We start from the raw sequence: 57,671 nt of genomic DNA, 5'->3' as shown, positions 1-57,671 counted from the left end.
CGGCGCATTGCCGTGCACCGACACGCCGTTGTCGTTGCTGTTGCCAGCCACACCGGCAAAGGCTGTGACGAGGCGCGCCGGGTCGCTGTATCCTCCTGCATATCGGCTTGCCTCTTCCATGCTGAGCATCCTCGCCCCGACAAGAGCCATCTTGTTCACAGCGCTTTCTTTGCTGATGCGAGGCTTCACCACTACTTCTCCCAGCTCGTTCAAGCTCTCGCTTATGGGGACGTTGATGACCACCTCCTTGCCCTCCGTAACGAGAATCTCGGGGATGACGGCTGGCTGGTAACCTATGTACGAAGCTTCAATGGTGTAACGGCCTGTTGTGAGACCTGTTATCGAATATTTGCCGTTCATATCTGTCACGACTGCTTTCGATGTCTCCTTCACCTTGATCGTTGCGCCGATGATGGGCTCCCCGTTGTCAGCGTCTGTCACAACGCCTTTGATGGTTTGTGCGTTCGCAGTTGCGACGAAGAGTGCAACAAAGGCCGCAAGCATTGATTTTTTAAGGTGGGTTATATTGATTACCACCTTAATTCGTTGTGTCTGTGAATTTCTCATAACGTTTATTTCTTTTGTATGTGAAATTATAAAATATTGTATTTACTTATTGTTTTTATCTAAAAACGATGTTTTTGTACAAAGTAACATAAATATATGAAGATGGAATGAAACAATAGTCCATTTCTGCTGTACGATATTGTTATTTTTATAGTACTCCCTAATATTCGACAAGTGGTTGAACATTGGTTGCTGCGCCATCCAGAGCATGCGGACAATCCCGAGCGTTCTCTTGTCTTGGCGTCACAAAGTTAATACTATTAGTTGAATTGTGCAAGAGTTTATCCTACTTTCTTCTCTTTGTTGCCGTAAAATGATGCTGGTGTGAAGTTGTCCAGACTCTGATGAGGACGCTCATAGTAATAAAACTTCACGTAATCAGCAATTCCAGAACGGAGTTCACTAACGTTTTCCGCAGGGTTGAAATATATGTACTCCTGCTTGATGCTGCGCCAGAAGCGTTCTATCCATATATTGTCTTTACAACGACCTCTACCATCCATGCTTACTTGTATGCCATAGCTGGTCAGCAGATCCTGCCAGTCCTTGGTCGTATACAGGCTTCCCTGGTCAGAATTCACTATTAGGCCATAAATTTGTTGCGAATCATTTTTTCTCTATATTTGCAACCATATTTATTACTACAATAAAACAACTTTATTGCACATATCAGGGTATGGATGCCATGGCACGTGCCCTCTTGAATGCTGCTGACATTTTTATTCCCGAAATGCTCCACACGTGTTATGCAAGTTTCGACAGTGGTGCGGGTAAGGAGTTTGAAGAAGGCAAACTCTATCTTGAGCGTCCACGACCGTCCTTTCCCTTATTCCTGTCATCCTCCTCCTTCTTGCTGTCCTCCATGGCAAGATTGATGCGGATGCTTTCCTTGAGGATAAGCTCCACGCCCTCCTCTCCGATACGGTGACGGAAATGTACAAGCTCGGATGAGGCGCAAGGTGCGGATATGCTGAAAGCCTCAAGACCGCAAAAGTACTGATAGTAGGCAGACAGGTAATAATCCCTCTAAACCAATCGGCTTTGCATTGGTTACCTGAGCGAAACGGATGCAAGCCGAGCCAAAAGGTGTTTGAACTGACTATATTGGGAGTATGTAACAGGTATCTTAAAAAAATGGCTGCGGATGCAGGGATTACGAAAAATGTCAGTTTCCATACGAGCCGTCACACATTTGCCGTGCTGACACTGGCTGCCGGAGGTGACTTGTACACAGTAGGCAAGTTGCTCGGACATACTAGCATAAATTCAACACAGGTGTATGCCGATGTGGTTATGGAAACAAAGGTTGAAGCCATTAGCCGAATTTCAAATTATTTTTCTAACTTGTAAAATAAGAGGCTGCGCCGTAAACCTTAATTACGACACAGCCCCATATTTTCATCATTACTTTATTTTATATGCAGCTTTCCGTGGATTATTTTTTCCGATAACCACATTTTGGGCATACTCCATCCGCATTGAGGGCGACACCGCAAAGAGGACAACGGTCGATGTTATTCTTTGTGGTAAACTCGGCAGACGCGGCATTCACACCGCTTGTGAAAGTGATCTTAGCGATGTTCAGTTTGTCTTTCAACAAGTCATATACAATCTTAATCATACCTTCCACTGTCATGGTTTCTTTGGTAACAACCAGACGGGCATCGGGGTAAGCCGTTGCCAATTCTGTCTTGAAGGCCTCTCCTTTCATTTTGTTTTGCGGATGGCCGTTCTTGATGCCTTGCTTTTCATACACATCAAGAATGGCAGGAAGCAAAGGGTCATCTTCGCGGAGCACCAAGGCATGGTCAAAATTCTTCAACAGGCTCCATGCCACCTTTTGGATTTCATTACAAGGGTACACCATGTTTACACCTTCTTCAACCGTATCTTCCACCTCAATGGTCAGTGTGCCAGTGTGACCGTGAAGATACTGGGCTTCGCCTTGGAAGCCATAGAACCGATGTGCATACTGCAAATCGAAAGTCGTGATACTTCTCATACTTTTTAATTTTTAGTGTTTAACTTTGGATTATTTATCGTTATCTGCACCTGTATTCGACTAATGTCAACCGATGCAAAATTCTTTTCTTTCAAATACTGTCGTATCAATTCCGTAAGCTCTTCATCCATATAATCCAAGATGCTCTCTCCCTCGAATATGTGGTGATGCTCTGTCACGGTAATGTCATAATAGTTTTTCCCCACTTCGGGATGGAACACAAGTGACAACAGATTAGCCTTGCAAAACGAATCAAGAATGCGATAGATGGTTGAGATGGTTATCTGATTATCTTTGGATTGCACACACTTGATTATTTCATCAATGGCAGCATGACGCAATTCCATCATAACCTCATAAACCACTTTACGTTGCGGAGTGATTTTTAGGCCTGCGTTCTTTATAATCTCCGTACTTTCCATTCTTCTCGTATTTTGATGCCACAAATTTAATGAAAATATTTCGCATTTGCAAATTTTTACCAACAAAATTATATTTTTTTAAGAATAAAGCCGCATTACCTATTTATCTGTTCGAAGATAGTGGCATACTGGTGGGGGTTCACATATAATGATGTGGTTTCCGAGTGTTATATTATCACTATGGATGGTCTTGAATCGGAACCTTTCGCCGACGTTGCCCTACATTTTTGAGGATATGGGACGCGCCTATGCTGTCGTAAAGAAGCAATACCGCAATACAGACCTCAAAAAACATGTTATCGGACTCAACCTCGTCGAAATACATTCCTTAGATTCTGTCTATCAGAAATTCACCTGGCCCATGTGGGAATGTATAGAGTCTATGCACAATGGAGCAATTCTAATCAAAAAGGCTCGACTAATTAAACAAAAAGTGTTATCTTTGCATCGTGAACATAAACAATGGCCATTCACCTATGTCCTTGATAAATCATCGTAGGCGTAGTGCTAGATGGCATGGAGCGAGCCAAAAAGTGGGACAATCAGCGGCTCCTCTTTTCTTAGACCGAATAGACATCCATTGCGAGATACAAGCCGTGCCTTTCGCACAACTCTCGCAGATGGCTCCCGGTGAATCGTGCGAAACGATTCGCGCCAGAGTCATAGCCCTCATTGCCGTCGGTTTTATTAAAAGCATTGCCGTCCAGAAGGATATCGTCCTCCACCTGCACGTCTTCCCCTGCTCCTCCCTGGTCGGTATAGAGAATCACCGCAGGATGAATGGTGTCGCCTTCCATATACCGTGAGGATATATCCTCTACGAGATTAGAACCTCCGGCGCTAGTCCGTGATTTCGTGGCCTGGTGGTTGACATGCAACTTCGTATCAAAATTGAATTCCGCATCCTCTGGCAACACGTCGGCCAGTGATGCACTCTCGTCAACGGTCAGGATATAGCGGTTGTCCTCCAGGCGCTCAGAAGTGGCGCGCCTGATATATGGCAGACAGTTCACCTTCTGCCATACGGCCAGCGGCCGACCGGCAAAATGAGTGATGCCCAACTTGTCGGCTAAAGCCTTGCTGACAGAAATCCGTGTAGTGTCGGCATCCAGGATAATGACATCGTCAGAAGCAATAAAGTGGTGATAAGTCAGGGAAATGGCCGTCGTATCTGTCATCTCCTGTCCCCCTTGTCCTCCCATGGAATCATCATCATCATCTGAGCATCCCATGTTGAGGAGCAACGAGCAAATCAACATCGGTGCTGCCCATAGTATGGTTTTGACTTTTCTCAGTCGTAGCATTTTACCAAACATTGTTTTCATACCAGGACTATTCTACCTTAAAGTTGTAGATTTTCCCATATTCTCGCAGGATGGCCAGACGAAGTGTCTTTTCGCTGAGGTTGTAGAGGCACGACCATTGAGTCTGTGATGTGATATTTTTCAAGTCCGCTGGCTGTGAGACGTCTTGTAGCAGGGACATGGCTTGTTTGGAATCAAGACAGTAGTTGTTGCGCGCGAGACAGTTTCTTAACGTCCAATAGCGTTCCTTGCCATGCAGGGATCCCCATCCATCGTTTGTACCCACCATCGTGGGTGAGACATAGAAGTTGGTGACGCAGCGCAGGGTGTCATTGCCGGTGAACTTTTCCATTACAGTAGGTATAGTTTCGCCCTTTTCAAGAGTGTATTCCACGATGGCATAGTCTCCTGTGGCATCGGCCATGAAATAGTGGTAGTTGCTGCGTCCACTGCCCTGCATGTCCATATTATAGCCTGCAAGCATTGCCAGGGCTTCCTTGACGGTGGATGCACGGTCGAGCAGCATACGTATGGCTGTCGTTGTACCTATGCGCGGCTTGTTTTTGTCATTCTGTTTCGTCTGATTCTCTCTCAGCGCCAGGACACCAATGGCGAATCCGTCTTCGTTAATGCCGTCAAGGGCAGCGTAGGGCAATCCCATCAGCGGGGAGAGGTCGCTCTTGCCATCGGTATAAAATCCCTGGCCAAAACCTAATTGCATGCCATCCACCATGGAGATTGATTTCTTTCCACCCTCAGGAGCCGTGTGAACTATGATAGCCGCTATCGACTTGTAGCCTTTGCCGTCTTCTGTGGCATGACAGAAGTCGTAGTTGCGCCCCATCAAGAAATTACCGCTTTGCCTGTCGGGTACTGCAAAGGCACTGCATCCGGCATCGAACGAAACCTGTGCCTTTTTGCCGGGGAGGCTGTCGTAAAGTAGATAGGCTACATAGTTGAAGAGTTGGTTGGTTTCTGTGAAACCAGACTTTAACACGTCATCAAGTTTATAGTCGGCCGTATAATTGATTTCATACAACCTTCCGCTGCCATCCACATCTTTCATGGAGCGCAACATGGCCACTTTTTCTGCATCTTTTATAAAAGTAGTGGGATTCTTTTTGGTCACATCGGGTGGAACATTGTCATCATCGCTGCACGAAGCGGACAAAAGGAGGCTTGACACAGAGGCTACTGACACTAAAAAACATGTGGACAGTCTAAGGAACTTTGTTCTGAAAAATTCGTTGTTCTTTCTCATATTTATAAATTTTAGGTAATAGACATGACAAAGTTATAAAAAACGATATTCACTGATAATTTACATAGTAGTAAATCATTGGCTTTTGCCCAGAAAACAAAAACTGGAATACATACAGCAGCGGATACACGCTGTTGCACCTGCTCTTGCGTCCGAACAGTGTATGCTCGTTCATTTTAACTCCCTTTATCACGTTCATTATGGTAAACATTGCACCTTCGGCATTATCATTTTATGCGATATACGCAAGAAATCCTGTGCTTTTTTTGTGCCTTAATTTATAGTGCCAACTAACTCCCGAAACTTAAATCATAATAGATTTTCCCCTCTTCGGGATGGAACACAAGTGACAACAGATTAGCCTTGCAAAACGAATCAAGAATGCGATAGATGGTTGAGATGGTTATCTCATTATCTTTGGATTGCACACACTTGATTATTTCATCAATCGCAGCATGACGCAATTCCATCATAACCTCATAAACCACTTTACGTTGCGGAGTGATTTTTAGGCCTGCGTTCTTTATAATCTCCGTACTTTCCATTCTTCTCGTATTTTGATGCTACAAAGTTAATGATAATATTTCGCATTTGCAAGTTTTTTATCAACAAAATTGCTGTTTTTTTTAAGAATAAGGCCGCATCACCTATTTATCTGTTCGAAGATAGTGGCATACTGGTGGGGGTTCACATATAATGATGTGGTTCCCGAGTGTTATATTATCACTATGGATGGTCTTGAATCGGAACCTTTCGCCGACGTTGCGCCCTACATTTTTGAGGATATGGGACGCGCCTATGCTGTCGTAAAGAAGCAATACCGCAATACAGACCTCAAAAAACATGTTATCGGACTCAACCTCGTTGAAATACATTCCTTAGATTCTGTCTATCAGAAATTCACCTGGCCCATGTGGGAATGTATAGAGTCTATGCACAATGGAGCAATTCTAATCAAAAAGGCTCGACTAATTAAACAAAAAGTGTTATCTTTGCATCGTGAACATAAACAATGGCCATTCACCTATGTCCTTGATAAATCATCGTAGGCGTAGTGCTAAATGGCATGGAGCGATTGAAACTCTCTGCACGAGCATATAGCAGAATTCTCAAGGTGGCACGCACCATTGCCGACCTTGAAGGATCGGCGCAAGTGCAGCAACAACACATCGCTGAAGCCATCGGTTACCGCAACCTCGACAGAGGTGACTGGGCTGAGCGAGGGATATAAATCATGCCTATAGGGATTTGAAAACCCAAGCAATTATCACACAATAGAAATATGCCGTTGACCAAGCAGAACGGTGGAGCATAACAACTAAAAAACTTGATGATGAAAAAACTATTCACAACCGTCATGCTGACGCTGGCATTGACATCGACAATGGCACAACAGACATTGCAACAGTCGGCAGACTACGTACCTACCAAGGAGAACCTTGAGGCACGCAAACATTTTCAAGACGAGAAATTCGGCATCTTCCTCCACTGGGGACTCTATGCCATGCTTGCCACAGGAGAATGGACCATGCACAACGCAGACTTAAACTACAAGGAATATGCCAAACTCGCAGGCGGCTTCTATCCCTCTCGCTTCAATGCCAAAGAGTGGGTAGAGCAGATCAAGGCATCAGGTGCCAAATATATTTGCTTCACCACCCGCCATCACGAAGGCTTCTCCATGTTTGACACCAAATACTCTGACTATAATGTCGTGAAGGCTACACCCTTTAAGCGTGACATCGTGAAAGAACTTGCTGACGAATGTCACCGACAGGGTATTGACATCCACTTCTACTATTCACACATCGACTGGCAACGTGAGGATGCTCCGCTGGGACGTACCGGACACGGCACAGGACGACCCAAGGACAAACAAAATTGGAAGTCGTACTATAAGTTTATGAACAACCAACTCACCGAACTGCTCACCAACTATGGCAAGGTAGGAGCCATCTGGTTTGACGGTTGGTGGGATCAAGACATCAATCCATCATTTGACTGGCAACTGCCCGAACAGTATGCACTCATCCACAGTTTGCAGCCTGCATGCCTCATCGGCAACAACCATCACGTGACTCCATTCCCTGGCGAAGACTTCCAAATGTTTGAGCGCGACCTGCCTGGCGAAAACTCTGCCGGACTCTCCGGACAGTCTATTTCGCAGTTGCCACTTGAAACATGCGAGACAATGAACGGCATGTGGGGCTACAAGATTACCGACCAGAACTACAAATCGACCCATACACTCATTCAATATCTGGTGAAGGCAGCAGGCAAAAATGCCAATCTGCTCATGAATATCGGTCCGCAACCTGATGGTTGTCTGCCCGCTGTTGCGGTGGAACGTCTGAAGGAGATGGGCGACTGGATGAAGGTATATGGCGAAACTATCTATGGCACACGCGGTGGATTTGTTGCACCTCACGACTGGGGAGTGACCACACAGAAGGACAACCGACTGTTTGTGCATATCCTCAACCTGCAAGACAAGGTGCTCTATCTGCCCACTGGCAATAAACAGATGAAGAAGGCTGTAGATTTTGTCAGTCGTAAGGCGGTGAAGATGCAGAAGTGTCAAGGCGGTGTGATACTCACGCTCGATGCTGTGCCTACAGCTGTTGATCAGGTCATCGAAATAGGATTCATCCAGTAAACGGATTGCTGCTATCAGCAGAAACGACAGTTCATCTGAGATGAATGAATCTAATATATAAGGTTTGCGTGCGTACATACACGTGTACGCACGCACACGCGATGTCGTAAAAATCGACCACTCGACCACCGATATGTCATAACACGTTGTAAGATATACGGTTAAATGGGTGGTCGAAAATCTTACAACGGCGTTTTCGACCACACTTCGACCACCCGTGCAACGCCCTGAGGATACCAAACATAAACAATTAACTAACGTCCTGAAAGGACAAAGTAAAGCGTAATCCTATTTCCCTTATAAAATACAATCGTTTATCATCGTTTTTCCAAACCTTGATAATCTTTTTATCAAACGTTGGATAACATCTTTATCAAACGTTGAAAAGACCTTTTTCAAACGTTAGACATTACGTTTTGTCAAACGTTAGGTAATACTTATGCCAAACATTGGAAAAACACCTTTGCCAAACATTGGACAATACTTTTGCCAAAGGTTTGGAAACGCCTTGGCAAAATATCGGGCAATATCCCGCACATAGTAGGATTGCGCCTTAGCGTAAATTAAAGGTGGAGTCTCGTACGGAGACTCCACCTTTACTGATATCTTACGATGCAGATGCTTATTTGTCTTTCAGTTCCACAACAAAGCGGATGCCATGACGGAACTCGTCGTCGAGACGGAGATGACCGTTGAGTTTATACGCCATCAGACTGCAAGTGGGGAAGGTAAGTCCGTCGTCTTCAGTCAGATCGGCAATCTCGGAGAATGCCTGGAAAAGTGTTTCGCGCTTCTCTTCGGGCAAGGTCATACCCACAGCCGTTACCAAGAAATTACCGGTATGGGGGTTGCGCTTCTTAAACTCAAGGTTGATGCGCTCCACGCCATCGGCCTTTACCACCTCTTCTACGATATTGAGCAATATGGTGCGCAAAGCGTCCTCGTTAGTAGCGAAAGAGATGGGTTGGGCAGTACAAGTCACTTCGGTAGTAGATTTGACCATAGCCTTTACCTCTTGGGTGACTTTCTCGCAGAACTGTCCCATATTGTGACTGGTGAGTTCGTAGTGTTCCTCGCGAGTCTGCTCAAGCATCATATAGTTTTCTATGTGTGCGATATAGTTTTGCAAAGCCTTGACCTGTCGTTTGGTATCGCCTTGCTCCATGGCATCGAGTGACGGGCGGATTTGTGCGCTGATATTATTGAGGAACTTGTTTTTCTGCTCGTTATTGCTATTTGCCAAATCGAGGCTGGTCTTCAAGCGCTTGATTTCTCTGACGTTTTTGAACATGACAAAGAGGAAGAAGAGAAGACCGGCAGCCAGTCCTACACCAATAACTATAAGGATGACGATAAACGCCCATTGCGCAGTAATGGTAGTAGCCTTGGTGCTTATTTCGTCCTGTGCTTCAGCGTATTGTGCTTTGACAGTTTTCAGTTCGTTGACAGCTCTGATGCCTGCAATAGAGTCGGTCCATTCGTCATACATCTTGTTGATGATGCCCGCCATCAAGTCGTTATTGTCTTGTTTGGCTTTGGCAATAAGGTCTTTGAAGCACTTTTCCTTGCCGTTATCATCCTTGCCTTTTGCATTCATGGTGAAGATCTCCTTATAGCATACAGTAGCCAAAGGTGCGTTGCCAGTAGTACGTGCAAAGGCAGCCTTCTTCATGAGCATGTCTTCAATGACATCTTTTTTCTTGCTGGCACGCGCATAGTTTTCCATCAGCGCCATTTGAGCTTTACGTTCTGCCGACTTGTTCAGACGGGTGTAGAGGCGGAAGCGTTCGTTGCTGACAAGATAATGCAAATCGGGATTGCCGGCTCCAAGCATGGCATCGAGAGCTCTGCATGTGGCAAAAGCCTCTCGCCAGAGATGGTTTTCTGACTGTCGGATGCTGGTCTGTACACCGTTTTCTACGGTTTGTCGCAGGTTTTGTGCGACCGTTGTGAGTGTGCTGCAAGCAACTAGTAGGGCAAGGATTAACTTTTTCATAATCTGACAGGTGTTTAGGTTATCTTATGCAAAGGTAGTAAATGATATTCAAAAACGAAACACATCTGCTGTTTTTTTCGTCTATTTTTCACCTTTTTTCGTTGTTTTCAATAGTTTCTTTGGATTGAAAGACCATGCTCATTTCCTTTGTGTCATACTTGACAGGGCAACAAGGCCCTAAGAGGAAGGCCATAATTCCTTTCCTTATTATCTTACGCACGCGTACATTATTATATAAGTAGGACGATTCGCTGTGGATGACCGACTGTTGAATGGCATTTCTTTCAAACATCAACAAGACCTTTTGCCCAATATTGTATAGAAAAAGAGAGTATATGGCTTCGGGATGCGTTCGGGATGTGTCTTACTCATATTGGTGGTCGATGGGTGGTCGAAAACGCAGCAATTAAGCCATCGACCACCACCATAATGCCATATCTCTCAAAGGATTACATCATAGTGGTGGTCGTGTGGTCGAAATATTTCTGAAAACTAAATTTTCTGTATGTCAGCTGGTACGCTATCCTACCCGCTGGGAATGATGCATCAGTATTCAAACGAACTGCCGCCAAGAAACTCGCGAAGTAGCGATGTGGGCGGTATCTGGTCTTCCTTGATGGTGTGGATGTAGCGCAGAAACTTCATCAATCTATATGCCTCGGCATACTCTTCGCAGTTTTCAGGCACCTGTTCCAACAAGGGCAACGCCTGATTCTTCAGTACTGCCAGTTCGAAAAGCATGGCAGAATTGAACATGGCATCGGCATTTTCCTGATAAGGGAATATCCAGCGGTTCTCACCCCGGCGTACCGAAGGCCAACGACGGATGGTGTCGCATGCCGATACCCCACGGTATTTATAGTCGCGAACGATACGGCGCAACAGGCGGTTGTCGGTAGTCGGTATATAATTGTGCGTGTCGAGCAGGATGGTGGTCAATGCCGAAGCATAGACACGGAATATCTGATCGTTGGGGATAGATGCTGTCAGTTCGGGATTGAGCGCATGGATTCCTTCCAAGACAAGTACCTCGTTGCCCTGAAGTCGTAGGCGACGACCGCTTTTTTCACTTCTGCCCATCTGGAAATTATAGCGTGGCAGTTCCACTTCTTCGCCTCTGAACAGGGCATTCATCTGCTCATTGAGCAAAGGAATGTTGAGTGCATGCAGATGTTCGTAGTCGTAGTCGCCAGTCTCATCGCGCGGTGTCTGTTCGCGGTTCACGAAGTAATCGTCGAGCGAAATGCCAATGGGATGGATGCCGTTGACCGCCAGTTGTACCGAAAGGCGCTTGCAGGTGGTGGTCTTACCGCTCGATGAGGGACCGGCTATGAGCACCATCTTCACATTCTTCCGTTTGGCAATCTCATCGGCTATCTGCGCTATCTTCTTCTCTTGCAGCGCCTCGCTCAGTTGGATGAGTCCGTTCGACTTCCCCTCTTCCACCGCTTTGTTCAGGTCGCCAATGGTACTGATGCCGAGGATGTCCTGCCAATGGTGGTGCTCCATAAAGATGTCGAACATCTTGTCCTGACGCACCAGTTCGCCCAAGCGTGACGGATCTTGTGGTGACGGCACGCGCAGAAGGATTCCGCCGAAATACGGTTCGACGCCGAAAAGTGTCAGTTGCCCGGTATTGGTGAGCATCGAGCCATAGTAATAATCCGCATAGCCATCTATCTCATAATAGGTGGTATAGAGCGATCCCAACCCTTCAAGGAGCTTCACCTTCGATACGGTTCCCATCTCACGAAACATGCGGATGGCATCTTCGGTTGTTGCCTGATGGCGATGAATGGGGATGGCAGCAGCCACAATCTCCTGCATGCGCTTTCTAATAGCAGCCACATCAGCGTCGGTCACCTGATGCCCGATATGCAAATCGCAATGGTAGCCATTGCTCACAGGCACATTGATAACCACATGTCCCGTGCCGTAAAGGTCGTGGACAGCCTTACAAAGCACAAAAAACAAACTGCGAGTATATGCTCTTAGCGCAGAAGGATGGCGGAGACTGAGAAACTCCACATCCTTACAATTATACACGCGATAGTGCATTCCCTCTATCTTATTGTTAACACGTGCACTTATCGGACCGTACTCCATGGTAAGGCCCGAAAAAGAAAAAATATCAGAAAGTGTACTTCCGATGCTTACATTTAATATTTTTTTATTATTTTTGCAACGGATTTGAACCATTTGTTCCATAGGCATATTGTTTGCATTAGTCGTGGACAAAGTTAGTGAATATATTTAGAAAACAATAAGAATTTAAACTTTTTAAACTTCCAAGTATGTCAATTTGGATTCTTTTCAAGCTTTTGGGATCACTTGCCCTGCTGATGTTCGGTATGAAATCAATGAGTGAGGCGCTCCAAAAAATGGCAGGACCGCAATTGCGACATGTCCTCGGTGCCATGACCACCAATCGTTTTATGGGTATGACCACTGGTATGCTTGTCACGGCAAGTGTACAGTCGAGCACCGCTACAACTGTGATGACCGTTTCGTTTGTAAACGCTGGTCTGCTGACTTTGGCACAGGCTATCTCAGTTATTATGGGTGCTAATATTGGAACAACCCTGACGGCGTGGATTATGTCGGCAGGGTTTTCTTTTAATATCACCGACTTCGTCTATCCGGCTTTCTTTTTCGCCATTATCCTCATCTATTCGAAGAAAAAGCGCTTCATAGGCGACTTCGTGTTTGGTATTGCCTTCATGTTCCTCGGTCTCGGCACACTCCGACAGACCGGTATAGACATGCACCTCGGAGAAAACCAAGCCGTGCTCGACTTCTTCGCATCGTTCGATCCCAACGCATTCAGCACCACACTCATCTTCCTGCTCCTTGGAGGTGTGCTTACCTTCTGTGTACAGTCGTCGGCTGCTGTCATGGCTATCACCATGATTCTCTGTTCGAGCGGAGTATTGCCCATCTACCAGGGTATCGCACTCGTCATGGGTGAGAACATCGGTACCACAGTCACCTCAAACTTGGCTGCCATGTCTGCCAACACACAGGCGCGGCGTGCAGCACTTGCACACATGTTCTTCAACGTCTTCGGTGTGATATGGATACTCTTCGTATTCCGTCCTTTCGTCGATATGGTCTGCGGACTCGTTGGCTACAATGTGGATATGGACCGCGCCACTACCACAGCCAAGGCTTTTCTTGCCAATTCCGCCAGACTCAGTTTTGTGCTGGCTGCCTTCCACACCTGCTTCAATGTTGTCAATACCGCTATCCTCATCTGGTTTATCCCACAAATCGAACGCTTCGTATGCTGGGTGATCAAGCCTAAGAAAGTGGATGAAGAGGAGGACTTCCGTCTGCACTTCATTACTGCTGGCTTCATGAAGACTCCGGAGCTCTCGGTATTGGAGGCTCAAAAGGAGATACAGCAGTTTGCCATCCGCATACAGCGCATGTTCGGTTTGGTCAAAGAACTGTTGGTGGAGAAAGACGAGAAGACATTTAATAAGATGTACTCGCGTATAGAGAAGTATGAAGGAATATCCGACAACATGGAATTGGAAATTGCACAATACCTCGATGAAGTGTCGGACGCTCATCTCTCTGACGATACCAAAGCTAAAATCCGTGCGATGCTGCGCGAAATATCAGAGATTGAAAGTATCGGCGACGCTTGCTACAACATTGCACGCACCATCTCTCGCAAATATCAGGGCAAGCAAGACCACTTCAATCAAAAGCAGTATGAGCACATTTTCCAAATGATGGAACTCACAGACCAAGCCCTGACGCAGATGAATGCGCTAATGGCTGGCAGAAAAGTATCGTACGATGTCAACCGTTCGTTCAACATCGAGAACGAAATCAATAATTACCGCAATCAGTTGAAATCGCAAAACATCAACGACGTGAACAACCATGCATACACCTATGCCGTGGGCACCATCTATATGGATATCATCAACGAATGTGAGAAATTAGGCGACTATGTGGTCAACGTAGTTGAAGCACGCATGGGTACACGTCAAAAAATTGCATAAAAAATGCAATTTTAACATTGATGTAACATTTATTTGTATTTTTTTAAGTAAATTTGCCACGGATTTATATAACAAACAACAAGTATAACAAAAAACTACTTCTTCTGATGGTTATGAGTGTTGACTTCAACACTCACCATCATGGCTCAGATCACTACCTCCGCCCTTAGCGGTAAGGTAACGACGCAAGACACGAAGGAGGAGGTGATTGGTGCTACGGTAACAAAGATTTCTGCTGCTGATTTCGTAAAACTGAAAGACGACAAGCAGACTTACTACATGCTGACGGGTACAATTACCACTGCAGGCAACGGCAACAAGACCGAACTGAAGACCTATGGTAACTTCGACTTGGTTGATGAAACTGGTGCTGCCTACATCTACGGTGTGCAGACTGGTTGGGAGAATACTCCTGCGGACTCAAGAAAGCACTTCAGCGACCTTGGCAAGAAACTCGGTGACGAAATTACCGTTATCGGTTACAAAACATTGTTCAACAACAAGCCACAAATGGGTGGTGCATTCTATTTCGAACCTAAGAAATAATCAGACTATACAAGTCATATATCAAGGGGAACTCCTATCGGGGTTCCCCTTTTTTATTTATCCGCCAATCGGTTCTTTGATAAAGAAATGACCGATTTGTAATTAACTAATATCGCGAAGGTGAATAATATCACGGAAATAACCAAATTGCGAACCGATTATTTTGCACTTTCACCATTATTCGCTAACTTTGCACAAAAAGCAAAAGCTATAAGACCATGGCAAAGAATCAGAACTGGAAAGACGACTGCTGGGTGTTGCTCATACAACTATACCAAAAGAAGCCGGCAGGGCTCAAACCCCTGTACTGCAAGGCTATGGTGGATCTCAGCCTCGAACTACACGTTCCGCCACAAACACTCCATCAGAAGATGAAGCAACTGGAAAGCCTCGACACGCCCCGTATCCAACAACTATGGCAACACTATGCCAACAACCCACAACGTCTGAACCGAGCAGTAAAGTTGCTGAGACGAATGGCAGGATTCGGCAATAGTGGCGAATTCTACGAAGGGGTGGAACTGCAAGAGTCGTTTGAACACGATTTCAGACCCATTGAAGGTGATAGTCAACTGATGCCTGTCACACTCATCATCATTCTCGACCAGTATTTCAGACTGACACCCATCACCATGGTTCCAGAAACTCCAGAAATACAAGACCTGGCCCGACTAATGCACATGTCTGCAGCAAAGATTGCTGACATCATGGAAGTATATCAACACTGCGACCCCTATCTCAATAGAAATGAGATGCTCTTTAGTCCCATCTTCCCTGCTTGTCAGGATATATGGCAGAGATACGGCAATAGCGATACCGAACAACTGGCTACGCTGGCCGAACAACTCAAGGCGTATTACCGATGAAACAAGAACAGACACAAGAACAACAACTGTCACAATCGCTCCGGCAAACCCAGAGCATCACACAGCAACAGTTGCTCCAAGCGCAACTCACAGAGATGCCTATGGCGCAACTCATGGAACGCATACGCACTGAAATGGACGATAATCCTGCGCTGGAATCATCGGGCACCGATGAAGAGAACGATTGGCACGACGATGAACCATCAGACACCGATACTGATACCAACGAAGACTACGAACAACGCAACGAGCGCGAAGAGCGGAACGATGCGCTCGATGCCGCTTTAGAACGCATTGGACGCGATGATGAAGACCTTCCCGTATATCACAGCGGACCATCTTATGACGAGGAACGCGAAGAGATGGTCTATGGCGAAACTCTCTCTTTCTATGATCAGCTCAAGGAACAAGTGGGGCTCTTGCCACTTGATGAACGCCAACGATATATCATGGAATACATCATTGGCTCACTCGACGAAGACGGACTACTGAGAAAAACGCTCGATAGCATAGCCGACGAACTGGCTATCTACCACAACATTGATACCAATGAACACGAATTGCAAAAGCTCTTGGAGATGCTCCAAGACTTTGACCCCGCTGGTATTGGTGCACGCTCATTGCAAGAATGTCTGCTCTTACAAATCAAAAGACGTGAACCATCGCGGCTGACCACTCTAATGGAACAAGTGGTCAACAACCACTTCGAAGATTTTACCAAGAAGCACTGGCAACAAATCAGACAAAGCTTGCAATTGACAGAGATGCAAGTCGATACACTCATGGCAGAGATGCGCAAACTCAACCCCAAACCTGGTGCATCAATGGGCGAAGCCGTAGGGCGTTCACTCCAACAAATCACACCCGATTTCATCATCGATACACAGGACGACGGTACCGTGACCTTCCAACTCAATACTGGAGAATTGCCAGAACTGCATGTATCACCATCGTTTTCCGAAACACTCAATCAATATCAGACCAACAAAGAAAATATGAGCCGCCAAATGAAGGAAGCGCTGCTCTATACTAAAAAGAAAGTGAATGCCGCTCATAGTTTCATAGAAGCTATCAAGAGCAGACGCCGCACACTCACCATGACTATGAATGCCATTATACAATGGCAGCATCGCTATTTCGAAGAAGGCGACGAGGCACTGCTACGACCTATGATTCTCAAGGATATTGCGGAAAAGACAGGTCTCAACCTCACCACCATCTCCAGAGCCTGCAACGGTAAATATGCACAAACACGATGGGGCACTTTCCCCCTTCGCCACTTCTTCACCGAAAGCTATACCACTGCTGAAGGTGACCAACTCTCCACTCGGCAACTTAAGATGATTCTGCACGACCTCATAAACAGCGAGGATAAACAGCAACCACTGAGCGATGATGCACTCTGCAAACTGCTCGCAAAGAAGGGCTACCCCATAGCACGACGTACCGTGGCAAAATACCGCGAACAACTTGGACTGCCTATAGCACGACTGAGAAAGGAGGAGAAAAAATGAAAAACGAAAAGCGCCTCATCATCGCTGCACGTGCGGTAAGCCTATTCTTCACACCATTCTATTTGCCCATCGTAGGCATGCTTGTACTTTTCACCTTCAGTTTCATGAGCATCTTCCCTACTGCCTACAAATTGCAGGTACTGGCAATGGTCTATTTCTTCACGATTCTGATGCCAACCATATCCATTCGACTCTACCGCAAATACCAAGGATGGACACTCATCGAACTAGGCCAACGTGAACGGCGCATGGTGCCCTATGCTCTATCGATAGCCAGCTATTTCGCTTGTTACTATCTCTTCCTTCGGCTTCACATGCCACATTTCATCGGTTCCATCCTTTTGGCAGCACTCTGCGTACAGATGATATGTGCGCTTATCAATGTAGTATGGAAGATATCTACCCACTCGGCAGCAATCGGAGCCGTAGGCGGTGCACTATTTGCCTTTGCCGAATATCTGGCATTCAATCCCATATGGTGGCTCTGCCTGGTATTCCTTGTCGGAGGAATCGTGGGCACCTGTCGCATGATATTACGACAGCACTCTCTCGGACAGATAGTAGGAGGATTCTGGATTGGCTTCTTCGTAGCAGCCATCATCATTCTCTTCATCTAACGAATCACAATAGATTATAACATACAGACAACAACATCGTTTAACAACAACAAGACATACAAATACGATTATGAAACCAATTGTCAGCATCATCATGGGCAGCACAAGCGATTTGCCCGTTATGGAAAAAGCATGTAAACTACTCGACGAGATGCAAATTCCCTTTGAGGTCAATGCGCTGTCGGCACACCGTACCCCTGACGCAGTAGAGGCATTTGCTGCAGGGGCTAAGGAGCGCGGTCTGAAAGTGATTATCGCAGCTGCCGGAATGGCGGCTGCACTACCGGGCGTCATCGCAGCATCAACCACACTCCCCGTTATCGGAGTGCCCATCAAAGGTATGCTCGACGGACTCGATGCCATGCTCTCCATCATACAGATGCCCCCAGGAATCCCTGTAGCAACAGTAGGTGTCAACGGTGCACAGAACGCAGCTATCTTAGCTGTAGAAATGCTTGCACTCTCCGATGAAGCCATTGCCAAGCGCCTAGCAGACTATAAGACTGGACTGAAAGCCAAGATTGAGAAAGCCAACCGCGATTTGGCCGAAGTGAAATACGAATATAAAACCAACTGAAGCACTGCTTCACCAATCCATAAGAAGATGAGTTACAAACGAAGAGTATCATCCATTGCCCACGTAGGACAGCTCGGCATCGGAGGCGATAACCCTATCCGCATCCAGTCGATGGCCACCAAAGACACCAACGATACCGAAGGTTGCGTGGCACAAGCCAAACGCATCATCGATGCAGGAGGTGAGTTGGTGCGCTTCACTACACAGGGAACACGTGAAGCCGAGAATATGAAAAACATATCTCAACGGCTGAAAGCCGATGGCTATACAGCTCCATTGGTAGCTGATGTACATTTCACAGCCCGTGTAGCCGATGTGGCAGCATGCTACTGCGAGAAAGTTCGCATCAATCCCGGCAACTATGTTGACCCTGGCAGAGTCTTCAAACATCTCGAATATACCGATGCAGAATATGCCGATGAACTAAAAAAAATAGAAGCCAAACTAGTGCCGTTCCTCAATATCTGTAAAGAGCACCATACTGCCGTACGCATAGGAGTAAACCATGGTTCGCTCAGCGATCGCATCATGTCGCGCTATGGCGACACTCCCGCAGGTATCGTAGAAAGTTGCATGGAGTTTCTGCGCATCTGCAAACGTGAGAACTTCAACGATGTGGTCATATCCATCAAAGCCAGCAATACTGTGGTCATGGTTACTACGGTACGCCTCTTGGTGGAAACCATGGACCATGAAGACATGCACTATCCACTGCATCTCGGTGTTACCGAAGCTGGAGAAGGCGAAGACGGACGCATCAAGAGTGCCGTAGGTATTGGTGCCTTGCTGACAGAGGGCATTGGCGACACCATCCGTGTATCACTCAGCGAAGAACCAGAATGTGAAATTCCTGTAGCACGCCAACTTGTAGATAACATCGAAGCATGTGCTATTCTGCGTGAGAAAGCCGAGGCTTCCATCGCCGATGATACCATCACCATCACCTTGGATGATGAAGATTGGCAGACCATGCAACTCAAAGTCGCCATGGCAACAGGAGCCTTACTCATCGACCGTAAAGCTCATCAACTTGTCATCAACAATCCCCACTTCTCAGCAGAACGTCTCGTAGGTCTGGCAGATGCTATTCTGCAGGCTGCACGCATTAAGTTTACCAAGACAGAATACATCTCTTGTCCGGGTTGCGGACGCACACTCTACAATCTACAAGACACCATTGCCCGCATTAAAGCAGCAACCAGTCATCTGGTAGGACTAAAGATTGGCATCATGGGATGTATCGTCAATGGTCCTGGCGAAATGGCAGATGCCGATTATGGCTATGTGGGTGCAGGACGTGGAAAGATATCACTCTACCGACAAAAAGAGTGTGTAGCAAAGAATATCCCTGAGGCTGAAGCCGTAGAACGCCTATTACAACTGATTGACGATGATCGAAAAAAACAATAATATCAGTTATTCGCATGGTGTGGCAACAATCGGTAAAGCCTACAGACTATTCCATTTTGTCGTTTGACGATAAGGGCTAAAGAGCCCAATAACATCTAGCAGATGACATACACACCACTTCTATACAAATTGACAAAGCCCAGCTTCAAATAATTTGAAGCTGGGCTTTGTCAGATATCAGTATCACTTATTCGGCAAAGGCAGCTTCCTCTGCTTCGGCAATAATCTCCTCACGGCTCTTTGCCCGTGGTGTTGCCGTAATATCATCAAGTGAAAAGTCCATATCATGACGGTCTGCCGACTGGTTATCATTAGCCGATACATTCTTCTGCAGCGATTTCTGTGGACGAGGAAAATCTCTTTCTGTAGTTTGAGGCTGCTCCACAATAAAATCACGCTGATCTGCTTCTGGATCAGGTACAGAGAGTATCGGTTCCTCCTCCATCTTTGTACGTTCCGTCTTTGCAGCAAACACGCTGTCTATGAATTGTGGCTCGCGACGCAAACGCTGTAGCGTATCCTTGCAGGCATTCTGCTGACTCTCTTTTTTACTGTATCCTTTACCCGCACAACCTTCTACACCTTCAAGTATCACCTGATAGACAAAGACAGGACTGCTGTTCTCGTCTTTCGTCTGTTCCACTTGTTTAAACTCCAGCCGCACACGGTTTTTCTGACTCCATTCCAACAGTTTCGACTTGAAATTGACCTCCTTATAGGCCACTTTATCGATGTTGATAATCTGGTTGAGGATACGCTTCTGCATGAAACGCATGCAGGCTTCATAGCCGCGGTCGAGATAAATCGCACCGACAAGGGCCTCGAAAGCGTTTCCCCCCATGTAACTGTTATGAACTGTAGAGCGGTCAGACGTAGTGATCAGCCGAGTGATACCCATCTCTTTGGCCAATCGTCCGAGTGTTTCGCGCTGTACGAGTTTAGAGCGAGTATTAGTAAGAAATCCCTCGCGCTTGCCTTCAAAATGACGAAATACGATATCGCCCACCACAGCATCAAGTATGGCATCACCCAAAAATTCGAGGCGCTCATTATTCAAAGGACGTCCTTTCTCATTTCGGCGACGCAGACTCTTGTGTAGAAGAGCCTGCTTATAGAGCTGTATGTTGCGAGGATAAAATCCTAGAATTTTGTATAAAGAAGAATAAAGCTCCTTCTCCTTGCGGAAAGGGAGCCTTATTCTATCTATGAAATTATAATTATTCAGCATACTTCTTGAACACTACACAAGCGTTGTGACCACCAAAACCGAAGGTATTGCTCAGTCCGGCACGCACTTCGCGCTTCTGTGCTTTGTTGAAGGTGAAGTTGAGGTTGTAGTCAATCTCTTCATCGTTATCGCCTTCCTCATGGTTGATAGTGGGAGGAACGATGTCGTTCTTGACAGCCAATACGGTAGCCATAGCCTCTACAGCACCTGCTGCACCAAGGAGGTGACCAGTCATCGACTTGGTACTGCTGATGTTGAGCTTATAAGCAGCATCGCCAAACACTTCCTTGATAGCCTTGGCTTCAGAGATATCACCTACGTGGGTAGATGTTCCGTGTACGTTGATATAATCGATATCTTCAGGATTCAAGCCAGCATCCTCCAATGCGTTGCGCATCACGAGGCATGCACCGAGACCCTCTGGATGAGAGGCGGTGATATGGTGAGCATCGGCGCTCATTCCTGCACCAACCATTTCTGCATAAATCTTAGCACCACGTGCCTTAGCATGCTCGAGCTCTTCAAGAATCAAGCAACCAGCACCTTCAGCCATGATGAATCCATCGCGACTTGCGCTGAACGGACGGCTTGCCTTTTCAGGTTCATCGTTGCGAGTTGACAGAGCGTGCATCGCATTGAAACCACCAACACCTGTTGCACAGATAGCAGCCTCAGCACCACCACTTACGATAATGTTGGCCTTGCCCAAACGGATAAGGTTGAAAGCATCAGCCAATGCATTGCTTGAAGAAGCACAAGCCGAAGCAGTGATATAGTTTGGTCCGTGGAAACCGTACATAATAGAAATCTGTCCGGCAGCAATATCGGCAATCATCTTCGGAATGAAGAATGGATTGAATTTAGGACCATCAGCCTCGTGAACACCATAGTATTTCACTTCATCCTCGAAGGTCTTAATACCACCGATACCTACTCCATAAACAACGCCAATGCGGTTTTTGTCTTCGGTATCAAGGTCCATTGCACTGTCTTCCACAGCCTGTTTAGCAGCAATAAGAGCCAGCTGTGTGTAACGATCCATCTTACGAGCCTCTTTACGATCAAGATAATCATTGATGTTAAGGTTCTTCACTTCGCACGCAAACTTAGTTTTGAAGTTTGTGGTATCGAAGCTGGTAATGGGGGCTGCGCCACTCTTTCCCGCCAGCATGTTCTGCCAGGTCTCCTCAGAAGTGTTGCCCAGTGGCGTGACGGCACCGAGTCCAGTCACTACTACTCTTTTCAATTCCATATTTTAGATTTGGTTGTCTTAGTGATGTCCTATTACTGAATGGGTGTTGAACATTGGCCACCAAAAGGTACGCCAACACCCAACACCCAAAAGTCCATCACAGATGTGATTTATTTTTTGTTCTCCTCGATGTATGCGATAGCATCACCTACAGTGCCAATCTTCTCAGCCTTGTCGTCGGGGATAGAGATACCGAACTCTTTCTCAAATTCCATGATGAGCTCAACGGTATCCAAAGAATCAGCGCCGAGGTCGTTGGTGAAACTTGCTTCGGGCTTTACTTCTGCCTCGTCAACACCGAGCTTGTCAACGATGATTTCCTTTACTTTGCTTTCAATTTCTGACATAATGTTCTTTTTAAAATAGTTTATAATGTATTCTTTTTTTGTGTGCTTACTACCCCATAGGGCACTTAGCGGTTGCAAAGTAACTAATTTTTATTGAGTTACGCAAATAATTTCGGTAAAAAAGCGCTTTTCTTTGCACAAACACCTATAATCTGTGCACTTTTCAGCCCCTTTTCTGCATATTTTTTCAGATTTTTTCACGTCTAAGTGGGTAATTATTGCGCAAAGATTCAAACAGCGAAGGATCGTTTTTAAGTTTTTCACTATCCTTGATGGGGTTGTAAAGCTGTAAAGGATCACCTGTGAAATGAAAACCGTCAGGTAGAGACGGAGGATCTATACGACCGGGATTGGGCAAATGGAAATGATGACAAAGAGCTTGAATTACCATGTTATCAGCATTAGTCTTGCCATCTGCAGAGTAGCCTGCAATATGTGGAGTGGCAATAAAAGCCTGTTTCAGGAGTTGGAGATTGATATCAGGTTCACCCTCCCATACATCGATAACCGCATCGCGCACTCGCTTTTCACACAATGCTGTCAACAGAGCGTTATTATCAACCACAGGCCCACGACTTGTATTAATTATATAAGGTACGCGCGAGAGCCTTTGGAAGAACGCTTCATCTGCCATATGCCATGTAGCATAACATCCTTCGCGGGTAAGTGGCACATGGAAAGTGATGACATCTGCCTCCCGCTCTATCACGTCTAACGACACATAGTCTGAGGAGCCCACTGGCGGATCGCATACCAAGACACGCATACCCATGCGTTCAGCTACGTTCTTCACTTTCTGTCCCACATGTCCACATCCCACGATACCGATAGTGGCACTATTGAGTTGAAGTCCTTTCTGTTGTTGAAGCAAAAGAAGTGACGATTCGAGATACTGTGCGACCGAGGCAGCATTGCATCCTGGACAACTGGTCCATGTTATGCCTGCACGCTCCATATAATCGGCATCAATATGATCAAATCCTATGGTTGCAGTGGCAACAAAAGTCACTTTCGAACCAGCCAACAGTTTTTCATCACATCGCGTACGAGTTCTCACTATAAGTGCATCAGCATCTTTCACATCGGCAGACGCTATTTTTGCTCCGGGAATAGCCACCACTTGGTCGGCCAGCATCTGGAGTTTCTCGCGGATATAGGGTATTTTATCGTCAACAACTATTTTCATAATTGGATGCAAAGATAATGAATCGGGATGGAAAAGAGAAAAAAATCACTGTTTTCTTTTGTATTTCACTCACTTATTCTACACCTTTGGCGCCATGCACCCAAGGTACTCACGTTCGGAAATGCAAAAGAAAACGAGGTTTTCTTTTGTATTTCACTCACTTATTCTACACCTTTGGCGCTATGCGCCCAAGGTACTCACGTTCGGAAATGCAAAAGAAAACGAGGTTTTCTTTTGTATTTCACTCACTTATTCTACACCTTTGGCGCCATGCGCCCAAGGTACGCACGTTCGGAAATGCAAAAGAAAACGAGGTTTTCTTTTGTATTTCACTCACTTATTCGTACCTTTGCACCAAACAAAAAAATATAGACTATGACATTTACAGAAAAAGCTAACCAAATCTTCAAGCAAGCTATTCGTGACTATCACTTGAAAGATCATGTGGACACGCCCATTTCTAATCCTTACGAGCGCGACTCTATTGAGTATAGCCTGTATCTGAAATGCTGGATTGATACCGTACAGTGGCATCTGGAAGATATCATCCGCGATCCACACATCGACCCAACAGAGGCACTGGCTCTGAAGCGTCGCATCGACCACAGCAATCAAGACCGCACCGATTTGGTAGAGGAAATCGACTCTTACTTCCGTAAGTTGTATAGTGACATCAAGCCTTTGACCGACGCACGACTGAACACAGAGAGTCCAGCATGGGCCATTGACCGTCTTTCCATTCTGGCTTTGAAGATCTGGCACATGCAAGAACAGACCGAACGCAAGGATGCTGACGTTGCCCATGTAGAGAAGTGTCAAGCCAAACTGCAGGTTCTTCTTGAACAGCAGGTGGATCTCAGCACAGCCATCGACCAGTTGCTCGAAGACATTGAGCAGGGTCGCAAGTACATGAAGGTATATCGCCAGATGAAGATGTACAACGATCCTTCTACCAACCCTATTCTCTACAAGAAATAATTCAATTGGTGAAAAAGGAACATCTTCTCGTCATCCGATTCTCTGCATTAGGCGATGTGGCCATGACAGTGCCCGTCGTCTATGCATTGGCACAGCAGTATCCTGATGTGCGCATTACGGTATTGAGCCGTAACTTTGCACGTCCTTTGTTCGATGATCTGCTACCCAACATCAATTTTATGGAGGCTGACCTCAAACGCGAATACCGCGGTATCACTGGTTTGAACAGTCTCTACCGCCGTTTGTTGGCCAAACAGTTTACAGCCATTGCCGACCTTCACAGCGTACTGAGGTCAAGTTATCTGCGCATGCGCTTCAATCTGGACCACTATAAAGTGGCACACATTGACAAACATCGCAAAGACCGCCGTCGCATCACCTCTTCAAGCAATAAGCAACTGATTCAGTTGCCTACTTCATTCCAAAACTATGCTGATGTATTTGCCCGCTTGGGCTATCCCGTCAACGTACAGTTCCGCTCCATTTTTTCAGAAGATGGTGGTGACATGAATCTTTTGCCAGAGAGTCTTCCCCGTCCCACTGTCGGTCAACCGTGTATCGGCATTGCACCTTTTGCCGCACACGAAGGCAAAATCTATCCAGTTCGATTAATGGAACAGGTAGTAGAGCAATTGCTTGCCAAACATCCTGATACTCGCATCTATTTATTTGGCAAAGGCCAGCGCGAAGACGAAACATTCCCAAAATGGTGTGCTGCCCACCCCCAGTGTGTGTATGTAAGCCAACATTTGAATAATCTGCGCAACGAACTCATCTTAATGAGCCACCTCCAAGTAATGGTATCCATGGATTCTGCCAATATGCACTTGGCATCGCTGGTAGCCACACCCGTAGTAAGCGTATGGGGCGCCACTCATCCTTTTACTGGTTTTATGGGTTGGAATCAGAACCCAGAGAATGCCATCCAGATACCGTTGGAGTGCCGTCCATGTAGCATCTACGGCCAGAAACCATGCTTACGAGGTGACTATGCCTGCATGCGCAACATCGCACCAGAGCAGATTGTCAATCGCGTAGAACTGATTCTGAACAAGCATTAAATCCCGTTTACGGATAGTTCTGCCAGCTATTTCCATGTAGCACTATCCGTCAATGGCTTTTCTTGATATGAGAAAAACCATGAAACACTATAATTTTTCATAAAAAAATAATGCGGTATCAGAAAATATGTGTACCTTTGCGCCGATTTTAAAACAGATACATTAATAATATTATAAAAACAAAAAATGGATAAAGTAAGTTACGCTATGGGCATCGGTATCGGCATGCAGCTGAAGCAGATGGGTGCCACAGACATGAACGTTGACGACTTTGCAGCAGCCATCAAAGACGTGCTTGCAGGCAACGAACTGAAGGTACCAAACCACGAAGCGCAGCAAATTGTGCAAGATTACTTCATGGCACAAGAGAAGAAACTCAACGAACAGCGCGCCGCACAAGGCAAGATTGCCAAAGAAGCAGGTGAGAAATATCTGGCAGAAAACGCAAAGAAAGACGGTGTGGTTACACTGCCCAGCGGTCTGCAATATCAAGTTATCAAGGAAGGTAACGGTAAAAAGCCATCTGCCAAAGACACAGTACGCTGCCACTATGAGGGATTTCTCATCGATGGCACAGTTTTCGACTCATCAGTACAGCGTGGTGAACCCGCAGAATTCGGTTTGCAGCAGGTGATTGCCGGATGGACCGAAGGTCTGCAGCTGATGCAGGAAGGAGCTAAATACCGCTTCTTCATACCTTATATGCTGGGATATGGTGAGAGTGGAGCAGCAGGTGCTATTCCCCCATTTGCAGCACTTATTTTCGATGTAGAGCTCATCAAGGTGCTCTAAACCAAACAGAAATGATACAAACATTAGTAATACAATGAAGAAATTTACCATTGCAGCATTCGCTGTAGCCGCAGTAGCCATGCTTTCTTGCGGCAATGCCGCTCCCAAGGCTAACCTGAAGAGCGACGTAGACACACTGAGCTACGCCATCGGTATGGCACAGACTCAGGGTCTGAAAGATTATCTCGTAACACGTCTTGACGTGGATACCGCCTATCTGGACGAGTTTATCAAAGGTTTGAACGAAGGAGCCAATGCCGGCGACGACAAGAAGAAAGCCGCTTACTACGCAGGTATTCAGATTGGCCAGCAGATTTCAAACCAGATGATGAAGGGCATCAACCACGAGCTTTTCGGTGAGGATTCTACCAAGACCATCTCTCTGAAGAACTTCATGGCAGGTTTCATCAGCGGAACAACTGGTAAGGGTGGCCTCATGAGCATCGACTCAGCACAGATGGTTGCTCAGAAGATGATGCAGAGCATCAAGGCCAAGACCATGGAAAAAGCCTACGGTCCTAACAAGGCAGCTGGTGAGAAATTCCTTGCAGCCAATGCCAAGAAGGAAGGTGTGAAAACTCTTCCCGGTGGTGTACAGTATAAGGTTATCAAGGTAGGAACCGGTAAGATTCCTGCTGACACCTCAATGGTAAAGGTTAACTACGAGGGTCGCACCATCGACGGCAAGGTATTCGACAGCTCATACAAGCGCAACATGCCCGCAGACTTCCGTTGCAACCAGGTTATCAAAGGTTGGACAACCGCTCTGACCCACATGCCTGCAGGTTCTGTATGGGAGGTTTACATTCCTCAGGATCAAGCTTACGGTGAGCGCCAGCAGGGTGAAGACATCAAGCCTTTCTCTGCTCTCGTCTTCAAAATCGAGCTTCTCGAAGTGAAATAATCACCAGGGAAAACACCCCAACACAATAGTGTATATCGGTATCAAGGTCGATGAATAGGCCATGATACCGATATTTTGTCTAAAAAAACATAAATTATCAAGCAAAGTGTTGCCTGTTTCAACAATAATAACTACTTTTGCTTACAAATAGTAAAATATCTAAAACCATATAAATATGGCAGCAAACGACAAGATTGATAATCTCGACAAAAAGATTCTGAATATTCTATCTAAAAATGCCCGAATACCCTTCAAGGATGTTGCGGCAGAGTGTAACGTATCACGTGCAGCTATCCACCAGCGCGTCCAGCACCTCATAGAGGGTCACGTCATCATGGGTAGCGGTTTCGACGTTAATCCCAAAAGTCTGGGATACACCACCTGTACCTACGTAGGAATCACCTTGGAACGTGGTTCGATGTATAAGGACGTAGTGGAAAGAATACAGCATATCCCAGAAATCGTGGAATGTCACTTCACTACAGGTCCATACACCATGCTCGTAAAACTCTATGCCCGCGACAACGAACAACTCATGCAGTTGCTCAACGGCCAACTGCAAGACATCCCCGGTGTAGTGGCTACAGAGACTCTGATATCGCTCGAACAAAGCATCAAGCGTGAGATTCCTATCGGACCTAACGAATAATCATCTATCAACACTGCGTATGAACCGTTTTGACTGGCAAGCACAGCTGGCCAAATGCCATGCGTCGTTTCCTGCAGCAACGCACAAACCTGTCATTGCCATCACGGGAAACTATGGCGAAGGAAACTGCAAGCTCGCTCAAACCTATTATAAATCGGTGGAAAAAGCAGGCGGTGTGCCTATCATCATGCCTCCCTCTGCACAGACCGATACTATCATCAATACGCTTGAACATATTGATGGGCTTCTCATCAGCGGTGGCTCCGACTTCAATCCGCTGTTTGCAGGCGAGCAACCTGTTGTCAAGCTTGGAGGCATCAACGCCGAGCGCGACCTTGCCGAACTGCTCACTATACGGTTAGCCTACGATCGGCAGATTCCGATGTTAGCCATTTGTCGCGGCATTCAAGCATTGGCTATGGCTCTTGATGGCCATGTGGAACAGGATATCAACCACAGAGCACAGGTAAAACACAGTCAGGACGCAGACCGTTCAGAGCCCACCCACTCCGTAAAGATAGAGCCCGACTCTATTCTCGGTAGTCTCTATGCCGATACGCTCAAGGACAACGACGGCATACTCTACGTCAACTCATTTCATCACCAAGCAGTAGATCACTGCGGACCACGTTTCCGCACCACAGCAGAATCTGCCGACGGTATCATCGAAGCCATAGAAAGCCGTGAATACAAGAGTATCATTGGCGTGCAATGGCATCCAGAGTGTTTGGTCAATGGAGCGCCACTTTTCCAATGGTTGGTGAAGGAGTCAGAACATTTCTACCAAGCCTGCAAGCTCCATGAGCGCATCATCACCCTCGATACGCATTGCGACACACCGATGTTCTTCCCTCAAGGCGTAGATTTCGGCAGTCGCGACAAGAAGATATTGGTAGATCTCCACAAGATGACCGAAGGTCATCAAGATGCCACTATCATGGTGGCTTATCTGCCACAACCCAAACCCGGCGAGGACTTCCCATCAATTGTTGATTTCGATGTGAAGAATCCTACGGAATATGCAGACCTCATCTTCGACAAGATAGAAACCATGGTGGCCCACAATAAGTCCTACCTCAGCATTGCACGGACACCTGCCGACCTCTATGCCAATAAGAAGAAAGGGCTGAAGAGCATCATGCTGGGCATAGAAAATGGCTTAGCCATCAATGGCGATCTACGCAAGCTGCGCCATTTTGCAGAGCGCGGCATCGTCTATATGACACTCTGCCATAATGGTGACAACGACATATGCGACTCAGCACGCGGTTGCAATACCCATGGCGGTGTGAGCGACTTCGGCCAACAGGTCATTAGGAAGATGAACAAACTGGGCATCATGGTAGATATGAGTCATGCTGGTGAGCACAGTTTCTACGATGCACTCGACATCAGCCAACAGCCCATTGTGTGTAGCCACTCCAGCTGTAGAGCCCTTTGCGACCATCCTCGCAATCTCACCGACGACCAGATGCGACAGCTGGCTGCTAAGGGTGGTGTGATGCAAGTGACGCTCTATAATGGTTTCCTCTGCAAAGATGGCGAGGCTACAGTACTTGATGCACTGGCACATCTCGACCACGCTATCAATATTATGGGTATCGACCATGTCGGTTTAGGTTCTGATTTCGATGGCGATGGAGGCATTCGCGGACTCTCCTGCTCATCGGAAATGATCAATTTCACCCGACATCTCATGGCCAAACGCTATTCCGAACGCGACATCCAAAAGATTTGGGGACGCAATTTCCTGCGTATCATGAAACAGGTGCAAAGCGCCAAATCGTAGAAATCATTATCATATAGACTACAGACTACAAACAGAAAAATGACGAAACACCACATACTCAATATCGCCATGCTATGGGCTGCAATAGCCACCATCATGGCTTGCGGTACTACCAACAAACAACCTGCAACTGAGGAAAAACCTGTCAATATTGAATTTCATGCTGATTCTGCCTATGCTTTCTGTGCAGCACAATGTACCTATGGACCTCGCACAATGAATAGCGAGGCGCATGAGAAATGCGGCAAATGGATTGCTTCACAGTTTCAGAAATACGGTTGCAGCATTGAACTTCAGTGTGCAGACCTCAAGGGATTCGACGGCACAATACTCAAAAGCACCAACATCATCGCCTCTATGCCCAAACGCAGCACCGACGAAACACGCATCATGATATGTGCACACTGGGACAGTCGCCCATGGGCAGATAATGATCCCGACTCTGCCAACTGGCACAAACCCGTCATGGCAGCCAACGATGGCGCATCGGGAGTGGCTGTCATGCTCGAACTGGCACGCCTGCTTCAACACAACGACTCACTACCTGTAAGCATCGACTTTGTCTGCTTCGATGCCGAAGACTGGGGCGTACCACAGTGGAGCGACACCGCAGACGATGGCGACTCATGGGCATTGGGCGCACAACACTGGGCCAAGAACTATGCCGCAAGCGGTTCTAATAAGTATCGCTATGCCATTTTGCTCGATATGGTGGGTGGTCAGGGTGCCCGTTTCTACCACGAAGGCTTCTCACTGCAACATGCCGGACGCCTCGTTGACCGCATCTGGAGTGCTGCAAGTGCCGCAGGCTATAGCAGTTTCTTCCCTATGGAGGCAGGCGGCTACGTGACCGACGACCACATACCTGTGAATGAAGTGGCCCATGTCCCCTGTGTAGATATCATCAACCACTATCCCGATTGCCAACAAAGTTCCTTTGGACCGACGTGGCACACCGTCAGTGACGATATGCAACATATCGACAAGAACACGCTGAAAGCCGTAGGCCAGACCCTGCTGCAAGTGGTTTTCAACGACAAATAATCACAAGGTAGGTCAATGGGCTTTACTGTATTGCCAGACTATGAACCATTGCTCCATCCAACAAACCCCATTGCGATTGCTTGAGAACAAGTAATGCCGACGCCCAAGAAGGCATCACGCGGCAACACATATATTTTAGTTTTTCATTTTTTATCGAACACCGAACACCACTATAACGTAATTCATTATCGGATATAACTTTATAGTGGTGTTCGATGATGATAAGTTTAGGTTATCAAACACCTGTCAAACACTTACGGAACACATCAGAGTTGACCAGCTTCCACCATCAGCACGACTCGTTCGGTGAGTCTATCCACACCTTCCGGATCGTATTCTTTCTTCAAACTGGCGCCGAACGCCCATGCAAAAGCCTGATAGAATCCAGCACGCACAGGTCCGAGAAAGGCTTGAATCATATTGTAGGAAGATGAATGACTCTCGCGATAGATGAGTTTGATCAGGAGTTTTCCCTGTGAATACGTCAGTTTTTTCATCTTCGGCTGATACTCTTTCCAGATGCTTTTCTCTACGCGCTTCATGTGTTCCTCCTTCGATTTCTTGTCAGGCAAAGTTTCCAGAAACTCCGCAGTCTCCATCATAATGGTACGCGCCTCCTTGGCAATAGGCAGTACGCGCTTCACATTGCGCACCAATCTATTAAACGCCATCTGCTGTTTCTTGCTACTGAAGGAGATGGGGGGATAAACATAGACATTGTTCATCTCCATATACTGGATGCTGTCGCCGCCTTCCAGCACCTTTCCAACCTTGACCATCGGCATGAACGTAGGGCCAAACGGATCGTCGTCGGCTTTACTCTCGTTGGCAGGGTCGGTCTGTTGCGCATAGAGTGACAATGTCATAACGGCCATTAGCGACACCATCAGACAGCGAAGCGTATCAGTTTTAAGGTATTGCAGCATGATGGTTTATTTCCAAAACAACTTGTCCATCAGCAAATAACGCTGTTGCATCGCCTCATCGGTCTTAACAAAAGTATGCACGTCAATCTGCAATACGGGTGGAACAGTTTTGCCGTTGACTGCCGGCCAATTCACCAAACCGAGTCCGTTGGGGTTTCCTGTCTTCACAAAATTAGCGTAATAGTTGCTGAACACATCAGAGATCATATAGTCATCGGGCTGCCAGTCATAGACTCTGTTTGTGGGCAACGTACCCATGGCATACTCAATATCGGCAGAATGTACCGCTCCTTTGTCTTGTGACACTGCGGGTTCACCATCTTTTGCATCTAGTATTCCACCAGCCAGTCCTGCCACTTTCCCCTTGACAGCCATTGCTGGACGCGGATGGCAGTAGCGATAGCGATAAACTGGTTGTCCACTGGTCAACTGGTGCATGTGTCCCCACTTCCATGTGGAATAGTCGAGGAATAAATCAGAAGCCAAGTCAGTGCCCGGCTGTCCTGTCACATCGTTAGCAGTATAGATGCCATATAGACGGAACAGTTGGTCGGTGGCATCGCCAAACTTCTGACGTGCAGCTTCTTTCAAAACCTCTACAGAGGCTGGCTGACCAGCCAGAATCGCTTGAGGCGACATCTCTTGATTGTTTCCACCAATGAGCAAAGGAATGTGCAACTGCTTTCCGTCGGCATAAGTCTGTGTGGGTTGTTCTGTGAAGAAATAGCCATCAATGCAGTATTTCGGTACGTTTCTCACGTTGGCACGCTTCATGAGTTCTTCTGCCGGCATGGCACGCAACTGTTTAATAGTCTTACAACCCAGCGCTTTTGCTATTTCTACGCCAGCTGTCTCAGCCTCTTTGAGTGTAGCAACAGCGTTGAATCCCATGACAGAGCCGCTTGATCCGATGGCTTGTGCTATCAGTCCTTGACACAGTGGCGATGCCATCAAGGCACTTACCGACATTGATCCAGCCGATTCGCCTGCTATCGTGATGCGTTCGGAATCGCCACCAAAGTCTGCAATATGTGTTTTCACCCATTGAATGGCAGCCACTTGATCCATGAATCCATAGTTTCCCGAACCTTTATAGGCTGTTTCTTTCGACAGTTGCGGATGAGAGAAGAAACCGAAGATGCCTTCACGATAATTGGCAGTAATAGCGATTATGCCCTTTCGCGCCATGCTCTCTCCGGCATATCTGGGTTCGCTACCGCTTCCAGCCATGAGTCCTCCACCGTTGAAATAGATGAGCACAGGTAGTTTCTCCTTCATGGTGTGAGCAGGAGTCCATATATTCAGATATAGACAGTCTTCGCTGTTTTCCTTCGTACCGAAGTTCATGTCGCCAAATATATTCTCTTGCATGGGGTTAGGCCCAAAGTCTTTAGCACTACGCACACCCTCCCATGCTACAACGGGCTGTGGTGCTTTCCATCGCAGATCGCCCACTGGCGGTGCAGCAAATGGTACTCCGAGAAACACTTTCACACCAGAACGCTCCATTCCTTCAAGCGTTCCATCAGTTGTTTTCACCTGTGGGTTGCCTTGTGCCATCATTCCGATGGTACAGAAGCAAGCAGCCATCATCATCAGCATCTTGTTCATCTGTCGTTTCGTTTTAAATTTGTTTCTATTCTATAGATTATCGGAAAAGGTAATTCTGTTCCTTCTTCGCGATGTTGCAAAGGTACGATTAAGTGAGCGAAAAGCAAAAGAAATTTCATTTTTTCTTATTTCTTCTCTTACGTGAGTCGCTTTACAAGGTCATCATAAAGATAGTGCTACACCTCTTAAATAAAAGAAAAACGGGGTTTTTCTTTGTATTTCGCTCGGTTTGCACTACCTTTGCAGTAATATTATATAAATAAGAAGAAAACAAAAAATACGAAAATATGGAATACAATTTTAGAGACATCGAACAGAAGTGGCAGAAGCGCTGGGTAGAGATGAAAACCTACCGCGTGACAGAAGACCCTACAAAAAAGAAATTCTACGTGCTCAACATGTTCCCCTACCCCTCTGGAGCCGGACTCCATGTGGGTCACCCATTGGGCTATATTGCCAGCGACATCTACGCTCGCTATAAGCGCCAGCAGGGCTACAACGTGTTGAATCCGATGGGATACGATGCCTATGGACTCCCCGCAGAGCAGTATGCCATACAAACCGGACAGCATCCAGAGAAGACTACTACAGAGAATATTGCGCGCTACAGACAGCAGTTGGACAAGATTGGATTCTCCTTCGACTGGGAACGCGAGGTGCGCACTTGCGATCCTATCTACTATAAATGGACACAATGGGCGTTCCAACGCATGTTCAAATCATACTACAGCACTTCTTCACACAAAGCACAGCCTACCATCAAACTGATAGAACACTTCGAACTGATGGGTTCTAAAGACTGTGGTGCACTGGGAACAGAGGAATTGGACTTCACTGCTTCTGACTGGGCATCGTACTCTGAGAAGAAAAAGCAAGAAGTGTTGATGAACTACCGCATAGCCTATCTTGCCGACACCATGGTCAACTGGTGTCCTCAACTCGGCACGGTACTTGCCAACGATGAGGTAGTGGATGGCGTCAGCGTACGCGGTGGCTACCCTGTAGTGCAGAAGAAGATGCGCCAGTGGTGTCTGCGCGTATCTGCATACGCCCAGCGTTTGCTCGACGGACTCGACACAATCGACTGGACCGACTCTTTGAAAGAGACTCAGCGCAACTGGATTGGACGCTCCGAAGGTACCGAAGTAGAGTTCAATGTGGCCGATTCCGACAAGCACTTCACCATCTTCACCACGCGTGCCGATACCATGTTTGGTGTAACCTTCATGGTTCTTGCTCCTGAATCAGATCTCGTTGCCGAACTCACCACCGATGCTCAAAAAGCCGATGTAAGCGACTATATCGCCTATGTGAAGAAGCGTACTGAGCGTGACCGTATTTCCGACAAAAAAGTGACAGGTGTTTTCTCTGGTTCATACGCTATCAATCCGTTCACAGACGAAAAAATTCCCATCTGGATTTCAGAGTATGTATTGGCCGGATACGGCACAGGTGCCATCATGGCAGTACCTGCCCACGACTCGCGCGACTATGCTTTTGCCAAGCATTTCAACCTTCCCATCATCCCACTGATAGAAGGCGCCGATGTTTCTGAAGAGAGCTATGATGCCAAAGAAGGCATTGTCTGCAACTCTGCTTCAGCAAAGTTCAGCCTCAACGGATTGACCGTGAAGGAGGCCATTGCCGCCACCAAGAAATATGTGGAAGCCAACGGACTGGGCCGCGTCAAGGTGAATTACCGCCTGCGCGATGCCATCTTCAGTCGTCAGCGCTATTGGGGCGAACCATTCCCCGTATATTATAAGGACAATATGCCCTATATGATTCCGAAGGAATGTCTGCCTTTGGAATTGCCTGAAATAGACGAATACAAGCCAACAGAGTCTGGCGAGCCCCCATTGGGCCGTGCCAAGTTGTGGGCGTGGGATACCAAGACCAACCAAGTAGTAGATAAGAGTCTGATAGACCATAAGAGCGTATTCCCTCTCGAACTCAACACCATGCCCGGATTCGCAGGTTCTTCTGCCTACTATCTGCGCTATATGGATCCTAAGAACGAGAAAGCCCTCGTAAGTAAAGAGGCTGATGAATACTGGCGCAACGTAGATCTCTATGTTGGCGGTACAGAGCATGCCACCGGTCACCTCATCTATTCACGCTTCTGGAACAAGTTCTTGTTTGATTCAGGCTACAGTTGCGAGGACGAACCATTCAAGAAACTGGTAAACCAAGGCATGATACAGGGTCGCAGCAACTTTGTATATCGCATCAACGATGAGGGCGCAGACAAGGGCAAGTTTGTCAGTCTGAACCTCAAAGGCAGTTACAAGGATGTAACTCCCATACACGTTGACGTGAATATCGTCAGCAACGACGTGCTCGACCAAGATGCTTTCCGCGCTTGGCGACCAGAGTATGAGCATGCAGAATTTATCCTTGAAGACGGAAAATACATCTGTGGTTGGGCAATTGAAAAGATGTCTAAGTCGATGTTCAACGTGGTCAACCCCGATATGATTGTTGAGCGCTACGGTGCCGACACCTTACGTCTATACGAAATGTTCCTTGGTCCGGTAGAACAGTCTAAGCCTTGGGACACCAACGGAATAGACGGTTGCCACCGCTTCTTGAAGAAGTTCTGGGCTTTGTTCTATGGCAACAGCCGCGACAACGCCGATGGCAAACTGCTCGTTGACGATGCTGAGCCCACAAAAGCCCAGTTGAAGAGTGTCCACAAACTGATTAAGAAGGTGTCACAAGACATCGAGGAATTCTCTTACAACACGTCTATCTCTGCCTTTATGATTTGCGTTGGCGAGATGGCACAGTTGAAGTGTCACAACCGCGAACTTCTCCGCACCCTCGTTACACTATTGGCCCCCTTCGCACCCCATATCAGCGAAGAACTTTGGGAGGCTTTGGGCGAGACCGGCAGCGTTTGCGATGCCCCATGGCCCACATGGAATGAAGAGTTCTTGGTAGAAGATACCGTAAAACTTGGTGTTGCCTTCAACGGCAAAACACGTTTCGACATGGAGTTTGCTGCCAATGCTGACAATAAAACCATCGAAGAAGCCGTGATGGCAGATCCTCGCTCACCGAAGTATATCGACGGCAAGCAAGTGGTCAAAGTCATCATAGTGCCCAAACGCATGGTAAACATCGTTTGCAAATAAATATCAAATACGGCATATGACTATCAATCACAAAATGCTGTGGAACGAGATGAAGGACTATTTCTTCATCACCGTTGGCTTGCTGCTATATACCATTTCGTTCACCGTATTCCTCATGCCTTATGAGATTGTAGGTGGCGGAGTGACTGGCTTGTCGGCCATTATCTACTATGCTACCGGTTTCCGTTTGGAAAATACCTATATCATTATCAACGGCATTCTGCTGATTGTCGCGTTGAAGGTATTGGGCTTCAAGTTTCTAATGAAGACCATCTATGCCATCGTTACGCTCTATTTCATGCTGAAGTTTGCCCAAGACATCTTGCCCAAACAGCCCAACGGCCTGCCCATCAAGTTGCTGGGCGAAGGGCAGGACTTCATGTCGATGGTTATAGGATGTATGTTTGGCGGCATTGCCCTTGCCACCGTATTCTCCAACAACGGTTCTACGGGTGGTACCGATATTATTGCAGCATCTATCAATAAGTATCACAACGTATCGTTGGGTACTGTACTGATAGCCGCCGACTTCTGTATCATCGGTTCGTGTATGTTCTTCCCACAGTTTGGCACCTATATCGAGCGCGCCCACAAGGTAGTGTTTGGTTTCTGTGTGATGACGATGGAGAACTTTGTGCTCGACTATGTGATGAATGCACGAAGGGAGTCTGTGCAGTTTATGATATTCTCTCGCAAGTGGCAGGAGATTGCCAATGCCATCGGAACACAGATGGACCATGGTGTAACCATCCTCGATGGCCATGGCTGGTACACTGGTAAGGAACTCCGCGTATTGTGTATTTTGGCCAAAAAGAATGAGAGCGTCAACATCTTCCGCCTCATCAAGATGATCGACCCCAACGCCTTTGTAAGCCAAAGTGCCGTTATCGGTGTCTATGGCGAAGGCTTTGACGAGATGAAAGTAAAGATTAAAAAAGTTAAAAAGGCGGTGGAAGAAATCCCTAAGGAATGATGCCGCCGACAAACTATAACGATGAAAATTGTATTTGCAACCAATAACCAACATAAGTTGGAAGAGATTCGCAGCATCCTTGGAAACCGTTTCGAGGTGGTGTCGTTAGCCGACATCGGCTGCCATGAGGATATTCCCGAAACGGGCAAGACCCTTGAGGAGAATGCCCTGCAGAAGGCTCAGTATGTGTATGACCACTATCATGTGAGCTGTTTTGCCGACGATACCGGTCTTGAAGTAGAGGCTCTCAACGGTGCACCGGGTGTTTATAGCGCACGCTATGCTGGTGGCGAAGGCCACGACTCGGAGGCCAATATGCAGAAGCTGCTTGCCGAACTGGCAGGAAAAGACAATCGCCAAGCACGCTTCCGCACCGTCATTGCGCTGATAGAGCGACGCGATGTGTGCCCCTGCGGTTGCACTGCTGTGAAGAAAGTGACCGAGTTTGAAGGCATTGTCAACGGCACCATCACCCACGAGAAGCACGGCAGTGAAGGCTTCGGCTACGACCCCGTGTTCCAACCCGAAGGTTACGACCACACCTTTGCAGAACTCGGAGTGGATGTCAAAAACACCATCAGCCACCGTGCACGTGCCACTCAGAAGTTGGCCGACTATCTGCGTGCAACTCTTGGAAAATAAACTATAAGAAAAATGATACTATCCCCACGTCAGACAGCATCATGGCTCATGTCCCACGACATTAGCTTTGGTGCTGTCTGTCGTTGTGTATGTACCCTGCTATGCTGGTTTGCCATGACGACAGTCCATGCACAGCCCGGCACCTGGCAGTATTATTTAGCCTATGGCGAACCGCAACAAATAGAGAAAGCAGAGCAAGGACTCTTCGTCAAAGCGAGTGGCAATCTCTATCACTACAACCTCAACGACCAGTCGGTTACTACTTTCGACCGGTCCAACGGCCTGAATGGCGGTCAGCTATCCCATATCAAATGGTGTAGCGAAGCCCATCGCCTCATCGCCATTTATACCAATGCCAATATCGACCTCATCAATCCTGAGGGTGAAGTGACCAATATGCCCGACCTCTATATGGCAACGATGGCAGGCAGCAAGAAGGTTCACCGCATTGTTACCGACGGTAGCATCGCCTACCTCTGTGTGGGTTCCAGCATTGTGAAGATAGATGTGGCGAATGCCCATGTGGTAGAAACTTACACCTTAGGCAGCGATGTTTGGAATGTGATGCCGGTTGACGGCAACCTCTATGCCAATACCGCAGCGAGCGGCGTGATGGTTGGGCGGATGTCCGACAACCTCATCAATCCTGCCAACTGGCACTCGACAAGCCATTTCCCTGAATCCATTTACGATGCTTACCGGGGTGACTACGATGCCTATATATCCATCGTCAGCCAGATAAATGCCGGTGGACCACACTACAACGAGTTCAACAGTCTGTGGTTCGTCAACGGATGTTTGTATGGAGTAGGTGGCGGTTGGTACGACGGAGGACAGATGGATCGCACCGCCCAATGGCAGCAAATGGACCGCGAGGGACATTGGCAGCAAATCGATGCTCCAATGAAAAAGGATGCGGTGAGCATGGCTATCGACCCTGCCGATGCCACACATCTTTATATAGCGACCTGTGGCAACGGCCTCTTTGAGTTTCGCAACGGGCAATCGGTGGCTCAATACACCGCAGGCAATAGTCTGTTGGCAAGTGCCATTCCGGGCAACAACAACTATGTGCGTGTTGATGGACTCTTCTACGACCGTCAGCATCGCCTTTGGATGACCAACAGCGAGACCCAGCACCCACTTATCCGCATGAACAGTGAAGGCACGATGGAGTCACTCGACCATCCCTCACTCTTCTATAACGGCACGCCCCTAACCATCTTGCGCAACCCTACGACCGACCATACGGGTAAGGTTTGGCTTGTCAACAGTCATCACCATCACCCTTGCCTGGTGCGCATCGACCCTGAAACAGACGAGGTGGACCGCTTTGATGCCTTGCGCAATCAAGACGAAACACCCTTGCGCGACATCTATAGCTTCAACTGTGTGGCAGAAGATAAAGATGGCAATATATGGGCAGGCACCAATCAGGGACCGCTGATGCTCACTCCACAACAGCAACAATCGCCCGACTACGGATATACGCAGATTGTCGTTCCGCGCAATGATGGCAGCGGTTATGGCGACTATCTGTTGGAGGGAATCAGTGTGACTGCCATGGCTATTGATGGCGGCAACCGCAAATGGATAGGCACAGAAAGCAACGGCGTCTATGTAATCAGTAGCGACAACACCACCGAAGTGGCTCATTACACCTCAGCCGACAGCGGTTTGCTGTCTGACCGCATAGAGAGTATCGCCATCGACGGACAGACCGGACGGGTGTATATCGGCACGGAAGAGGGGCTATGCGCTGTGGTTTCCGATGCTACCGATGCCGCTGAAAAGATGGAGAAAGGTGTGGTGCGCGCCTATCCCAACCCTGTAGCCCCCGACTATACGGGACCTATCACCATTGAAGGACTGAGTTACGATGCGGATGTGCGCATTGTAAACACGGCAGGCATGCTGGTGGCACGTGGGCGCAGCACGGGTGGCACCTATATCTGGGATGGTTGCGACAGCAAAGGGCGCCGCGTGGCCTCTGGCGTCTATCATGTTTTGACCGCTACAAGCGACGGTCATCGAGGCACCGTTTGCCGCATTGCCATCATCCGATAAGTGGCAATGCGTCAAGCGCTATAATTTAAAGACAGTCCATCAGTTGACTGAAATGTTCTATCTTCGTTAATCTTTCGTGTGGAAACTCTTGCGATTTCTCCAATGCCCATACTGCATGGAAGGGAATATGTACTGCCCAGGCGCCAACAGCAAGTGCCGGAGCAATGTCGCTACGGAAGGAGTTGCCCACCATGAGTGTTTCATGGGGATCCACACCAAGGGTGTCGCAGAGTGTGCGATAGGCGGTTTCGGTCTTGTCGGACACAATTTCCACATGCGAGAAATAGGGCAACAGTCCTGATCGCGACAGTTTATCCTCCTGTCCCATCAGTTCACCTTTGGTAAATACCACCAACCGGTAGCGTCCCGCTTCGTGGAGTTGGCGCAGCGTAGATTCCACTTCAGGCAACGGAGTAGCAGGGAAACGCAGCAGACGCTTACCCATTTCGATGATTTGGAGTAGCACATCGGCACCGATACGACCATCGGTCAGTTTGATAGCATTCTCCAACAGCGACAGGGTGAATGCCTTAGTGCCATAGCCGAAAAGCGGCATATTAGCGCGCTCGATGGCAAAGAGGCTGTCTGCCACGCGTTGTCTGTCGCTCACCCAAGGTTTGAGCATATCGGCAAGTTGCTCTTCGGCACGGTCAAACCAAGTCTGACAGTCCCATAGGGTATCGTCGGCATCGAAAATGATGGTCGTGATATCGGTCTTTGTCATTGTCATGTTGCGATGTTATTCAGTAAGTCACGGAGTGGGATGGGTGCGGCGGTAGTGCCACAGTTCGGCTGAGTTGATGATGTTCTGCCACAGCACATAACAGCCTGCGCCTACCGATGCAACAGGATGCAGATAGAGGTAAGCCACCCAAATGGCTAACGAGGTGTTCTTCTGAAACAGGGCTTGACCGCTGCAGATTTCCTCGCCAAGGTGTCTGCCAATGGCGCGACCAATGCCGAACTGCACGAAGCAGACCACGAAACTCAATGCAGCAATAGCCGTGAGCAACCACAATGGTGCATTGCTGTGCAGGATATTCTTCACCGTTACACCGGCTACAATAGTGAGCGAGACGCCCCATAGATAGAAACTCAGATTGGGCATGGAGGCAATGCGACGGCAGACCGCCTTCACATAGTGCTGCATCAGCCAGCCCAAGACCAACGGCAACAGGAGCACCATCGATACTTTTTGCAGAATAATGAGGAAGGTTTCGAAGAATGTAAGATGCACCGTACTGGTCAGCGGAGGAAACACCAAGGGTATCATCAATGCCGATGCAAGGGCTGAGATGACGGTAAAGGTGGTCATCGTATTGATGTTTCCACCGAGCTTGCCCGTCACAACGGGCGCTGCCGATGCCGACGGGGCGATGGTACAAGTAAGCACTCCTTGCCAGATGAGCTGTTGGTCAAGGTCGTCACCTACCAGAAAGATGATGCCGAGATTGGAAACTACCAGCAATACCTGTGCTGCAAGCACACCAATATGCCAACGATGGGGGCGCATCTGATGGAAATCGACCTTGCAAAAGGTGGCTAACAGCGTGAGAAACACCGTCACCGGGAATATCACATCGATAACGGGGCCTAGCCTATTGCCCAGTCCGTCGAGCTGCGGCACATAGTAGAACAGCAGATAAACTGTTGCACCAAGAGCTATTGCCACAGGCAGCGTCCAGTCTTTCAGAAAGCGTATTATATTCATGTCTTACTCTCTTTTCATCTGCAAAATTACTGCTTATCGGGGGAATGACAAAAGAAAGTGGACGTTTCTTTTGTCATTCCGCCCATCTTTATGTACTTTTGCACGCATGAAACACGCTACTGCTATATTACTCATCGGTATCATCCTGCTGACGGGAGGATGCAGGAACCAACCGCCTGTGGCTTTTCAAGAGGTGGTGAGTCTGCCGTTCACTCCTGTCAAAAACCAAGGCAACGACGCGCTCTGCTGGGCTTATGCCATGCTCGCCACCATCGAGACGGAACATATCTGCCGAGGTGACTCGGTAAACCTATCACCTTATTATATCAAGAGGCTGGTGGGAAAACAGCGACAGCGTGGTATGGGACACTCCTTGCTCCGCTTGATGGCTAATAAAGGTATTGTGCCGTTCGACACCTATCCCGACTCTACCCACGACCAACTGCCGTTGCCACAGTGGGTGTTCATGCTCGGTGCACGTTATACGCCACAGGAGTTTGCCCACAGTGTGTGTGGACCAGAGGAATACATGGCGGTAACTTCCGACCCTACCCAGCCTTATGGCAAGATGATTGTGGCAGACTATCCCGACAACTGGGAGCGGGAAACCTTTCTCAACGTGCCTCAAGACTCGTTGGTTGCCATAGTCTTGCGTGCCCTGCACCATCGCCATCCCGTTTGTTGGGAGGGTGATATCAACAACAGTGGATTTTCTTTTCGTAGCGGCATAGCCGACCACACCACCTCGTCACGACCCGATGACGACCACTGCATGACGATAATAGGACTGGCACGCCACCCCGACGGGCGGCTGTTCTTTAAGATGAAAAACTCATGGGGAACCGACAATCCCTATGGCGGAATGGTGTATATGTCGCAGGAGTATCTGCGCTGCTGCACCGTTGCACTATACCTAACGCGCGAAGCATACCTCGGTAAATAGCCTACCGATAGCACTTTACTTGCTGACGAAGGCCACTTGGTTCTGCAATTCAAATTGATTTGCTGAGCAATTCAAATTGATTTGCAGAGTAATTCAAATTGATTTGCAGAGTAATTCAAATTGATTTGCTCTGCTAACTGATTTTTATAAGAGACGAACGAAATATTCGTTGATGTGCAAACTCATTGAATTTGCGAAGTAAATTCATTGAAATTGCTGACCAAATTCATTGAAATTGCTGACCAAATTCATTGAAATTGCTGAGTAACGCAACTCGCATAGCACTATAATACACTATATACCATCATGTTACACAACTCTTAAGAGTGGGCGGAAAAACATGGTTTTTCTGGCTTCCAACGCTATACATGGTGCAGAGGACCTATACACACGTGATTGATGCTTCGTGCATTGCCCCAAAAACATGATCATAAAAAAACAGGGCGATATCACATCGGCCTGTTTAAACGATGATTTATAAAAAAAGGCTTTTATACTAAACAATGTAAAAATACATCAAATTGTTCTCATTTATTAAGTTTCCAGGTGACACCATCCTTAGTGTCTTTTACCTCAAAACCTGCTGCTGCCAACTCATCACGAATCTTATCTGATGTGGCCCAGTCCTTATCTGACTTGGCCTTGGCACGCAATTCAAGCACCATATCGACCACCTTTCCGAAGGCTTGCTCGCGCTCCTGGCTTGTTTCACTCGCCTCTTCACGCAGACCAAGAATGTCGAATGTGAACAGGCGCATGGTGTCGCTAAGCTCTTTCAGACAGTCGGCACAGATGGTAGCTTTATGGTCAACGAGCTTGTTGACTACCGAGCAAGCCTCAAACAGATGGCTGATGACCTGTGGAGTAGCCAAATCGTCGTTCATAGCATCGTAGCATTTCTGGCGCAACGACTTCACAATATGTTCGGTCTCACTATCACAATGTGCGCTGACATTGATGCGCTTCAGGTCGGCAATGCCTTGCAACAGTTTCTGTAAGCCCTTCTCCGATGCCTTCAATGCCTCGTTGGAGAAATCAACAGTGCCGCGATAGTGGGCAGAAAGTATGAAGAAACGGATGGTCATGGCGCTGTAGGCCTGTTCCAACAATGGGTGATTGCCGCTGAAAAACTCGTTGAGCGTAATGAAATTGCCCAGCGATTTGCCCATCTTCTGACCGTTGATGGTCAACATATTATTATGCATCCAGTATTTAACCATAGGGTGTCCCTGGGATGCAATGGCTTGCGCGATCTCACATTCATGGTGTGGGAAAATCAAATCCATACCACCACCGTGGATGTCGAAAGTATCGCCAAGATACTTACGGCCCATGGCTGTACACTCACAGTGCCATCCGGGGAAACCGTCACTCCATGGCGAAGGCCAGCGCATGATGTGCTCTGCCGATGCTTTCTTCCACAAAGCAAAGTCGGCTTGGTGGCGCTTTTCACCCACACCTGCCAACTCGCGGCTCTCATCCTTCGTGTTTTCGAGCGATCGTCCACTGAGTTCACCATATTTATATTGCTTGTTGTAAGCCTCGATGTCAAAGTAGATAGAACCGTTCGACTTGTAGGCAAAACCATTGTCCAATATCTGCTGCACCAATTGCTGCTGTTCGATGATGTGACCAGTGGCATGCGGTTCGATGCTCGGAGGCAACACGTTGAGGGCTTCCATAGCCTGATGGTAGCGGTTGGTATAGTACTGGGCTATCTCCATCGGCTCCAATTGCTCCAAACGAGCCTTCTTTTCTATCTTGTCGTCGCCTTCATCGGCATCGTGCTCCAAGTGGCCCACATCGGTAATGTTGCGCACATAGCGAACCTTATAACCTAAATGGCGAAGATAACGAAACACCAAGTCGAAGGTAATGGCAGGGCGAGCATGGCCCAAATGGGGGTCGCCATAGACGGTAGGACCACACACATACATGCCTACATGAGGTGCATTCAATGGTTCAAAACGCTCTTTTTGACGAGTTAGCGTATTGTATATTACGAGTTTGGATTCCATTCTATTTTAAGTTTTACTTTTGCAAAATTACTAATAACACACCGAAAAACAAAGTTTTTGACTTCAAAATTTGACTTTTCAACAAATATTTCGTAATTTCGCACCCACTAACGGAATATAAACTACCCAAACATAAAACAAATGGCTTATACACGCATGACCGCTGCAGAAGCTGCAGCGCTGATCAACAACAACGACAACATCGCCATGAGTGGCTTCACGCCTGCTGGTGTTGCCAAAGCTGTCACAAGAGAACTGGCAAAGAAAGCAGAGGCAGAACACGCTGCTGGACGCGAGTTCAAAGTTGGTATCTTCACCGGTGCTTCGACCGGACAGTCCACAGATGGCGTACTGGCCAATGCACAGGCCATTAAATACCGTGCTCCATATACCACCAATCCAGATTTCCGCAAGCGCGTCAACATGGGAGAAATCCCATACAACGACCTGCACCTGAGCCACATGGCACAGGAACTGCGCTATGGTTTCTATGGTGAGATTGACTGGGCTATACTCGAAGTATGCGACATCGAGGAGTGTGGCAACGAGTATCACGTCTATCTGACCGCTGCTGGTGGCATCTCGCCAACGGCTGCACGCCTCGCCAAGCATGTGATTCTCGAACTGAACAGCTTCCACAACCCCAACGCAAAGTTCATCCACGATGTCTATGAACCTCTCGATCCTCCTTACCGCAAGGCTATCCCCATCGAAAAGGTTGGCGATCGCATCGGTGTGCCCTATGTAGTTATACCCAAAGACAAGCTCGTGGGCGTTGTAGAATGTAACATCCCCGACGAGGCAAGAGCTTTCAAAGACTCTGACCCCGTAACAGAAAAAATCGGTTTCCTTACTGCCGAATTCCTCGTTTCAGAACTCGCCAAGGGACGTATTCCTAAGGAATTCCTCCCCTTGCAGAGTGGCGTAGGATCTACAGCTAACGCTATCCTCGGTGCGCTGGGACAAGACAAGCAGGTGCCCGACTTCAATATCTACACCGAAGTGATACAGAACTCTGTCATTGACATGATGCTCACAGGTCGCGTGAAAGATGCATCTGCATGCTCACTGACCGTGTCAAACGACTGCCTCATGCAGGTTTATGACAACATGGACTACTTCAAAGACCACCTCACACTGCGCCAGAGCGAGATTTCAAACAGTCCTGAGATCATTCGCCGACTGGGTGTTATCGCTATCAACACCGCTATTGAGTGTGACCTCTACGGCAATGCAAACTCTACACATATCAGTGGCGTGAAGATGATGAACGGTATTGGTGGTTCGGGAGACTTCGAGCGCAACGCTTACCTCTCTATCTTCACCTGTCCGTCAACAGCCAAAGGCGGCCTCATCAGTAGCATCGTGCCTTTCGTAAGCCATCAGGACCACTCAGAACACGATGTCAATATCATCGTAACAGAGCAAGGTGTGGCTGACTTGCGCGGTAAATGTCCGGAAGAAAGAGCGAAACTCATTATCGAGCAGTGCGTACATCCAGACTACAAGCAACTGTTGTGGGACTACATGAAGATTGCCAAAGGCGGTCACACACGCCACAATCTGCCCGCTGCATTCGCTATGCACGACTCATTGGCACGCAAGGGCGATATGCGACTGACCGATTTCGCGGAATATGTGAAATAACATCAGCGTGAAAAAAATAACACTGGGAGGGGTCCGCACAACGCTGACTCCTCCTCGTTTTTACAGCCCACAGCCACCCCAAAAGAGTCGCAACCACCAGCGAAGAAAGGCCGCAACCGTTACCGAAGCATCTCCTTCAGTCCTCCATCCCCCATTCCCAACAATGAACGACAGTACCCTAACCTTCATCAAGCAACATCGCAACGATGACATCCGCCAGTTGGCGCTGACGAAACCTGCGTCAGACATCGATCTGAAACTGGCTTTGCAACAGATTGCCGGATGGCAGACTGCACGCCGAAAACTGCCCGACTGGGCAACTTGCGACAACATTCTATACCCACCACACCTCAACATGGAACAGGCATCGAGCCAACAAACGGCTCAATACAAAGCAAACGTCGTGGAGAGATGGGGCGGCAAAGACACTTCCTATGTGGATCTTACAGGCGGCATGGGTATCGATTTCTCGTTCATGGCAAGGGCATTCGACAAGCGAACCTACGTGGAACGCAATGAAATGCTCTGTCAACTGGCACACCACAACTTCCCCATACTGCAGTTGGAAGCCGCCGTTGCCAACGATGATGCAGAAGACTTTGTCAACAAGATGGCGCGTGCTACGGTCATATTCATAGACCCGGCAAGGCGCGACGAACATGGCGCACGCACCTACGGACTGGCTGATTGCACACCAGATGTCACGCTCATGATGCCTGTGTTGCGCGAAAAGGCTGAACATATAGTCATGAAACTATCGCCTATGCTCGACTGGCGAAAGGCGGTTGATGACTTGGGAGGCGCCAGCGAGGTACATATCGTCAGCGTGAAAAATGAATGTAAGGAGCTATTGCTTGTCATCGACCATCGCGCTTCGGCAAATCCAACACTCATTTGTATCAACGATGAACAACGGTTCTGCCCTTCCGACACAACAGAAACACCAACCTGCCAACCCACAGCAACTGACAACAGCGCTTTGGACAACACCTATCTCTATGAACCCAATGCCAGTATCATGAAAGGCGGATGCTTCACTGAAGTGGAACGTGCCTTCGCCATGCAACAGGTGGCTGCCAATTCACACCTCTTCCTAAGCAACACAGCAGTGAAATCATTCCCTGGTAGAAGTTTCATCGTCAAGCAACAATGCTCCTTAAACAAGCGCGAACTGAGAGAAGCACTTGCTGGTATAGACCGCGCCAATGTGGCAGTGCGCAACTTTCCACTATCGGCAGAAGTACTGCGCAAGAAACTCAAGCTGAAAGACGGTGGAGATACATACATCTTCGGCACCACACTTCCAGATGGCAACCACGTATTGTTCGTATGCCGTAAAATAGGTTAAATGTTTGGCTTTTTGTCAGTTTTTCACTACCTTTGCATCAATTCTGGACGTTATTTATAGATAAAAAGAAGAAGAGATGTCATCAATAGAAATAAAGAGAGTAGATAGCCAGAAACTTCTGGAAGACTTCATACAATTCCATTATGACCTGTATAGAGGCAATAAATATGATGCGCCCAACCTATACAGCGACGAGAAACATACGCACAACAAGAAGGAAAACGCGGCTTTCGAATTTTGCGAAGCTGAATATTTCCTCGCCTTTAAAGACGGAAAGATTGTTGGACGCGTGGCTGCCATCATCAATAACCGAGCCAACGAACGCTGGCAGAGAAAAAGCGTGAGGTTCGGATGGATCGACTTCATTGACGATATCGAGGTTTCGAAAGCATTACTTGAGGCCGTTGAACAATGGGGGCGCACCAAAGGTATGACCGAAATGGTAGGACCACTCGGCTATACGGACATGGATCCAGAGGGTATGCTCATTGAAGGATTCGACCAATTGGGTACGATGGCGACTATTTACAACTATCCCTACTATCCCAAACACATGGAACAGATGGGCGGTTGGGAGAAAGACAACGACTACGTGGAGTTCAAACTTATTGTGCCAAAAAAGGGAACGATGCCCGACAAATACGCTAAAATCGCACAAATGGTGATGAAGCGATACAACCTTCACGTAAGAAAGATAAAACGTAGCGAGGTTTTTGGCAAAGAACAGGTGGGAAGAAAAGTGTTCGACGTGGTCAACCAAACATTCGGAAACCTCTACGGATACTCGCAAATGACCGAAGCGCAGATTGACGAATACCTCAAAATGTATTTCCCTGTACTCGACCTCAATCTCGTCACTCTCATAGAAGACTGGAATACGCCAGACCACAAACTGATTGGAGTGGGCATATCTATACCGTCGCTGACTAAAGCACTGCAGAAATGCCACAACGGAAGAATGTTCCCATTCGGCTGGTGGCACTTACTCAAGGCTCTGAAATTCCACAAAACAAAGATTGTAGATCTTATGCTGGTGGGCATTCTGCCTGAATATCAAAACAAAGGCGCTAACGCTTTGCTATTCTACGACCTCATCCCATGGTATCAGAAATATGGCTTTGAATGGGGAGAGACTAATGTCGAGATGGAAACCAACGATAAAGTGCAGAGCCAATGGCAGTATCTTGAACACGTACAACATAAGCGGCGCCGCTGTTATAAAAAGAATATCTAACCTGACAATATGAGCGAAGACATCAACACCAACGAGCAAACCATCAGATATGAAGATGACAATATCCGACATCTGTCGGATATGGAACACGTGCGAACAAGACCGGGCATGTATATCGGACGCCTGGGCGACGGTTCGCTGGCTGAAGACGGCATCTATGTATTGCTGAAAGAGGTCATAGACAACTCTATCGACGAGTTTAAAATGAATGCCGGAGACCGCATAGAAATCAACATCGACGACCAACTGCGGGTGTCGGTGCGCGACTATGGACGTGGCATTCCACAAGGAAAACTTATCGAAGCGGTCAGTATGCTGAATACGGGCGGTAAATATGACTCTAAGGCTTTCAAAAAATCTGTAGGACTCAATGGTGTCGGTATCAAAGCAGTCAATGCGTTAAGCAGTAGGTTTGAAGTGGCATCATATAGAGATGGACAGGTAAGAAGAGCGGTTTTTGAGCGCGGACAACTGCAAAGTGACGTGACAGAAAAGACCGACGACGAGAATGGAACATACATCTTCTTCGAGCCAGACAATACCTTGTTCATCAATTACCAGTTCCACAACGACTTTGTGGAAAACATGCTCCGCAACTATACCTATCTCAATACTGGTCTCGCCATCATGTACAACGGCAGAAGAATACTCAGCCGACATGGTTTGGAGGACTTGTTGAAGGACCGAATGACCAACGATCCCCTATATCCCATCATACACCTCAAGGGAGAAGATATAGAAATTGCATTCACACATGCCAACCAGTATGGTGAAGAATATTATTCGTTTGTCAACGGACAACATACAACTCAGGGCGGTACACATCAAAGTGCATTCAAAGAGCATATCGCCAAGACAATTAAGGAATTTTTCGGGAAATACGAATATGGGGATATTCGAACCGGACTCGTTGCTGCTATTGCCATCAACGTAGAGGAACCGATGTTCGAAAGCCAGACCAAAATCAAGTTGGGATCACTCACTATGTCTCCTAACGATGGAGTCTCTATTAATAAATATGTGGGCGACTTCGTCAAACAGGAGGTGGACAACTACCTGCACATCCATACCGACGTGGCTGAAGTGATAGAGCAGAAGGTGAAAGAGAGCGAACGCGAGCGCAAAGCAATGGCGGGTGTGACCAAGATTGCACGTGAACGGGCAAAGAAAGCTAACTTGCACAACCGCAAACTGCGCGATTGTCGCATCCATTTCAGCGATGCTAAAAACGACAGAAAAGAGGAGAGTTGCATCTTTATCACTGAGGGCGACTCGGCAAGCGGAAGTATCACAAAGAGCAGAGATGTGAATACACAGGCGGTTTTCTCACTGCGCGGTAAACCTCTGAACTCGTTTGGACTGACCAAAAAGGTGGTCTATGAAAACGAAGAGTTCAACCTTTTGCAGGCTGCACTCGATATCGAAGAGAGCCTTGACACGTTGCGCTACAATAAAGTGATAGTGGCTACCGATGCGGATGTCGATGGAATGCACATCCGACTGCTGATCATTACATTCTTCTTGCAGTTCTTTCCAGAACTTGTCAAAAAGGGACACGTATATGTACTACAGACTCCTTTGTTCAGAGTGCGCAACCGTAGAACCAAAATAAAAAACAAAAAGGTGGTGGCAGAAGCTGACGCTAAGACGGAAGGAAAGAAGACTGACTTCATCACACGCTATTGCTATAGCGAAGAGGAACGCATCAATGCCATACAACAATTAGGACCGGACCCGGAAATCACACGATTCAAAGGTCTCGGAGAAATAAGCCCAGAAGAGTTTGCTGGCTTTATCGGACCTGATATCAGACTCGAACAGGTGACGCTGCATAAGAACGACCAGGTGCAAAAGCTATTGGAATACTACATGGGCAAGAACACTATGGAGCGACAGAACTTTATCATCGACAACCTCGTGATAGAGGAAGACCGACCAGAAGACGTTTACGAATAACAAAGAAAACATGATTTCAAAAAGAAATATACTATACCTCATGCTATTGTTGCCGTTGGCTGCCATAGCACAGTTGCGCATCAATATGCGAGGAGAAGCCTTGCGCAAACTGCAAATAGCAGAGATGGCTATCAACAACCTGTATGTGGACACCGTAGATGAACAGCGATTGGTGGAAGACGGCATACGAGGTATGCTCGAAAAACTCGATCCGCACAGCAGTTACCTTACCGCAAAAGAGGTGGAAGCAAGCAACGAACCACTGCAAGGCAACTTCGAGGGCATCGGTGTGCAGTTTAATATGTCGGAAGATACACTACTCGTGATACAACCCGTGGTAGGCGGTCCGTCTGAAAAGAAAGGCATCATGGCGGGCGACAGAATAGTCACCGTCAATGATACTGCGATTGCTGGCGTAAAAATGTCGCGCGAAGAAATCATGCGCAGCCTGCGCGGACGAAAGGGAACATTAGTGCGCTTGGGCGTTGTACGCCGCGGTATCAAGGGCATGCTGCATTTCGATATCATCCGCGACAAGATTCCTGTGAAGACTATCGATGCCTCATATATGATCAGACCAACGATAGGATATATCCGAATCGGTAGCTTCGGGGCACAAACCCACGAAGAATTTCGCGAACGCCTCAAAGCTTTAAAGGCACAAGGCATGACCTCGCTCATACTTGACCTGCAAGGAAACGGTGGCGGATATATGCACGCTGCAGTGGAAATTGCCAACGAGATGCTTCACGCTGGCGACCTTATTGTATATATGGAAGGGCGACAAGCCTCACGCAAAGATTATAAAGCACGCGGAAAAGGACTCTTTGAGGAAGGTCAGCTCGCTGTGTTGATTGACAGTTACTCGGCTTCAGCCGCTGAAATCGTGACGGGTGCCATACAAGACCAAGATCGCGGCATCGTGGTTGGACGTCGATCATACGGTAAAGGTCTGGTACAACGACCTGTTGACCTGCCCGATGGATCAATGATTCGACTGACTATAGCCCACTATTTCACACCATCTGGACGCTGTATCCAAAAACCATACGTGAAAGGAAAAGCAGAAGATTACGCCATGGATGTATATAACAGACTGACCAGTGGCGAACTGCAACATGCAGACAGCATACATTTTGCCGACTCACTGAAATGCTATACACTGCGCCAACACCGTACGGTTTATGGCGGAGGAGGTATCATGCCCGACCATTATGTGCCACTCGATACTACAATCTATACTCCCTTCTACAGAGAGATTGCTGCCAAATCATATATCATCAATGCCAATCTGCGCTATGTGGATACACATCGCAAGCAGTTGCAAAAGCAGTATCCTGTGTTTGAGACTTTCAAAAACACCTATGAAGTGCCGCAAGATGTGATTGACCAAATGTTGGCAGAGGCTGCAAAAGACGGTGTCAAACCAAAAGACGATGCCGAATTGCAAAAGTCACTCCCATCCCTTCGTCTCCAAATGAAGGCACTTGTGGCACGCGACCTATGGAATATGGATGAGTATTTCTCTATCATGAATGAGCAAAACGACATCGTGATGAAGGCTATCCAGCTGTTGCAACACCCCTAACCCACTTCTATTGCAGTAGGAATGACGTACAATACGCTTTGTAAACAACTGGCATTGACCTACGACGAGGGTGAGGCAAAAGCCATTGCACGCTTGGTTTATGAAGTGCGCTATGGTTTATCACTCACCGATATCTGTCTCGGACGCGACGCAGACACCGATGACAGCGACCTCAAACAAGTGGCAGAACGATTAAAAAACCATGAGCCCGTGCAGTATGTATTAGGCAAGACGCAGTTTTGCGGACATACTTTCCATACCGACCGACGGGCTTTAATACCCAGACCTGAGACCGGAGAACTCTGTCAATGGATGCTTTCCACACCATTCAGCAGTTTGCTCGATATCGGAACAGGCAGTGGTTGCATTGCCATCACTATGGCATTGGCACAGCCAAAAGCACAGATTACAGCATGGGATATATCCCCCGATGCCCTTTCGCTGGCTTCAGAAAATGCACAAAACCTGAACGCACATGTTGATTTCATATTGCGCGATGCACTACAAAATCATGAAGATGATAATCAGCGCTATGACATTATCGTGAGCAATCCGCCATATATCTGTCAAAACGAGGCTGAAGCGATGGAGAAAAACGTACTCGATTACGAACCACACACAGCACTTTTCGTGCCAGATAGCGATCCGCTGCGATTCTATTGCGCCATTGCACGCTATGCCTTAACGGCACTTCTACCGCAAGGTTACCTTTATTTCGAAATCAATCCACTCTATGCCGATGATCTCTGCACAATGCTTCACAATGCTGGATTCAGCGAAGTGACGCCCCGTAGCGATGCTTTTGGCAAAATACGCTTTATCCGTTGCCGCCGATGAACACGATGACAGAACAAGAAGCCTACCTCCGCTTGGCTGCATTATGTGCTCAAGCTGAACACTGCGAATATGAGATGCAGGAGAAAATGCGCCGTTGGGAAATTGCTGACGATGCTCAGGCGAGAGTGATGCAACGGCTGATAACCGAGCGATATGTAGATGATGAGCGCTTTGCACGTGCTTTTGCCAACGACAAAGTGAAATACAATAAATGGGGACGACGCAAGGTCGAACAGGCCATGTGGCTGAAACACATTGCCGAAGACATACGCCAACGAGTGCTCGACAGTATCGACGACGAGGAATACATTGCCATTCTGCGCCCATTGCTACAACAGAAAAGACGCTCAGTAAAGGCCCGTAACGACAATGAACTGCGGCAGAAGCTCATCAAATTTGCCATCGGCAGAGGATTCACCATGGATATTATCAAACAGTGTATCAGTATCGATGACGAAGAAGAATACGATATGGAATAGGCTTCTCGACACCATTCTGCCCCGCCATTGCAGTATCTGCGACAGTCGGTTGGGCTTCGACGAGAAAGCCATTTGTGGCAGTTGTGCCACAAGACTGCCGCGTACCCACTACGAACTGACGGCAGACTATAATCCTATGACCGTCTTGTTTCAAGGTATCGTACCTATAGAAAAGGCTGTGGCATTCGTCCATTTCAATCCTCACAATGCTTCAGCGCGCCTCATTTATGCTATAAAATACTACCGGCATCCTGACTATGCGATGGCTATGGGGGAAATCATGGCAAAAGAACTATTATCCTCAGGGTTCTTTAACGATATAGATGCCATCGTTCCGGTACCACTTTCGCGCCGCCGGCTACATCAACGAGGCTACAACCAAAGCGAATACTTGGCACGTGGAGTCAGTAAAATCACCTCTATTCCAGTAATTACCAAAGCGCTCCGTCGCAAGCATTTCCTACAAAGTCAAACGATGTTGGGGCACACTGAACGCCAGAAAAATGTGGAAAACATGTTTGTATTACGTGATGCCTCAGCACTTTCTGACCGACATATCCTATTGATAGACGACATCTGCACTACAGGTGCCACCGCCATGGCCTGTATTCAAGAGATGCAAGTAGCAAAAAATATACGCTTCAGCATACTGACGCTTGGGTTGACAGACCATTAAACTGCCATTCCAAAAAGATGATGAAGACCATGAAATCATCTCTTTTTCTGCTTCTCGACAGGTTGCACTTTGTGAACAGCCGACTTACTTGTATGTGCAGCAGACCTTCCGGAAGCCTTCCCCGTACCTTTACTATGAGATGTAGCAGACTTACCTGAAACCTTCTCCGTGGCTTTATTTGGATGCATTGCAGACTTTCCTGTGGATTTTCCTGCCGTTTTTTTCGCAGGAACAGCAACAGTTTTTTCATCTTCATCTTGCCATTGCGGAACGATTTTATCATCGCTTTCGGTCATTTCCAAATCGAGTTCAGGCACATCAAAACCGTCATCTGGCTTGAATGGTATCTCTACTTTTCGCTTATAAACCGATACCTCAACCATGGCAACACCCTGCGCTACGATGCCCAACTCACGGGCAGCGCGATAGGAAAGATCGATGACACGACCACGGGAAAAAGGTCCTCGGTCGATAACGCGTACTACAACTTCCTTGCCATTGGCAGGATTTCTCACTTTTAGGAGTGTGCCGAAGGGGTGTGTGCGATGCGCACAGACCAGACTGTCACTATGGATACGTTCTCCACTTGCCGTTCTTGAACCATTAGCGTGCTTCGAATAAAAGGTTGCTTTACCTTTCTGTTGAGCAGCCGAAGGCATCCCGATGGCAGCCAAAACAGCCATAAGGATGGAATACAGATACGATTCCAGAGTTCTTAGTTGCTTTGATAGACTTTTCATTGTTATAGTGATTGACCACCAACAGCGTCTCTTTGGTCAGAAAACAGATGTGTCGGTGGTACGGATTATTTGTCGTTATCAAGTTCAAGTTCGAGTTCATCAGTTCGCCGCTTTATATCGCGGTAAGCCTGTGACAGGTCGGTTTTGGTAATATCGATATTTGTGTTAATCGGTCGCCGTGGGTCGCTTAATGCGTGTTGAAACAACCAATCATACGTTTTGTCGGTATAGAAGAAGCGTGCCAAAGCACCATGTGATGCTCCAGGCATCCAGTCATAACGCAAACGCTCGGTAGCTCCGAGTATTTTCATCCCTTCAACCACCTTCTGTGATTCGCGCACCGATACGGCGCGGTCTGCAGTTCCATGCACTATCCATAATGGTAATTCACCCAATCCACGATAGTCTTTCAGCGTAGAACCGCCACATAGTGCTATTGCCGCAGCTATTTTGTCAGGATAAGTACCTGCGAAATCCAGTGTACCATAGCCTCCGAGACTCATACCTATTACATATACGCGTGTATCGTCAAATGAATAGTTCTTCTTCATCCACTCCAGAATATTGTTAAGGCGGCGTGGATTCCATGCCCCGCCTGGGTTTTGTGGGGTAACTATAAGTGCGGGAATCTGTCTTCCCATCTTAACGGCATCAACAGGGCCATATTGCAAACAGCGTTTCATATCGCGTCCACAGCGGCTTGCACCATGAAGGAAGATTATCAATGGAGTTTGTTCCTGCGAGAAATAATAGTCATCTGGCGTATATACCCAAAAGTCGTAGCCGTCTTTCACAACCCCTTTCTTTGCCGACAATAAGTCATACTGCGCCCATGTTGCTGTGTGTAACATCAGCAACAAGAGTGTCAGTATGTTTGTATGCAGCGTTCTTTTCGTCATATATACGCTCACTTTCTGATTTTATCGTTTAATTTTTACCGTTGTTTTCTTACCATTATAGGCCACTTTATAAATGGTATTATCGGGCATCTTCACCTCAAAGACACGCTTTTGGAGCATTCCTTTGAATTTTCCGCGACGCTGTCCGATAGTCAGCAAATGCTGTTTTTCGTTCCATGTCATAGGAATTTCGGCATATTGTCCACGTTGGTAGTTGAAGTTGTCGCCCTCATCTTCATAGAGTGTAAACGATGCATCACATCCTGGATAAACCAATAGTGTGAGCACATCCCATGGTCTTTCGTCGCTATACTGTCGGTCATCACCCATCGGCACAATGCTTCCCGCCTTGACATAGAGTGGTGAGTGTGCTATTGGTGCATCAGCTTTGATGGTCTGTCCGCCTTTATATAACTGTCCTGTCCAATAGTCATACCAGTCAGCCCCTTGTGGCAGATAGACATCAAAAAGCTTTTTCTGACTCCAATCCACCGTTGGCCATCCGTTTTCATACTCATTGTTATCGTGTCTATCCCAGCCCGATTGCTCGTCGGTCTTTACTATTTTCTCCTCAGTAAAGAGTGGATCAAGCACTGGGCAGACTAAGAAGCTGTGACCAAACATATATTGTCGTCCATTGTTCCACACATTTTTATCGTTGCGGAAGTCCATCACCAAGGGACGCATAAACGAGTCATCGTTGGCACTTACCTGCCAGCTTTGACTATAGATATATGGCAATAGGCGATAACGCATCTTTACGGCATCAAGCAATGCATCATATACAGGTTCGCCAGGTTTGCCGTAGTAATAGAGTTCTCGATATACCTCAGTACCGTGGCTACGCATCATTGGTGTGAAAAGTCCGAACTGCATCCATCGCACGTATAGTTCTTGGAACTGTGGATTAGTTGTTCCAGTATTGTCGAGATAGGTGCGGTTGTATGCATTGGCAAAGAATCCGCCTATGTCGGTATTCACATTGGGGTTGGCGCAAAGTGTGTGATTCAGACAAAGTGGCACTTGTGCGCGAAAAGACTGCCACGAACTGCCCACGTCTCCACTCCACGTATGTGCTCCATAGCGCTGTTGTCCGGCGAAGAAGGAACGTGTAAGAATGAAAGGTCGATGTATTGAATCCACCTTACGCTGGTTTTGATCCACTCCTCCAACCGCCATCAAGGCAAATGCATTTCGTACAGATCTCCAGCTACCCATGCTGCATTTTTCGTCAAGGTCACTATCCTTAAACTGG

The 57,671-nt window shown here is 47.4% G+C and carries 51 protein-coding genes and 3 pseudogenes (2 of these 54 cut by a window edge); 32 read left to right on the top strand and 22 right to left on the bottom strand.

The window, feature by feature from the left end; genetic code table 11:
* Both CIK88_RS05190 and CIK88_RS05185 read right to left on the bottom strand, forming a co-directional pair.
* Nucleotides 1-567, bottom strand: the 5' portion of a protein-coding gene (locus tag CIK88_RS05190; protein WP_094434985.1) for a TonB-dependent receptor. The gene continues 1,842 nt to the left of window position 1, outside the view; only the first 567 of its 2,409 coding nucleotides appear in the window; it begins with the start codon at nucleotides 565-567; its stop codon lies beyond the left edge, outside the window.
* A gap of 281 nt (nucleotides 568-848) precedes the next feature.
* Nucleotides 849-1,148: an integrase core domain-containing protein gene (locus CIK88_RS05185; protein ID WP_158214642.1), complete on the bottom strand. Its 300-nt coding sequence runs from the start codon at nucleotides 1,146-1,148 to the stop codon at nucleotides 849-851.
* Nucleotides 1,149-1,223: 75 nt separating this feature from the next.
* Between CIK88_RS05185 and CIK88_RS12785 the strand changes: the two are divergent.
* Nucleotides 1,224-1,372: pseudogene (locus CIK88_RS12785) on the top strand (xylose isomerase); the annotation flags it as partial.
* Between the two features lie 23 nt (nucleotides 1,373-1,395).
* Here the strand turns inward: CIK88_RS12785 and CIK88_RS12280 are convergent.
* Nucleotides 1,396-1,578: pseudogene (locus tag CIK88_RS12280) on the bottom strand (IS5/IS1182 family transposase); the annotation flags it as partial.
* Between the two features lie 75 nt (nucleotides 1,579-1,653).
* Here CIK88_RS12280 and CIK88_RS12570 point away from each other — a divergent pair.
* Nucleotides 1,654-1,917: a tyrosine-type recombinase/integrase gene (locus CIK88_RS12570; RefSeq protein ID WP_256387587.1), complete on the top strand. Its 264-nt coding sequence runs from the start codon at nucleotides 1,654-1,656 to the stop codon at nucleotides 1,915-1,917.
* An 85-nt stretch (nucleotides 1,918-2,002) separates the two neighbouring features.
* Here CIK88_RS12570 and CIK88_RS05175 read toward each other — a convergent pair whose 3' ends face one another.
* The 5 genes from CIK88_RS05175 to CIK88_RS05150 form a co-directional block, all read right to left on the bottom strand.
* A complete protein-coding gene (locus CIK88_RS05175; protein ID WP_094380541.1) occupies nucleotides 2,003-2,569 on the bottom strand; it encodes a 6-carboxytetrahydropterin synthase in 567 nt (188 codons plus the stop codon).
* Between the two features lie 5 nt (nucleotides 2,570-2,574).
* Nucleotides 2,575-2,991, bottom strand: coding sequence for a Fur family transcriptional regulator (locus tag CIK88_RS05170; protein WP_094434979.1), 417 nt, complete (start codon nucleotides 2,989-2,991; stop codon nucleotides 2,575-2,577).
* A 560-nt stretch (nucleotides 2,992-3,551) separates the two neighbouring features.
* A complete protein-coding gene (locus CIK88_RS05160; protein ID WP_144269579.1) occupies nucleotides 3,552-4,316 on the bottom strand; it encodes a hypothetical protein in 765 nt (254 codons plus the stop codon).
* Between the two features lie 7 nt (nucleotides 4,317-4,323).
* A complete protein-coding gene (locus tag CIK88_RS05155) occupies nucleotides 4,324-5,556 on the bottom strand; it encodes a C45 family peptidase (RefSeq protein ID WP_094434973.1) in 1,233 nt (410 codons plus the stop codon).
* 290 nt (nucleotides 5,557-5,846) lie between these two features.
* Nucleotides 5,847-6,101, bottom strand: a complete 255-nt coding sequence (locus CIK88_RS05150; RefSeq protein ID WP_254046851.1) for a Fur family transcriptional regulator — start codon at nucleotides 6,099-6,101, stop codon at nucleotides 5,847-5,849.
* Between the two features lie 183 nt (nucleotides 6,102-6,284).
* On the opposite strand from CIK88_RS05150, the gene CIK88_RS05145 reads away from it, so the two are divergent.
* The 3 genes and pseudogenes from CIK88_RS05145 (at nucleotide 6,285) to CIK88_RS05135 (ending at nucleotide 8,212) form a co-directional block, all read left to right on the top strand.
* On the top strand, nucleotides 6,285-6,605 hold the full coding sequence (locus CIK88_RS05145) for a hypothetical protein (protein ID WP_144269578.1): 321 nt from the start codon (nucleotides 6,285-6,287) through the stop codon (nucleotides 6,603-6,605).
* Nucleotides 6,606-6,619: 14 nt separating this feature from the next.
* A pseudogene (locus CIK88_RS05140) lies at nucleotides 6,620-6,787 on the top strand (magnesium chelatase); the annotation flags it as partial.
* Between the two features lie 102 nt (nucleotides 6,788-6,889).
* Complete coding sequence (locus CIK88_RS05135) at nucleotides 6,890-8,212, top strand: alpha-L-fucosidase (protein WP_094435058.1); 1,323 nt, start codon at nucleotides 6,890-6,892, stop codon at nucleotides 8,210-8,212.
* Nucleotides 8,213-8,834: 622 nt separating this feature from the next.
* Here the strand turns inward: CIK88_RS05135 and CIK88_RS05130 are convergent.
* Both CIK88_RS05130 and CIK88_RS05120 read right to left on the bottom strand, forming a co-directional pair.
* Nucleotides 8,835-10,208: an ATP-binding protein gene (locus tag CIK88_RS05130; RefSeq protein WP_094390965.1), complete on the bottom strand. Its 1,374-nt coding sequence runs from the start codon at nucleotides 10,206-10,208 to the stop codon at nucleotides 8,835-8,837.
* 546 nt (nucleotides 10,209-10,754) lie between these two features.
* Nucleotides 10,755-12,416 (bottom strand): nucleoside kinase, encoded by a 1,662-nt coding sequence (locus CIK88_RS05120; protein WP_094435056.1) that lies wholly within the window; start codon nucleotides 12,414-12,416, stop codon nucleotides 10,755-10,757.
* A gap of 86 nt (nucleotides 12,417-12,502) precedes the next feature.
* On the opposite strand from CIK88_RS05120, the gene CIK88_RS05115 reads away from it, so the two are divergent.
* From CIK88_RS05115 to ispG, 7 genes are all read left to right on the top strand, one after another.
* Complete coding sequence (locus CIK88_RS05115; protein ID WP_094434967.1) at nucleotides 12,503-14,224, top strand: Na/Pi cotransporter family protein; 1,722 nt, start codon at nucleotides 12,503-12,505, stop codon at nucleotides 14,222-14,224.
* A 141-nt stretch (nucleotides 14,225-14,365) separates the two neighbouring features.
* A complete protein-coding gene (locus CIK88_RS05110) occupies nucleotides 14,366-14,770 on the top strand; it encodes a hypothetical protein (RefSeq protein WP_094434965.1) in 405 nt (134 codons plus the stop codon).
* A 218-nt stretch (nucleotides 14,771-14,988) separates the two neighbouring features.
* Nucleotides 14,989-15,636, top strand: coding sequence for a hypothetical protein (locus CIK88_RS05105; RefSeq protein ID WP_094434963.1), 648 nt, complete (start codon nucleotides 14,989-14,991; stop codon nucleotides 15,634-15,636).
* Nucleotides 15,633-17,150 carry an RNA polymerase factor sigma-54 gene (gene rpoN / locus CIK88_RS05100; protein WP_094434961.1) on the top strand — a complete coding sequence of 506 codons (1,518 nt, stop codon included), beginning with the start codon at nucleotides 15,633-15,635 and terminating at the stop codon, nucleotides 17,148-17,150. The genes CIK88_RS05105 and rpoN overlap by 4 nt, the downstream gene beginning before the upstream one ends.
* A complete protein-coding gene (locus tag CIK88_RS05095; protein ID WP_094390971.1) occupies nucleotides 17,147-17,767 on the top strand; it encodes a phosphatase PAP2 family protein in 621 nt (206 codons plus the stop codon). Before rpoN ends, CIK88_RS05095 begins: the two co-directional genes overlap by 4 nt.
* A gap of 70 nt (nucleotides 17,768-17,837) precedes the next feature.
* The gene (purE, locus tag CIK88_RS05090; protein ID WP_094434959.1) at nucleotides 17,838-18,344 is read left to right on the top strand and encodes a 5-(carboxyamino)imidazole ribonucleotide mutase; all 507 of its coding nucleotides are present in this window, start codon (nucleotides 17,838-17,840) and stop codon (nucleotides 18,342-18,344) included.
* A gap of 27 nt (nucleotides 18,345-18,371) precedes the next feature.
* Nucleotides 18,372-19,754: a (E)-4-hydroxy-3-methylbut-2-enyl-diphosphate synthase gene (gene ispG, locus CIK88_RS05085; RefSeq protein ID WP_094434957.1), complete on the top strand. Its 1,383-nt coding sequence runs from the start codon at nucleotides 18,372-18,374 to the stop codon at nucleotides 19,752-19,754.
* A 187-nt stretch (nucleotides 19,755-19,941) separates the two neighbouring features.
* Here the strand turns inward: ispG and rnc are convergent, their stop codons facing one another.
* The 4 genes from rnc to CIK88_RS05065 form a co-directional block, all read right to left on the bottom strand.
* A complete protein-coding gene (gene rnc, locus CIK88_RS05080; RefSeq protein ID WP_094434955.1) occupies nucleotides 19,942-20,982 on the bottom strand; it encodes a ribonuclease III in 1,041 nt (346 codons plus the stop codon).
* Nucleotides 20,972-22,234 (bottom strand): beta-ketoacyl-ACP synthase II, encoded by a 1,263-nt coding sequence (gene fabF / locus CIK88_RS05075; protein WP_094390975.1) that lies wholly within the window; start codon nucleotides 22,232-22,234, stop codon nucleotides 20,972-20,974. The genes rnc and fabF overlap by 11 nt, the downstream gene beginning before the upstream one ends.
* Nucleotides 22,235-22,344: 110 nt before the next feature.
* On the bottom strand, nucleotides 22,345-22,581 hold the full coding sequence (locus tag CIK88_RS05070) for an acyl carrier protein (protein WP_094390976.1): 237 nt from the start codon (nucleotides 22,579-22,581) through the stop codon (nucleotides 22,345-22,347).
* Nucleotides 22,582-22,768: 187 nt separating this feature from the next.
* Nucleotides 22,769-23,767 carry an NAD(P)-dependent oxidoreductase gene (locus tag CIK88_RS05065; RefSeq protein ID WP_094434953.1) on the bottom strand — a complete coding sequence of 333 codons (999 nt, stop codon included), beginning with the start codon at nucleotides 23,765-23,767 and terminating at the stop codon, nucleotides 22,769-22,771.
* Nucleotides 23,768-24,142: 375 nt separating this feature from the next.
* On the opposite strand from CIK88_RS05065, the gene CIK88_RS05055 reads away from it, so the two are divergent.
* The 7 genes from CIK88_RS05055 to CIK88_RS05025 all read left to right on the top strand — a co-directional run bounded on the left by CIK88_RS05055 (nucleotide 24,143) and on the right by CIK88_RS05025 (nucleotide 30,984).
* The gene (locus CIK88_RS05055) at nucleotides 24,143-24,745 is read left to right on the top strand and encodes a DUF4254 domain-containing protein (RefSeq protein WP_094390978.1); all 603 of its coding nucleotides are present in this window, start codon (nucleotides 24,143-24,145) and stop codon (nucleotides 24,743-24,745) included.
* Nucleotides 24,746-24,753: 8 nt separating this feature from the next.
* A complete protein-coding gene (locus CIK88_RS05050) occupies nucleotides 24,754-25,806 on the top strand; it encodes a glycosyltransferase family 9 protein (RefSeq protein WP_094435054.1) in 1,053 nt (350 codons plus the stop codon).
* A gap of 186 nt (nucleotides 25,807-25,992) precedes the next feature.
* On the top strand, nucleotides 25,993-26,598 hold the full coding sequence (locus CIK88_RS05045) for an FKBP-type peptidyl-prolyl cis-trans isomerase (RefSeq protein WP_094390979.1): 606 nt from the start codon (nucleotides 25,993-25,995) through the stop codon (nucleotides 26,596-26,598).
* A gap of 34 nt (nucleotides 26,599-26,632) precedes the next feature.
* Nucleotides 26,633-27,502, top strand: a complete 870-nt coding sequence (locus CIK88_RS05040) for an FKBP-type peptidyl-prolyl cis-trans isomerase (protein WP_094390980.1) — start codon at nucleotides 26,633-26,635, stop codon at nucleotides 27,500-27,502.
* A 175-nt stretch (nucleotides 27,503-27,677) separates the two neighbouring features.
* Nucleotides 27,678-28,151, top strand: coding sequence for an Lrp/AsnC family transcriptional regulator (locus CIK88_RS05035; RefSeq protein ID WP_094390981.1), 474 nt, complete (start codon nucleotides 27,678-27,680; stop codon nucleotides 28,149-28,151).
* Nucleotides 28,152-28,170: 19 nt separating this feature from the next.
* Entirely contained in the window at nucleotides 28,171-29,940 is a 1,770-nt protein-coding gene (locus CIK88_RS05030; protein WP_094434949.1) for a membrane dipeptidase, read from the top strand.
* A 39-nt stretch (nucleotides 29,941-29,979) separates the two neighbouring features.
* A complete protein-coding gene (locus tag CIK88_RS05025; RefSeq protein ID WP_094434947.1) occupies nucleotides 29,980-30,984 on the top strand; it encodes a M28 family peptidase in 1,005 nt (334 codons plus the stop codon).
* Nucleotides 30,985-31,250: 266 nt separating this feature from the next.
* Here CIK88_RS05025 and CIK88_RS05020 read toward each other — a convergent pair whose 3' ends face one another.
* Both CIK88_RS05020 and CIK88_RS05015 read right to left on the bottom strand, forming a co-directional pair.
* Nucleotides 31,251-31,910, bottom strand: a complete 660-nt coding sequence (locus CIK88_RS05020; RefSeq protein ID WP_094434945.1) for a DUF4294 domain-containing protein — start codon at nucleotides 31,908-31,910, stop codon at nucleotides 31,251-31,253.
* Nucleotides 31,911-31,916: 6 nt separating this feature from the next.
* Nucleotides 31,917-33,521: a carboxylesterase/lipase family protein gene (locus CIK88_RS05015; RefSeq protein ID WP_094434943.1), complete on the bottom strand. Its 1,605-nt coding sequence runs from the start codon at nucleotides 33,519-33,521 to the stop codon at nucleotides 31,917-31,919.
* 287 nt (nucleotides 33,522-33,808) lie between these two features.
* Here CIK88_RS05015 and leuS point away from each other — a divergent pair, with 287 nt between their 5' ends.
* The 4 genes from leuS to CIK88_RS04995 are packed head-to-tail and all read left to right on the top strand — an operon-like array spanning nucleotide 33,809 to nucleotide 40,340.
* Nucleotides 33,809-36,658 (top strand): leucine--tRNA ligase, encoded by a 2,850-nt coding sequence (gene leuS, locus CIK88_RS05010; RefSeq protein ID WP_094434941.1) that lies wholly within the window; start codon nucleotides 33,809-33,811, stop codon nucleotides 36,656-36,658.
* A gap of 16 nt (nucleotides 36,659-36,674) precedes the next feature.
* A complete protein-coding gene (locus CIK88_RS05005; RefSeq protein ID WP_094390987.1) occupies nucleotides 36,675-37,631 on the top strand; it encodes a YitT family protein in 957 nt (318 codons plus the stop codon).
* Nucleotides 37,632-37,652: 21 nt separating this feature from the next.
* Entirely contained in the window at nucleotides 37,653-38,273 is a 621-nt protein-coding gene (locus CIK88_RS05000) for a non-canonical purine NTP diphosphatase (RefSeq protein WP_094390988.1), read from the top strand.
* A gap of 12 nt (nucleotides 38,274-38,285) precedes the next feature.
* Nucleotides 38,286-40,340, top strand: coding sequence for a two-component regulator propeller domain-containing protein (locus CIK88_RS04995; protein WP_094434939.1), 2,055 nt, complete (start codon nucleotides 38,286-38,288; stop codon nucleotides 40,338-40,340).
* Between the two features lie 25 nt (nucleotides 40,341-40,365).
* On the opposite strand, the gene CIK88_RS04990 is transcribed toward CIK88_RS04995, so the two are convergent.
* Both CIK88_RS04990 and CIK88_RS04985 read right to left on the bottom strand, forming a co-directional pair.
* Complete coding sequence (locus tag CIK88_RS04990) at nucleotides 40,366-41,070, bottom strand: HAD family hydrolase (RefSeq protein ID WP_371591511.1); 705 nt, start codon at nucleotides 41,068-41,070, stop codon at nucleotides 40,366-40,368.
* 21 nt (nucleotides 41,071-41,091) lie between these two features.
* Nucleotides 41,092-42,051: a hypothetical protein gene (locus CIK88_RS04985; protein ID WP_094434937.1), complete on the bottom strand. Its 960-nt coding sequence runs from the start codon at nucleotides 42,049-42,051 to the stop codon at nucleotides 41,092-41,094.
* A 106-nt stretch (nucleotides 42,052-42,157) separates the two neighbouring features.
* Between CIK88_RS04985 and CIK88_RS04980 the strand changes: the two genes are divergently transcribed.
* The gene (locus CIK88_RS04980) at nucleotides 42,158-42,994 is read left to right on the top strand and encodes a C1 family peptidase (protein WP_094434935.1); all 837 of its coding nucleotides are present in this window, start codon (nucleotides 42,158-42,160) and stop codon (nucleotides 42,992-42,994) included.
* A 527-nt stretch (nucleotides 42,995-43,521) separates the two neighbouring features.
* On the opposite strand, the gene cysS is transcribed toward CIK88_RS04980, so the two are convergent.
* On the bottom strand, nucleotides 43,522-45,012 hold the full coding sequence (gene cysS, locus CIK88_RS04975; RefSeq protein ID WP_094390991.1) for a cysteine--tRNA ligase: 1,491 nt from the start codon (nucleotides 45,010-45,012) through the stop codon (nucleotides 43,522-43,524).
* 141 nt (nucleotides 45,013-45,153) lie between these two features.
* Between cysS and CIK88_RS04970 the strand changes: the two genes are divergently transcribed.
* The 8 genes from CIK88_RS04970 (at nucleotide 45,154) to CIK88_RS04935 (ending at nucleotide 54,777) form a co-directional block, all read left to right on the top strand.
* A complete protein-coding gene (locus tag CIK88_RS04970) occupies nucleotides 45,154-46,659 on the top strand; it encodes a succinate CoA transferase (RefSeq protein ID WP_094390992.1) in 1,506 nt (501 codons plus the stop codon).
* Nucleotides 46,660-46,822: 163 nt separating this feature from the next.
* Nucleotides 46,823-48,007: an SAM-dependent methyltransferase gene (locus CIK88_RS04965; protein WP_094434933.1), complete on the top strand. Its 1,185-nt coding sequence runs from the start codon at nucleotides 46,823-46,825 to the stop codon at nucleotides 48,005-48,007.
* 76 nt (nucleotides 48,008-48,083) lie between these two features.
* Complete coding sequence (locus CIK88_RS04960; protein ID WP_094434931.1) at nucleotides 48,084-49,241, top strand: GNAT family N-acetyltransferase; 1,158 nt, start codon at nucleotides 48,084-48,086, stop codon at nucleotides 49,239-49,241.
* Between the two features lie 9 nt (nucleotides 49,242-49,250).
* Nucleotides 49,251-51,197 (top strand): DNA topoisomerase IV subunit B, encoded by a 1,947-nt coding sequence (locus CIK88_RS04955; RefSeq protein WP_094434929.1) that lies wholly within the window; start codon nucleotides 49,251-49,253, stop codon nucleotides 51,195-51,197.
* Between the two features lie 10 nt (nucleotides 51,198-51,207).
* The gene (locus CIK88_RS04950; RefSeq protein WP_094434927.1) at nucleotides 51,208-52,785 is read left to right on the top strand and encodes a S41 family peptidase; all 1,578 of its coding nucleotides are present in this window, start codon (nucleotides 51,208-51,210) and stop codon (nucleotides 52,783-52,785) included.
* A 21-nt stretch (nucleotides 52,786-52,806) separates the two neighbouring features.
* Nucleotides 52,807-53,622: a peptide chain release factor N(5)-glutamine methyltransferase gene (gene prmC, locus CIK88_RS04945; RefSeq protein ID WP_094434925.1), complete on the top strand. Its 816-nt coding sequence runs from the start codon at nucleotides 52,807-52,809 to the stop codon at nucleotides 53,620-53,622.
* A 5-nt stretch (nucleotides 53,623-53,627) separates the two neighbouring features.
* Nucleotides 53,628-54,101: a regulatory protein RecX gene (locus CIK88_RS04940; RefSeq protein ID WP_371591510.1), complete on the top strand. Its 474-nt coding sequence runs from the start codon at nucleotides 53,628-53,630 to the stop codon at nucleotides 54,099-54,101.
* Nucleotides 54,073-54,777, top strand: a complete 705-nt coding sequence (locus CIK88_RS04935; protein WP_094390999.1) for a ComF family protein — start codon at nucleotides 54,073-54,075, stop codon at nucleotides 54,775-54,777. The genes CIK88_RS04940 and CIK88_RS04935 overlap by 29 nt, the downstream gene beginning before the upstream one ends.
* Nucleotides 54,778-54,812: 35 nt before the next feature.
* Here CIK88_RS04935 and CIK88_RS04930 read toward each other — a convergent pair whose 3' ends face one another.
* From CIK88_RS04930 to CIK88_RS04920, 3 genes are all read right to left on the bottom strand, one after another.
* Nucleotides 54,813-55,460, bottom strand: a complete 648-nt coding sequence (locus CIK88_RS04930) for a septal ring lytic transglycosylase RlpA family protein (protein WP_371591513.1) — start codon at nucleotides 55,458-55,460, stop codon at nucleotides 54,813-54,815.
* A 122-nt stretch (nucleotides 55,461-55,582) separates the two neighbouring features.
* Entirely contained in the window at nucleotides 55,583-56,416 is an 834-nt protein-coding gene (locus CIK88_RS04925) for a dienelactone hydrolase family protein (protein WP_094434921.1), read from the bottom strand.
* A 21-nt stretch (nucleotides 56,417-56,437) separates the two neighbouring features.
* Nucleotides 56,438-57,671, bottom strand: partial view of a TIM-barrel domain-containing protein gene (locus CIK88_RS04920; protein WP_094434919.1) — the 3' portion only. Its footprint extends 1,154 nt past the window's final position; only the last 1,234 of its 2,388 coding nucleotides appear in the window; the start codon falls outside the window, past its right edge; its stop codon occupies nucleotides 56,438-56,440.

This window comes from Prevotella sp. P5-50 (genome assembly GCF_002251295.1).
Lineage (GTDB): Bacteria > Bacteroidota > Bacteroidia > Bacteroidales > Bacteroidaceae > Prevotella.
This window is presented reverse-complemented; position numbering and strand designations above follow the sequence as displayed.

Excerpts from the sequence above, each read along its gene's own strand:
- CIK88_RS05065 (WP_094434953.1), bottom strand. The coding sequence starts at position 23,767 with ATGAAAATAGTTGTTGACGATAAAATACCCTATATCCGCGAGAAACTC.
- CIK88_RS05095 (WP_094390971.1), top strand. The coding sequence starts at position 17,147 with ATGAAAAACGAAAAGCGCCTCATCATCGCTGCACGTGCGGTAAGCCTA.
- purE (WP_094434959.1), top strand. The coding sequence starts at position 17,838 with ATGAAACCAATTGTCAGCATCATCATGGGCAGCACAAGCGATTTGCCC.
- fabF (WP_094390975.1), bottom strand. The coding sequence starts at position 22,234 with ATGGAATTGAAAAGAGTAGTAGTGACTGGACTCGGTGCCGTCACGCCA.
- rpoN (WP_094434961.1), top strand. The coding sequence starts at position 15,633 with ATGAAACAAGAACAGACACAAGAACAACAACTGTCACAATCGCTCCGG.
- CIK88_RS04960 (WP_094434931.1), top strand. The coding sequence starts at position 48,084 with ATGTCATCAATAGAAATAAAGAGAGTAGATAGCCAGAAACTTCTGGAA.
- leuS (WP_094434941.1), top strand. The coding sequence starts at position 33,809 with ATGGAATACAATTTTAGAGACATCGAACAGAAGTGGCAGAAGCGCTGG.
- CIK88_RS05115 (WP_094434967.1), top strand. The coding sequence starts at position 12,503 with ATGTCAATTTGGATTCTTTTCAAGCTTTTGGGATCACTTGCCCTGCTG.
- CIK88_RS05155 (WP_094434973.1), bottom strand. The coding sequence starts at position 5,556 with ATGAGAAAGAACAACGAATTTTTCAGAACAAAGTTCCTTAGACTGTCC.
- CIK88_RS05040 (WP_094390980.1), top strand. The coding sequence starts at position 26,633 with ATGAAGAAATTTACCATTGCAGCATTCGCTGTAGCCGCAGTAGCCATG.
- CIK88_RS05170 (WP_094434979.1), bottom strand. The coding sequence starts at position 2,991 with ATGGAAAGTACGGAGATTATAAAGAACGCAGGCCTAAAAATCACTCCG.
- CIK88_RS04990 (WP_371591511.1), bottom strand. The coding sequence starts at position 41,070 with ATGACAATGACAAAGACCGATATCACGACCATCATTTTCGATGCCGAC.
- CIK88_RS04985 (WP_094434937.1), bottom strand. The coding sequence starts at position 42,051 with ATGAATATAATACGCTTTCTGAAAGACTGGACGCTGCCTGTGGCAATA.
- CIK88_RS05055 (WP_094390978.1), top strand. The coding sequence starts at position 24,143 with ATGACATTTACAGAAAAAGCTAACCAAATCTTCAAGCAAGCTATTCGT.
- CIK88_RS05070 (WP_094390976.1), bottom strand. The coding sequence starts at position 22,581 with ATGTCAGAAATTGAAAGCAAAGTAAAGGAAATCATCGTTGACAAGCTC.
- CIK88_RS04940 (WP_371591510.1), top strand. The coding sequence starts at position 53,628 with ATGACAGAACAAGAAGCCTACCTCCGCTTGGCTGCATTATGTGCTCAA.
- CIK88_RS05000 (WP_094390988.1), top strand. The coding sequence starts at position 37,653 with ATGAAAATTGTATTTGCAACCAATAACCAACATAAGTTGGAAGAGATT.
- cysS (WP_094390991.1), bottom strand. The coding sequence starts at position 45,012 with ATGGAATCCAAACTCGTAATATACAATACGCTAACTCGTCAAAAAGAG.
- CIK88_RS04970 (WP_094390992.1), top strand. The coding sequence starts at position 45,154 with ATGGCTTATACACGCATGACCGCTGCAGAAGCTGCAGCGCTGATCAAC.
- CIK88_RS04980 (WP_094434935.1), top strand. The coding sequence starts at position 42,158 with ATGAAACACGCTACTGCTATATTACTCATCGGTATCATCCTGCTGACG.
- CIK88_RS05130 (WP_094390965.1), bottom strand. The coding sequence starts at position 10,208 with ATGAAAAAGTTAATCCTTGCCCTACTAGTTGCTTGCAGCACACTCACA.
- CIK88_RS04925 (WP_094434921.1), bottom strand. The coding sequence starts at position 56,416 with ATGACGAAAAGAACGCTGCATACAAACATACTGACACTCTTGTTGCTG.
- CIK88_RS05035 (WP_094390981.1), top strand. The coding sequence starts at position 27,678 with ATGGCAGCAAACGACAAGATTGATAATCTCGACAAAAAGATTCTGAAT.
- CIK88_RS04930 (WP_371591513.1), bottom strand. The coding sequence starts at position 55,460 with ATGGCTGTTTTGGCTGCCATCGGGATGCCTTCGGCTGCTCAACAGAAA.
- CIK88_RS05120 (WP_094435056.1), bottom strand. The coding sequence starts at position 12,416 with ATGGAACAAATGGTTCAAATCCGTTGCAAAAATAATAAAAAAATATTA.
- CIK88_RS04955 (WP_094434929.1), top strand. The coding sequence starts at position 49,251 with ATGAGCGAAGACATCAACACCAACGAGCAAACCATCAGATATGAAGAT.
- CIK88_RS05150 (WP_254046851.1), bottom strand. The coding sequence starts at position 6,101 with ATGGAAAGTACGGAGATTATAAAGAACGCAGGCCTAAAAATCACTCCG.
- CIK88_RS05030 (WP_094434949.1), top strand. The coding sequence starts at position 28,171 with ATGAACCGTTTTGACTGGCAAGCACAGCTGGCCAAATGCCATGCGTCG.
- prmC (WP_094434925.1), top strand. The coding sequence starts at position 52,807 with ATGACGTACAATACGCTTTGTAAACAACTGGCATTGACCTACGACGAG.
- ispG (WP_094434957.1), top strand. The coding sequence starts at position 18,372 with ATGAGTTACAAACGAAGAGTATCATCCATTGCCCACGTAGGACAGCTC.
- CIK88_RS05005 (WP_094390987.1), top strand. The coding sequence starts at position 36,675 with ATGACTATCAATCACAAAATGCTGTGGAACGAGATGAAGGACTATTTC.
- CIK88_RS05160 (WP_144269579.1), bottom strand. The coding sequence starts at position 4,316 with ATGAAAACAATGTTTGGTAAAATGCTACGACTGAGAAAAGTCAAAACC.
- CIK88_RS05105 (WP_094434963.1), top strand. The coding sequence starts at position 14,989 with ATGGCAAAGAATCAGAACTGGAAAGACGACTGCTGGGTGTTGCTCATA.
- CIK88_RS05110 (WP_094434965.1), top strand. The coding sequence starts at position 14,366 with ATGGCTCAGATCACTACCTCCGCCCTTAGCGGTAAGGTAACGACGCAA.
- rnc (WP_094434955.1), bottom strand. The coding sequence starts at position 20,982 with ATGCTGAATAATTATAATTTCATAGATAGAATAAGGCTCCCTTTCCGC.
- CIK88_RS05045 (WP_094390979.1), top strand. The coding sequence starts at position 25,993 with ATGGATAAAGTAAGTTACGCTATGGGCATCGGTATCGGCATGCAGCTG.
- CIK88_RS05020 (WP_094434945.1), bottom strand. The coding sequence starts at position 31,910 with ATGCTGCAATACCTTAAAACTGATACGCTTCGCTGTCTGATGGTGTCG.
- CIK88_RS04965 (WP_094434933.1), top strand. The coding sequence starts at position 46,823 with ATGAACGACAGTACCCTAACCTTCATCAAGCAACATCGCAACGATGAC.
- CIK88_RS05015 (WP_094434943.1), bottom strand. The coding sequence starts at position 33,521 with ATGAACAAGATGCTGATGATGATGGCTGCTTGCTTCTGTACCATCGGA.
- CIK88_RS05135 (WP_094435058.1), top strand. The coding sequence starts at position 6,890 with ATGAAAAAACTATTCACAACCGTCATGCTGACGCTGGCATTGACATCG.
- CIK88_RS04950 (WP_094434927.1), top strand. The coding sequence starts at position 51,208 with ATGATTTCAAAAAGAAATATACTATACCTCATGCTATTGTTGCCGTTG.
- CIK88_RS05025 (WP_094434947.1), top strand. The coding sequence starts at position 29,980 with ATGACGAAACACCACATACTCAATATCGCCATGCTATGGGCTGCAATA.
- CIK88_RS04935 (WP_094390999.1), top strand. The coding sequence starts at position 54,073 with ATGACGAAGAAGAATACGATATGGAATAGGCTTCTCGACACCATTCTG.
- CIK88_RS05145 (WP_144269578.1), top strand. The coding sequence starts at position 6,285 with ATGGATGGTCTTGAATCGGAACCTTTCGCCGACGTTGCGCCCTACATT.
- CIK88_RS04995 (WP_094434939.1), top strand. The coding sequence starts at position 38,286 with ATGATACTATCCCCACGTCAGACAGCATCATGGCTCATGTCCCACGAC.
- CIK88_RS05175 (WP_094380541.1), bottom strand. The coding sequence starts at position 2,569 with ATGAGAAGTATCACGACTTTCGATTTGCAGTATGCACATCGGTTCTAT.